This is a genomic window from Streptomyces sp. a15, assembly GCF_059026085.1.
Window position 1 is genome coordinate 1 of sequence record NZ_JBWLKM010000059.1, and the last position, 57,296, is coordinate 57,296.

The following is a 57,296-nucleotide window of genomic DNA, read 5'->3' on the forward strand; positions in this document are numbered from 1 at the left end:
GAAACCCTGCTCGGACGCCCGCCGAAGACCGTGCGGTGGGCGCTGGAGAACCATCCGCGCATCCGAAAGCTGGCGGCTGCCTGAACCGCTGAGCAGTGCAGAGAAGACCAATGTGAGCGGTGGTCCTGGCGGAGGCGCGCGCCACAGTGCCCGAGGATGACCAAGGAGACAGAGTCTGGGTTGAGTCTCAGCCTTGCCCTGGACAGTGGGAGAGGCCGGGGCTCAACTCGCGCGTGAGTCGGGCGAGATAGGCGTCCAGGGGCTGGATGGGTTCCGGGAGGGCTTCCCGGAAGTTCCACCAGTGGATGGCCTCGATCTCCTCGTTGGCCCGGAAGTCCCGCGTATGCGTGGTGCGGCCCGCGAACAGGGCCGCGTACTCGGCGCGTTGGTCGGGCCGGAGTACGAAGCACGCGTAGCCCATGAACCGCAGTGGCCCGTCGGGCTCCTGACCGCTTTCCTCCAGCAACTCGCGTGCGGCGGCCTGACGCGGGGATTCGCCCTCTTCTATTCGACCACCGGGCAGTTCCCAGCTCTGGCGGAAGCGATCAAACACCATGAGGACACGGTCGGCGTGCCAGACGGCGACCAGCGCCGCCGGCAGCGGCGCGTCAGAGGGTGGCGCTGCCTCGGCTCCGCGTGTGAACGAAACCAAGGAGTTGCCTCGATCGTCAACCACGAGCGGTCGGGCTTCAGGGCGTGGCACCTCACTACGATTCCCAGTCCCTCTCCGCGTAATCGCTCCGACCATGACGGACGTGCGGGATGTCGGCCGACCCGGGATCGGTTCCGAACTACTTCTGCCAGGACAGAACGCTCTTACGGCGGCGACCGCCTCAGCGGACGATCCGGTAGCGGTGTTCGGGGCGGCCGGTGGCCCCGTAACGGAGTTCGAGCCGGACCATACCCTCCCGTACGAGGTAGGAGAGGTACCGCTGGGCCGTGGGGCGGGAGACACCGGTGAGTTCGGCGGCATCGGCGGCCGACAGGGCGTCCTGTGCGGAGCGGAGGGTCTGGTGCAGCAGGGCGAGGGTCGGCGCGGAGTGTCCCTTGGCCGGGATACGGGGGACGGCGGGCGGCCGGGCGGCGCTGAACAGGGCGTCCACATCGGCCTGATCGGTCTCGGTCACATGGCCGAGAACGTCCATACGGTGCTGGAGTTCCTGGTAGGCCATGAGCCGCTTGGCCAGGTCACCGGAGCGGAAGGGTTTGACCACGTATCCCACGGCGCCGAGCTTCATGGCGATCCGCACCGAAGTGATGTCCCGGTCGGCGGTGATCATGAGGGCATCGGGGCGGGCGCCGCCCTCGTCCCCGCTGAGCTGCCGCAGCACGTCGAGTCCGCTGCCGTCCGGCAGGAAGATGTCGAGCAGCAGCAGATCGGGATGGAGCGTGTGCACAGCCTCCAGCGCCTGGGCCACCGTGGCCGCTTCGCCGACCACCTCGTAGCCCTCGACGCGGGACACGTAGTCGCAGTGAATGTGGCTCACCCGGAAGTCGTCATCCACCACCAGCGTCCGGATCACCATCGATCGCCTCCCTCGGCACCGGCCGACAGCGACGGAGCCGTCGTGAACAGTGCGCCCTGCGGCACGGGCGCCGTGTCGGGCAACGGCAGTACCACGGTGAAGACCGCGCCCGCCCCCTCGCTGACCGTGATGGTGCCGCCGTGCCGCTGCACCAGCCGGTGGACGAGGGCAAGACCCAGGCCGCGCCGGGCAGTGCCCCGGTCGGGCCGGGTCGACCAGCCGTCCTCGAAGATCGCCTGGGCGACGCCCGGTGGGATTCCCGGACCGGTGTCCGCCACCCGCACGGTCACCTCGTCGATGCCCTCGACCAGCGCGAGCCGCACCTCGCGGCCGCCCGCCGGGGGCGGTCCGACGGCCGTCGCGTCGATCGCGTTGTCGAGCAGGTTGCCGACGATGGTCAGAAGCCGGCGCAGGTGCGGCGGGTCCTGGCCGAGCGCGGAATCGTCGCTGAGCACGATCCGCACCCCGCTCTCGGCGGCCACCGTGGTCTTGGCCACGATCAGCCCGACGACCAGCGGGTTGCCGACCCGCCGGCGTACGGACTCGGTCAGCGCCTGCTCGGCGCCCGCGGAATCGACGGCGAACTCGTAGGCGGCGTCGTGGTCGCCGATGTCCAGCAGCCCGGCCACGGTGTGCATGCGGTTGGTGAACTCGTGCTGCTGGGCCCGCAGAGCGTTGGTCAGCCCGCGCACCGAGTCCAGTTCGCGCAGCAGCCCGATCAGCTCGGTGCGGTCCCGGACGGTGACCACTGCACCCAGTTCACGGCCGTGCAGAGCCACCGGCATCCGGTTGACGACCAAGCAGTGGTCGTCGGTCAGCACGCTGACGTCGGTACCGGTGAGAGTGCCGTCCAGGGCGCGGCGCAGCCGTCCGTCCGGCAGTACGTCCTCGAGTTTGCTGCCGACCGCCGTGCCGAGACCGAGCAGGTGCCGGGCCTCGTCGTTGACCACTGTGATCCGGCCGTCGGGGTCGAAGGCGATGACGCCTTCGCGGATGCCGTGGAGCATCGCCTCGCGGTCCTGGAGCAGCCCGGCGATCTCCTCCAGTTCCAGCCCGAAGGTCGACCGCTTCAGCCGTCTGGCCAGCAGGAACGCGGCCGCCGAGCCGAGTGCGGTGGCGATCGCGGCGTACAGGGCGAAGGTGGGCAACTGGCGCCACAGCTCGCCGAGTACATCGTGCTCGGGGATGCCCGCCGACACCTCGCCGACCAGCGCACCTGTGGGCCCGTACAGCGGGGCCTGACCGTTGGCGGACTGCCCGGTCGCGCCGTGGTCGATGCCGACGTGCGTGCGGCCGTCCCGTGCCGCGACGGGGTCGCTCACCGGTTTGCCGATCAGCGCCGGGATGGGGTGCGAGTGGCGGATGCCGCGCGCATCGGTCACGACCACGTATGACGCCCCGGACGCCTTCCGGATCCGTTCGGCGACGGTCTGCACCACGTCGCCGCCACCGCCGTACTCCATGGCCTGCTGGATCTGCGGCTCGGCGGCCGTGGTCTGCGCGATGGCCAGCGCCCGTTCCTCGTAGGCGCGGTCCAGTTCGGCCCGCTGCGCGACGGCGAACAGTACGAAGCCGATGACGCCGGTGAGCGCGAGGATGACCAGCTGGTTGGCCAGGATCCGCGCGGAGAGTCTCCCGTTCCCGCCGCGGCCGATCCGGATACGGATGAGTTTCACAGGCGCAGTCGCCCCTGTCATACGTCGTGCCGGGCGCGGCCCCTGCGCCGTACCCGTGGTGGCGTGATTGTGCCTGCCTGCGGACATTCTGCCCACCCCCGGCCGACTGAGCAGAACGCACAAAACCAGATTCAACGTGGGAAACCCGCGCAACGTACGGAAGTCTCGCCCCGCCCCGGACCGCGACCTACCTTCTCGTCACCCGCCGGAAACACCGGCGCAACGCACTTTTCCGACACCTCCGAAGGCGGTGCGATGCAGTGACCCCATCAGCGACCGGTACGGCTCCGGCGATCGAGCTGCGCCAGGCGACCAAGCGGTTCCGCACCCCGTCAGGCGGTGTCTACACCGCCCTGCGCGACCTCGACATGACCGTGGCCCCCGGCGAGTTCTGCGCGGTGGTCGGACCGACCGGATGCGGCAAGTCCACCACGCTCTCGCTGATCTCCGGCCTGGAGCCGGCGAGCGCGGGTCAGACCCTCATCCACGGCGAGGCGGTCAGCGGAATCGACCCCCGGGTGGGCTTCATGTTCCAGACCGACGCGGTCTTCCCGTGGAAGTCGGTGCTGGACAACGTGGCCGCCGGTCCGCAGTTCCGCGGCACGTCGAAGAAGGAGGCCGTCGCCAAGGCGCGTGACTGGCTGCGCCGGGTCGGTCTGTCCGGCTTCGAGGACCGGCTGCCGCACCAGCTGTCCGGCGGTATGCGCAAGCGGGTGGCGCTGGCCCAGACACTGATCAACGAGCCCGAGATCCTGCTCATGGACGAGCCCTTCTCCGCACTGGACGTCCAGACCCGGCAGATCGTCCAGGACGAACTGCTGTCCCTGTGGGAGCTGACCCGCCCGGCCGTCGTCTTCGTCACCCACGACCTGGAGGAGGCCATCGCGCTCGCCGACAAGGTGGTCGTCCTCACCGTCGGTCCCGGCACGGTCAAGGACACCTTTCCCGTCGACCTGCCACGCCCCCGCCAGGTCCAGGAGATCCGCTTCGACCCGCACTTCATCGAGATCTACGAACAGATCTGGGAGACCCTCCGCGACGAGGTCACCCTCGCCTACGCCCGCACGGCCGGCGCCACCGCCACCCCCGCCTCGGTCTAGGAGACCCACGATGACCGAACTGCTCTCCGGCCCCGCCAAGACATCCTCGTCACCCGGCCTCGACGAGGCCACGCTCATCCGCAGCACCCGAGCCCGCGCGCGCCGCCACCGGTTCCTCATCCTCCTCGCCCAGATCGCACTGATCGTGGTCGTCCTCGGTGGCTGGCAGCTCGGCGCCTCCAGCGGCTCGCTCGACAAGTTCACCTACGGCTCGCCCGACGGGGTCGTGACGCAGCTGAAGACCTGGTTCACCGACGGCACCTCGCTCGGCTCCATCTGGCACAACATCGGCGTCACTATGCAGGAGACCGTCCTCGGCTTCCTCATCGGCGTGGGCAGCGGAGTCGTGCTCGGCATCGCTCTGGGCCGGATCCGGGTGCTGGCGGACGTGATGGCGCCGTTCATCAAGGCGGCCAACTCCATCCCGCGCATCGTGCTCGGGTCCATGTTCATCATCTGGTTCGGCCTCGGCCCCTCCGGCAAAGTCGCCCTCGCCGTGGTGCTGGTGTTCTTCTCGGTCTTCTTCAACGCCTTCCAGGGCACCCGCGAGGTCGACCGCAACCTGATCGCCAACGCCCGCATCCTCGGCGCCTCCGAATGGCGGGTGACCTCCCAGGTCGTCCTGCCCTCGGCGATGACCTGGATCGTCGCCTCGCTCCACTCCGCCTTCGGCTTCGCACTCATCGGCGCCATTGTCGGCGAGATGCTCGGCGCCCAGGCCGGCCTCGGCCAGCTGATCTCCCAGGCCCAGGGCAACTTCAACGCCAACGGCGTCTACGCCGGAACCCTGATCATCGCCGTGCTCGCCCTGATCGCCGAGTACGTGGTGACCCGCTTCGAGAAGCGCGTACTGCGCTGGCGGCCCACCCAACTGGCCACCGACGGTGCCCTGTAATCCCCTCCCACGCCCCCGCCACGCCTTGTCCCGCACCCGTAAAGGAGACCAGCGATGAAGCTGGCCAAGAAGACCCTGCTGTCCGTCGCCGCCTGCGCGGCCCTTTCCCTCACCCTCTCCGCCTGCGGCGGCTCAGGTGGCTCCAGCACCCAGTCCGTCGCCAAGAACTCCGGCGGAACGCCCACCGTGAGAATCATGGTCGGCGGCCTGGACAAGCAGATCTACCTGCCGGTGATGCTCGCCCAGCAGCTCGGCTACTACAAGGCCCAGGGCCTCAACGTGAAGCTCTCCGACGAACCCGCAGGCGTCGAGGCCGAGACCGCCATGATCTCCGGCCAGGTCGACGCGGTGGTCGGCTTCTACGACCACAACATCGACCTGCAGTCCAAGGGCAAGTCCACCGAATCCGTGGTCCAGTTGCTCCAGGCCCCCGGCGAGGTCGAGATGGTGCGCAGCGACGAGGCCGGCAGCATCAAGGGCCCGGCCGACTTCGTCGGCAAGCACCTCGGCGTGACCGGTCTCGGCTCCTCCACCAACTTCCTCACCGAGTACCTGGAGGCCAAGAACGGCGTCAAGGCGGGCAAGGCCACCTCGGTCGCCGTCGGCGCGGGATCCACGTTCGTCGCGGCGATGAAGAACAAGCAGATCGACGCCGGCATGACCACCGAACCCACCATCTCCATGCTGGAGCAGCAGAAGCTGGGCAAGCCGCTGATCGACATGCGCACCGTGGCCGGCGCCAAGGCGGCGCTGGGCGGCACCTACCCCGCGTCCGCCCTCTACATGACCACGGCGTACGTCCAGAAGAACCCGGCCACCGTTCAGAAACTGGTCAACGCCTACGTCGAGACGCTCAAGTGGATCCAGACCCACACCGCCGCCCAGATCGCCGACAAGATGCCGGCCGACTACTACTCGGGCGTCGGCAAGGCCGTCTACACGAAGGCGCTGGAGAACGAGAAGGGCATGTACTCCCCCACCGGTCTGATGCCCGCCGACGGCCCCCAGACCGTCCTGAAGGTCCTCTCCACCTTCGACCCCACGGTCAAGGGCCACACCATCGACCTGACCAAGACCTACACCGACGACTTCGTCAACAAGGCCAAGTAGCACTGCTACTGCCCCATCCCGCCGTCATGTTCTTGGCGCTTCGCCAACGGGGCCGCTGGCTTCCGTGCTCGGCACGACCGGTCTCCCCTGTCGAGGCTGTCGAACGGTCCGGAGGATCCAGTGGCCCCGGGGATGACTGGGGGTGCTTGCCTGCGGTCGCCCAGGGAAAGCACCCCCGCCTTGCTGCTCACGGAGACGGGTGACTCGCCGTCTCCGCGCTGGAGGGCACCCCCGTCAGACAAACGTGGTTGTCCGCCTTCACCCTGCCGCCAGGGCAGTTCTCCGCCGCGAGACGGGCACGATCGGCGCGCGGCCGGCTCAGATGGTTCGGATCAGGAGGGTCGCGGACGGAGGAACCGATCTTCCCGCTGCGATGGTTGGCCAGATCCGGCAAGCCTTCTGTTACCGACCCCGGCACTCACCGACGGACCAGCGGCTACCGGGCAGCGGGTGGCACCTGCCGAGCGTCACGACGTGTACGCCGGGCCCTGGTCATGGCCGGCGCGGGCCGAAAATTCCGGGGGCGCTGATCTCTCCTCCGAAGCCTCCGACCCGCGCCGTGACCAGTAACGCGAGCAGGGATTACACCCTGTTCAGGGACGCTGCGCCGGTACGCCCTCATGCACGAGATGCGGATCCGTCACCGCCACCGGCAGCACGATCTCATCGATGCGCGCCATCAGATCCGCGTCCAGCCTCACACCGGCCGCCTTCGCGTTCTCCGCCACCTGCTCCGGCCGGGAGGCGCCGACGATCGCGGCAGACACGTTGCTGTTCTGCAGCACCCAAGCGACCGCCAGCTGAGCCAGGGTCAGGCCGGCTTCGTCGGCCAGCGGCTTCAGCTGCTGCACCGCCTCGAGCACCTCATTGCGCAGGAAGCGGCTGATCATCGCCGAGCCCTTGTCGTCCGTCGCCCGCGATCCGGCCGGCGGCTGCTCCCCGGGAAGGTACTTGCCGGTCAGCACACCCTGGGCGATCGGCGACCACACGATCTGCCCGATGCCCAACTCCTGGCTGGTCGGCACGACCTCACCCTCAATCACCCGCCACAGCATCGAGTACTGGGGCTGACTCGACACCAGCGGGATCCGCAGCTCCCGTGCCAGAGCGTGCGCCCGCCGAATCTGATCGGCCGTCCACTCGGAGACACCGATGTACAGGGCCTTACCGGAGTGGACCACGTCGGCGAACGCCTCCATGGTCTCCTCCAGCGGCGTGAACCGGTCGAACCGGTGCGCCTGGTAGAGATCCACGTACGAGGTCTCAAGCCTGCGCAGGGAGTTGTCGATCGACTCCATGATGTGCTTGCGCGACAGCCCACGGTCGTTCTTCCCGGACCCGGTGGGCCAGTACACCTTGGTGAAGATCTCGATCCCCTCGCGACGCTCGCCCTTCAGCGCACGCCCGAGCACCGACTCGGCGCGTGTCTCGGCATAGACGTCAGCGGTGTCGAACGTCGTGATACCTGCGTCAAGAGCAGCTCGCACACAGGCGAGGGCAGCTTCCTCCTCGACCTGCGAGCCGTGGGTCAGCCAGTTGCCGTAGGCGATCTCACTGATGATCATGCCGCTGTTGCCGAGATGACGGTATTCCATCGTCGAACCTCCCATTGCGTAGGTGTGCTCTCATGATCCTCCCCCCTGACCGATCGCTGATGTCACCGGCCCCGGCGGATAATCCGCTGCGGGAGAGGCCGGGCGCGAAAGCGGCTTGCACCTCAGACTTGAGGGAACCCGCTCACCCGTCACGGCGCGTGCACACGATGCGCGTAGCGGGACCGAGACTCAGCGAATGCGGGGGACCAGCGCACCCAAAGCCGTACGGTACGCGCGCAGTTATGGGGCGTGAGTACAGACCTCACTCCTGGACGTGGCGTGCGACCCCGAAGTCCCGCGCCCAGGCGAGGAACCGGCCGACGGCCTCCTCGTCTTCGCCCGCCTCCGCACGCCGGGCCGCGCTGAACCCCCGTACGGTCTCCAGTATTCGGAGCAGGTTCCAGCTCCACTCCACGACCGCATGCAGGGTGCGTGAACCGGTAGCCGAGGCGGTGGGCGATCTCCGGCACTGACAGCACCCGCACCCGCACCCGCGCCGCGGCCACCTCCACGGCGAACGGCAGCCCGCCGAGGTGGCGGCACAGCTCGGCCACCGCGTCCGGCGGCAGCTCCACGCCGGGCCAGGCCGCCCGGCCCCGCTGTGTGAACAGCTCGGTGGAGGTGTCGAGAGCGAGCTCCGGAAGCGCGCACCCCACCTCTGGTCACGGGCGCCCGGCGGGACGGCTTTCCGCCTCCTCCTTGTGGAGCCAAGCGTCCAACGACGCGTCGAGTGCCGCCTGCAGCGCGGGAGTGTCGGCCTCGACCGGATCGCCGGACCACGACTCCTCGGTGTGGACGTGCACGCCGTCGCACTTCTGGTGGAAGGTCCACACATGAACGGCGGTGATGCCCTGGGCCGGGCCGCCCCAGACGATGCGGCGCTCGGGGCTGACCTGCTTGACCGTTGAGGTGATGTCCTGCAGACCGTGCACCGACCAGCGGAACACGGAGCCCGCTCACAGCGGGCCGGGAGTCTCCTTGGTCACCTCGGTGACGTCGGGCTGCCAGGCGGGCCAGACTTCCACATCGGTCTGGATCTGCCAGATCCGGTCCAGCGGCGCCTGGATGACGATGTCGTCCCGGGTGATGACGGGGGCGTCGGGGTCGATGCCCGCCTGCTGGTGGGCGGCGGGGGTGCCTCCCGAGAGGCATGTGACGAGCGCGACCGGTACGGCGGCGGCCTTCGGGAGCAGAGTGGTGAGCATCGTGATTCTCCTTCGGACAGGACAGGACAGGGCGGGACAGGAAAGGGCGGGGCGGGGACAGACGGTTCGGGCCATGGGCTACTGAACGAGGACGACCTTGCCGCTGACCGCGCCGGACTAGGCCAGGCGCAGGGCGTTGGCCGCCTGGATGAGCGCAAGTTCGGCGGCGACGGCCGGACTGATGTCACCCCGCTGCAGGTTCGTGAGGACCTGGCTGAGGTCAGCGGGCAGGCGGGTGCGGAAGCGGATTGCGCGGCCCAGGAGCTTGAGTACGGGCCCCGCCGGCGGCGAGGAGGCCTAGGAAGCGGTCAGGCTGCGGCCGTCGGCGTGGTCGAGGACCGCGTCCGCGTCGCTGAAGGCCAGGTGGCGCGCTCATGCGGGGATGTTCTCGGTGCGGTCGTCAACGGGTGACGCTCAGGGCGCGCAGCGTGCCGTGGTGGCAGGCTGAGGCGGTGCCGATGATCCGGGCCGGGGCGGTGAGCGCCAGTTGGACGAGTGTCGAGCCCACTCCCCCATTGGCGACGTGTACGAGGATCGTCAGGCCGGCCCGTGCGCGCCTTGCGGTGCAGTATCTGCCAGGCGGTGATGCCATTGAGCACCGCGGCCTCCGCCCGCTTCGCACCGACGCCGTCGCGGACTTCGATCACGCACGCCGCGTCGAGCAGGACGTGGCCGGCCCAGCCGCCGGTCTTCGTCAGGGCCGCCACCCGGGCGCCCTCCAGGCCGCGGTCGGCCCCGGTGCCCGCTGCCTGGACGGTTCAGACGAGGCCGTAGCCGGGGACGTAGGAGAACGGCGGCTGGTCGTATCAGCGGCCATGGCGCATCTGCTGTTCGGCGAAGGACACCCCGGTCGCCTCGATACGGACGACGACTTGACCCTACCCGGGAACTAGCTTGCGGGACGAGATGGGCCACGCCAAGGGGATGCCGGAGGTTTTTTAGAGGGGATGCCGTTAGTGATAGCCCCTAACGAGAGGTCGGCCATGCCGACCCGCGGAGAGAAAGTGGTGAGTATGGCGCCGAATACGGCATCCCCCCGGGACCGTTACCGGGCCCAGGTGCGGGCGGAGGTCAAGGAGCACGCGTGGGGGCAGATCGCCGGCGCGGGAGCTTCCGCGCTCTGCCTCAACGCCATCGCCATCGCCAAGCAGATGGGGATGAGCGGTCCTGCGCTCCACCGCTACTTCGGCAGCCGCGACGAACTGATCACCGAACTCGTCACGGACGCCTACCGCAGCCTGGCCGACGCCTTCCGTACCACCGCCTCGGACGGCCCCGACCTCGCGGGACTCGCTCACGCCATGCGCCGCTGGGCACTCGAATACCCCCAGCGGTACTTCCTCATCTACGGCACACCCGTCCCCGGATACCACGCGCCGGACGCCGTCACCACGATCGCCGGCGACATCATGGCGACCCTGCTCGACGCCTGCGCAGCCGACGCGACCGAGGCGACTGACGCGACTGACGCGGACAACACGGCGGACGTCGGTGAAACGGCGTTCGACACCCACCTCGCCCACCACCGGCAGTGGGCCGGCGGCCACCCCGCCCCCGCTCCAGTCCTACGCCGCGCCCTCACCTTCTGGACCCGCCTGCACGGCGTCCTCTCCCTGGAACTCGCCGGCCACTTCACAGGCATGGGCTTCGACCCCGCCCAGCTGTTCGCGGCCGAGTTGGACGGCCTGCTCGGCCGCTGAGTCCTCCGGGGGCCGCCGCTGCTCGGGGTGCAGCGGGGCAGTTCTCGATGCTGATACTCACCGCCGAGCGACCTCGGGTGACGAGAGGAGGGAGACCCGGCCCCGGCGGATACTGGGCGGAGAAGGACGAGCACAGCCGAGCCCAGCTGGGAGGATCGAGATGCCGAACCTGCCCGAGGTGGTGTCGCGCGAGGAGTGGCTCGCCGCCCGCAAGGAGCTGCTGGCCAAGGAGAAGGAGCTCACCCGGGCGCGCGACCGGGTCAACGCCGAGCGACGGCGGCTGCCTATGGTGCGCGTCGACAAGCCGTACACCTTCGAAGGCCCGAACGGGACGGTGGGCCTGCTCGACCTGTTCGAGGGGCGGCCCCAGTTGGTCATGCACCACTTCATGTGGATCTTCGACATCGATGCCGACGGCGTCGAGCACCCCCGCGACACCGGCTGCTCGAGCTGCTCCTCCGCAGCTGACCAGATCGGCAACCTGCGGCAGCTGCATGTCCGCAACACCACGCTGGTCGCGGTGACCCGGGCGCCGCACGAGAAACTCGCCGCCTTCCGCGAGCGGATGGGCTGGACCTTCCCCTGGTACTCCTCGTACGGAAGCGACTTCAACTACGACTTCCACGCGACCGTCGACGATCGGATCGCGCCGGTGCAGGTTTTCCACCGCACCGAGGCCGAGCTGGCCGAGGCCGGGATGCCGTGGTCGCAGAGCATGCGCGGCGACTGGCCGGGCATCAGCGCGTTCCTGCGCGTCGGGGACGAGGTGTTCCACACCTACTCCACGTTCGGCCGTGGCATCGATGAGTTCCACGACGGCCACCCCTATCTCGACCTCACCGCGCTCGGCCGTCAGGAGGCCTGGGAGGAGCCGAAGGACCGAGCGGTCCCCCTCGGCCTGCACGTCGGCAGCCCCGCCTTGCGCCTCCCCGACGCATACGACGCCTGACGATTTGGCCGTACGGCAGCGGACCTGCCCGCATGACGACGGGCGCCTGAAGCGACGCGGCCGAAGCACTAAGAGCCGATCCGCACCTGGAGCTGCCCGGAGCGGGCAGTCGGCGGGCGGTGCTGACCAGGGCGTCGCACGAGGCGGTATGGAGCGGCCAACGGGAGCCGGGGACGCTGCGACCGCCGTACCGGCCCCGTGCACAAGGCGAGTCGCCGTCAGACCGCTATCACCCCGCCGACAATCACCCAACGGCGGACGGAGCCGACGAGCCCGGCTCCGAAGTTGCAGATGACGTCGCCTGCCACCGCTCGTGCAGCCGCCCGAGCGGCCGGCGCGATGCTCGGGCGGGGTGGATCTCTTCCGGCGATCCGGTTGAGGGCGGTGCCAGCCCCTCGCAGACAACGGTGGAGGCCGTCGGCGCTCTCCCGCCTTCGCCGCGCGCCCCACATCCGAGCACGGCGAGTACGACGCCCTGGGCGGCGTTTCCCTCCCTCTGGTGCTGTACTGGAAGACAGCACCTCCCACGCTTGGAGGGCGCGCCATGTGCCCGTCTCCCCCACCCAACGCCAACGCCTGGCGCGGCCAACACGGGCGACCCCGTCCGCACAGCTCACGTGGTCCCCGACGCCCCAGACGCGCCAGACGCCTCTGGATGACCGCGGTCCTGGTGGTTGTCGGCCTTCTTCTCAGCCTGGGCGCCCTCGGGTCGCTGGTGGACGAGGATCAACAGCGAACTTCCGGCACCGTCGCGCCGACGGAGACCTCCGCTGCTTCGCAGCCCACCCGCTCATCGACCCAACCGTCTGCCGAGTCTCGCGACGACCTTGCCGCAGGGACGGCACAGCCGCCTGCCGAGCCCCGCGGCGAGCCTGCGGCCACGCCCGCCACGAAGCCGAAGCCGCCCCAGGCCCCTTTGCCCGGCGTGGTGGTACTCCGCATCATCGACGGCGACACACTCGAGGTGCGCGGCGACGGCCGGGTCCTGCCCAAAGACACGGTAGTCCGGGTGCGGCTCCTCGAGATCGACACCCCGGAGCGAGGCGCCTGCTTCGCCGACGACGCCACCGCCCGCACCGCCGCGCTGCTGCCGCCAGGCAGCCGAGCCCGCGCCGAACGCGACACCGACCTCACCGACCGCTACGACCGGTACCTGCTGTACCTGTGGAACGAACAGGGCACCTTCGTCAACGAGTCTCTCGTTCGCAGCGGTCACGCCGAGGCAGTCCTCTATCCGCCCAACGACAAGTACTGGGCCCGGATGACCGACGCCGAAGACGCCGCCCGGCGGACCGGAGCGGGTCTGTGGACCACATGTTCCCAGCAGCCTGAATCCCCCACCGCGGCCTCGGACCCGACCGGCCCGTCGGTCCCAGGCACTCCAGCACACCCCGACCTCCCCAACGCACCCGCCGCCGGTGTCCCCGACGTGGACTGCTCGGACCTATCAGGCCCCGTCCGGGGCGGCCCCGACGACCCGCACCGCCTCGACCGCGACGGCATCGGCTGCGACACGAACTGAACCAACACTCGCTGCGAAGCGCATCCGGCCCGAACCCCTGCCGCGGCCGGCGCCTGGGCATCGGCGCTTCGCCGCACGCCGACATTGCGGATGCCGGTTGCTGCCTCAGTTGTTCTGATCCGGCCCTTGATTGCGGAGACGACGTCATCAGGTCATAGCGGCCATCAGCGAGTGACGCTGACCCGCATATCGATACACGCCTTCAAGCGACCGACTCTTCCGGGTTCTGGGTGCGGGTGAGTAGGTCGGCGACCCGAGCGATCATCTGGCTCTCCTCGCCGTTGCGGGCGGTCGTCGGGTGGTACGCGAGCACAAAGCGGCGTCGCTGGTCACGGGTGGAGAACGCGGCGTTCTTGTAGCCGTACGTCTCGCCCGTCTTGCCCCACCAGGTGAAGCCGTTGACGGTAGCCTGCTGCAGCCCGGTGCTATAGCGGGCCGGGCTGCCGTCCAGCATCCGCACGTCGTCCGGCGGCAGGGTGAACATCAGCCGCAGCAGCCCGGGTGGAAGTAACGCGCCGGAAAACAGCGCAGTGAGCATCCGGTCGACATCGCCCGTGGTGGAGATCATGTCGCCGTCGCCCCGGGCGGACGAATTGTCATACACGGTGATGTCCCGCAAACCGCCGTCGGCCATCTTGAGGTAGCCGTGCACGTGCCGGCCATGGATGCGCGGGTCGTCGCCTGGTACGACGGTGTTCGCCAGGCGCAGCGGGCGCAGGATGCGGGCTTCGACGGCCTCCCCGTACGGGCGGCCGGTCACCGTGTCGATGATCAGCGCAGCGAGGACGTAGTTGATGCCGCGGTACTCCTGCCGGGTGCCCGGCGCGAACTTCAGCGGCCCGTGCGTCGCCGTCGCCACCCACTCCCGCGGCGTCCAGTGGTCGAAGCGGTGCTGGAACACCTCCTCCGCAGTCTCCGGTTCCGGTATGCCGACGTGGTCGGGCAGCCCGCTGGTGTGGTTCAGCAGGTGCGCCACGGTGACAGCCGCGTACCGGTCCGGCAGCAGTCCGGGCAGGACCCGTCGCACCGGCGTATCCAGCTTGATCCGGCCCTCCGCCACCAACTGCAGTACCACCGTGGCGACGAAGACCTTGGTGATGCTGCCGACCCGAACCTTGTCAGCCGCCCTCACCGGCCGCCGCGTCCTGATGTCGGCCACGCCCGAGGTACCGCGCCAGTGGCCGGCTGTGCCGCCGATTCGCAGCTGGGCAGCGGTAGACGGCGGGCTCTCGAGGTCGTCGATCGCGGCCTGCAGAGCGGTGGGGTCCAGCGGCGGGAGCGGCATGGGCGAGGCGGCGGCGCGACGGGCGGGCAGTGCTACGCCGGCGGCCAGCGCGGCGGTCCCTGACAGCGCGGCTCTCGTAAAACTCCTTCGTGACATGCGCGTTGAGATCATGTCCTACACGCTGTCAGCAGGCAGGCACCGTGGGCATCGGGGGCACCCCCGAGTGATCCCTGATCCCGCCCTGACCTCTCCCGCACAGGAAAGCACCTCCAGTTGCCTGCACTTTCGTTGCACGCCCCAGGAGCCGGGGGTCCGGCGAACCGGGTCGCCCACGGTCAAAGAGCCACTGCCGATGTGCCGCTGGGCCGCAACCACCCGACCAGGAACGGGCACGCACCTCACGTTCTGGTGCGCGCGGGCCCAAATCCTGGCAGGCGCCGGCCAAAGATTCGGCAAGCCCTTGGGATGTGCCCCGTCCCGCGTGATCAGGTCTGCCCCGACGGCTGTATCAATGCCCGTTTGGGAGGACCTGGTGTCAGCACCGACCCGTAAGAGACGATGGTTCACGATCTGTGCCATCACCGCATCCGCAGCACTCGGCGCCCTACCCGCAAGCGCCGCGCCCGGCCAGAACAGCAGCCCGTTCGGGGCCCGTACCCTTGCCCAACTCGCCCACCAGCGCGCCCAGTCGACAGGCGGCATCACCGCCAAGGCTGTCACGCAGGACGGTGACGGCGATGACGGCAACGAGGCCGACGAGATAGCCGAGGGCGCCGACCAGTACGCCGAGGCCCGGACCTCGCCGGGCATCGTGGCGCCCGGCGCGTACGGCGCCGCCTGGAGCAGCCTGAACAAGCTGCCCAGCACTGGCGGCAGTTGGCGCAACGTCACCGATCTGCCGTACAACTCCGACGACGCGCGCTACCGCGACTACGACTCCAACTCCAGTGGTGGTTCCGGATATGTGACCGGCCGTATGGCGGCGATGGCTGCCGACGACGACGGCTATGTCTACGCGGGCAGCGCGGGAGGCGGAGTGTGGCGCTCCCGGAGCGGCGGCGGGCACTGGCAGCCGATCAGCGACAAGCTGTCCTCGCAGTCGACCGGGGCACTCGCGCTGGACGGCGGCGACCGGCTGTGGCTGGGCACCGGCGAGGCGACCACCAATGCGGACGCCTATCTCGGCAGCGGCGTCTACGTCCTGTCGAACCCGCACCACGGCACCTTCTCCTCCCGCAGCCGGGTCGGCGGCGACGAGCTGGAGAGCACCACCATCCACCAGCTGCGCTTCGGCGGCGGCAAAGTCTGGGCGGCGACCAGCGCGGGCGTGTGGAGCCACTCCGCGAAGGAGCTCAGCGGCGCCTGGAAGCTGGAGTTCGCACCCAACCCCGGCTATCTGCCCGGCGGTTCGCTGGCGAGCGACCCCGACGCCGCGTACAAGAACATCGCCAACGACATCGCGATCGACCCGCAGGACCCCGCGAAGGTGGTCCTGGCGGTCGGCTGGCGCAGCGGTGACGACTACAACGGCTTCTACACCAAGGATTCCCACGGCACCTGGACCCGGATCACCAGCGGCCTGGGTGACCTGCCGGCCGACGCGGACGACGTCGGCAACGTCACCTTCGCCCGCTCCGCCGACGGCTCACGCTATTACGCCATCGACCAGTCCCCGGAGCAGCTGAACACCAACCCGGACAGCGGCCTGGAGGGCATCTACGTCTCCAAGTCCGGCTCCCCCACCGGTCCCTGGACGAAGATCGCCGACTACCGAGGCCTCGCCGCCGACGGCTCCGCGCTGACCTCCAGCGGCTACATGCCCGGCGTCCAGGCCTGGTACAACCAGTTCCTGACCGTCGACCCGGCCGACGCCGAGCACGTGTACGCCGGACTGGAAGAGGTCTACGAGACCAAGGACGGCGGCAGCACCTGGTCGACGGTCGGCCCGTACTGGAACTTCGGCTTCTCCTGCTGGAACATCGACCCGGCCAAGCAGACCGGTGACTGCCACCAGACCACCCACTCCGACCAGCACGGGGTCGCGATCGGCCGCTACCACGGCAAGAGCTTCGTGTACGTGGGCAACGACGGCGGTGTCTACAAGCGCCCCGTCAACGGCCGCCAGGACGCCTCCGGCCACGCCACCGACTGGGCTTCGCTCAACGACGGCACCATCGACACCCTTCAGTACTACTCCGTGGGCATCGGTAAGGACGTCGATTACGGCGGCGTCTCGGTCACCGGTGGTCTCCAGGACAACGGCCAGTCCCTGCTGCGCAGCAACGACACGGTGATGGGCTCCAACTTCGGCGGCGACGGCGGCGACACCCTCACCGACCCGGCCAACGGCTGCAACATCGCCGAGGAGTACGTCTACCTCGCCGTCCAGGTGACCCAGAACTGTGCCGTCAACGACGGCTCCTGGATCGACGACCCCAGCAAGATCACCTCGTACTCCGTCGCCCCGCCGGACAACGAGACGGGCGAGGCCCGCTTCATCGCCCCGCTCGCGGCCGACGCCAAGAACAGCTCCACCTGGATCGCGGGCGGCCGCCATGTATGGGTGCAGACCCATGGCTACGCCATTCGCAGCGGCGACGAGTGGACCAGCGCGTACGACCTCGGCGAGGGACACACCGCCACCGCGGTCGCCGCCAGCGGCGGCAAGGTCTACGCGGCATGGTGCGGCCCCTGCAACAACCAGGGCTTCACTCGCGGCATCGCCGTGGGCAACGCGGACGGCACCGGCTGGCACGACATCACGCTCCCGACCACCGGTGCGGCCGGCACCGTCCCCAACCGCTACCTCAGCGGCTTCGCCATCGATCCCACGAACCCGGACCACGTCTACCTCACCGTCAGCGGCTTCTCGCGCCAGTGGACCGAAGGGCCCGGCGCCGGCGTCGGCCACGTCTTCGAATCGAAGGACGGCGGCACCACCTGGACCGACATCTCCGGCAACCTCCCCGATGTGCCCGCCGACTCCGCGGTCGTCACGGCGGGCGGCGGCCTGGCCGTCGCCACCGATCTCGGCGTCGTCTACCGGGCCCCGGGCCGCACGAAGTGGCAGCGCGTCGGCTCGCTTCCCGCGGTCGCCGTCCTCCAGCTGAAGCTCAGCCCGAACGGAAAGACCCTCTACGCGGCCACCCACGGCCGCGGCATCTACACCATCGGCGTCAGCGGCCTCAGGTAAGCCACACGCCACGAGAGGGAGGGGGATCCCGGAGCCGGCTTCGTCGGACTCCGGGACCCCCTCCCTCTCGTACGGCACCACGCCGATCCCGCCTCCAGGCGACGGCCGCCCACGCCACGAGCACGCTGTCAGAGCAGGGGCGGGACCCTAGGTAGCCACACTCTCTGTATACCCTCTAGGGGTATGTTGACTTCTCCGCCGCCATACCCCGGCGTGGCCCTGCCCGAGATGCAGCGCAATCTCGGCTTCTCCCAGGGCGCCCTGCAGAGGGTGTTCAACGCGTACGTCATCACCTTCGGCGGCCTGCTGCTGCTCGGCGGCCGGCTCTCCGACCTGCTCGGCGCCCGCCGGATCTTCGTGACCGGCTGGACCGTGCTGATCGCCGGTTTCCGTCGTGGCAGCAGCCGCGGCGACCGCATGGGTGGAGGTCCTGGCACGCGCCGTCCAAGGCCTGGGCGGCGCACTCATCGCACCAGCAGCAGGCCGGCCTGGCCTCCGGCATCGTGAACACCACCTACCAGGTGGGCTCCGCCCTCGGTCTGGCCGCGCTCACCGCACTCGCCACTTCGCGGGACGCGGGGCGCGGGGCGAGCTGGGCAACCTGTCGGCACTCACCGACGGGTTCAGCGCCGCGTTCTTGGCCGCCGCTGCCATCGCGGCCACGGGCGGCCTGCTGACCGCACTGCTCATGCGTGGCAGCCGGTCCGCGAACAGCCGGGCGCCCCAAGAGGCCGCTCCCCAACGGCACGACGACCCCGTAGCCACCCAGGGAGTCGATGGAGCTGTGTGATCCCGTCACAGAGGACCGCGACACGGCGGCCATCGCATCCGGCCGAAGGGCAGATCCTTTCCGGACCATGCGGTGGCCCGCCCCTTCTGCCTCTCGCCGGACGTGCCGCGTTCAGGTCACCCTTGAACTGGCTTGACCTGGTCGTTGCGTCCCAGGAAGCGGAAGGCATTCCCCTTCGCCTGGAACAGGAAGTACAACGCCCCGCGCGGCTCCAGAGTGTGGGACCCGTCGGTGAAGCGGAGGGTCTTGGCGAGTCCCTGGTAGGTGCCCGTGAAGAGGCGCTGGGCCACGGCCCTCGCTTCGATGTCGGCCGTTCCGCCCAGTCGTTCCAGGGCGCGCGTGACCAGCCCCACGGCGTCGTACGCCTCCGGCGCCCAGCGCCCGGGCGCCGTGCCGTATCTGGCGCAGTAGGCGGTCCTGAAGGTGCGGGACACGATGCCGGGGTCGGTGAAGGGGGTGCCGAACAGCCAGTCCTGGCCCGCGGTTCCGGCCTGCTGGAGGAAGGTCGGGCGCATGATGCGCCAAGTGCCCAGGCGCGGTCCGGTGAAGCCCGCGTCGGCGAGTGCGCGGGCGCAGCGTGCGGCGCGCTCGGGTGATGTGCCGCTGAAGACGACGGCCTGCGCCTTGGCGGCGAGGGCGGCGCGGACGGCGGGAGCGAAGCCGTCGCTGTCGGCCGCCACCTGGTGAACGCTGGTCATGCCCTCATGGGGCGGCTCCAGCCTGAGCCGGTCGGTGAGTTCCCAGCCCGTCCGGCCCGCCGCCCGGTCGTCGATGACGGCGGTGCGGTCCACCGGTCGTACATCGGTCAGATACGAGGTCAGCGGAAACGCCAGGAAGGACTCGGGCGCCCGGGTGACGCGCAGGGTGCGCAGATTCGCCGACAGGAGACTGTCGTCGCCGACGGAGATCAGCACCATGGCGGTGCGCGCGTCCTGGTAGAGCGGGCCGGCGGCGAGCGCCGCCACTGCCGTGCTGGGGCCGAGAACCGCGCTCACCTTGGCCTCGGTGAAGCGCCGGGCCGCCTGCTTGGCTCGGGCCGCCTCGCCCCGGTCGTCGACCGTGTCGAGGGCGAGGCGGAACGTGATGCCCGCGCGCGCGTTGTGCTGCTCCACAGCGAGCCGCGCCCCGCGCTCCTGTGCCACGCCGTCCGCCTTGTTCGTGCCGCTCAGGTCGGCCTGGAAGCCCAGAGTGTGCACGGGAAGGGCGCCGTCCGAACCGCCGTTGGAGCCCCGCCCGGCGGCCAGACAGGCGGTGACCCCACCGCCGACGGCGACCACGGACGCCGCCGCGCTCCCCATCAGCAACACGCGCCGTCGGGTCGGAGGGCGGGCGTCCTGGGAGGCCGAGGGCGCGGGGTCGTCGGCCGCGTCGCCGAATGTCGGTTGCCGCGGGCAGCGTTGGGGGGTGGGCACGTCCAGTGCCCGTGCGGAGCGCTCGGCGACCATACGCAGGACCGCGGGCGGCAGCCAGCCCTCCTCCCGGTCTTCGGAGATCTGACGCGCGAGCGAGACCCGCGGGTCACGGAGCACGGCCGCGACCTCCCTGGCCGTCGGCCGCTCGGCCGGGTCCTTGGCCAGGCACCTCCCGGCCAACGCCCGTAGCTCGCCGGGGACTTCCGCCAGGTCCGGCTCCTCGTGCACCGTACGGAACAGGACACCCGCCGCGGACCCGCTGCCGAACGGCCGTCGGCCCGAGGCCGCGTATGCCAGGACGCAGCCCAGCGAGAAGACGTCGCTCGCCGGGCCGACCTCCCCGGCGCGGGCCTGTGCCTGTTCCGGCGCGAGGAAGCCGGGCGTGCCGACGACGGCGTCGGGTGCGGTGAGCGCGGTGGCGCCCGCGGCGTGGGCGATGCCGAAGTCGATGAGGCGCGGGCCGTCGAGAGCGAGCAGGACGTTGCCCGGTTTCACGTCGCGGTGCACAACTCCCGCGTCGTGTACGGCGGTCAGCGCGTCGGCCAGCCGGGATCCCAGGGTGCGTACGGCGGCGACGGGCAGCGCACCGAAGCCGTCGACCGCCTCGGCCAGCGACGGTCCGGGGACGAACTCCGTGGCCGGCCAGGGCTCCCGGCCCTCCGTGTCGGCGGCCATGACCGGCACCAGCCAGCGCCCGGTCAGACCGCGGACCGCCGTCACCTCACGCCGGACCGGGTGCGGAAGACCGGGTCCGCCGCGTGCTCGGCGCGGATCGTCTTGAGGGCGACGAGCGCCCCGCCCGTCGTACGGGCGAGGTAGACGACGCCCATGCCGCCCGCGCCGAGCCGGGCCAGCAGCCGGTGCCCGCCGATCTCCTCGGGGTCGTCGGAGGTCAGGGGCCGCATCAGAAGTCGACCTGGCCCACGTAGGAGTACCGGCCGCCCTTCACCTCGTAACGGAAGATCTCGTATCCCTTGAGCGACCCGTACTCCTCGTCGAACGCGTACGGCCGGACGAGTCCCTAGTACGTTCCCTTCGCCAGCAGGTCGTACAGCCTCTCCCGGGAGGGCCGGCCGCCGGCTGCGGTGAGGCGGGTGATGACCATGCGGGCCACGTCGTATGCCTCGGCCGCCCAGTACGGGGGTGCGGAGCCGTAGCGCTTTCGGTAGGCGGTGGCGAAGGCGCGGACGGGGGCGGCCGACGGGTCGATGTACGGGGCGAAGACCTGCCACCCGTCGGCGGCAGCGCCCGCGGCGGTCAGGAACTCCGGTCCGGCGGCCGGATAGCCGAGCACCCGCAGGCCGTTGAAGTCCGTCTGCGCGAGGGCGCGTGCGACGGCCGCGGCACGGGCGGGGTGCCCGTGCAGACGAAAGGTCCGGCCGGTTCGCGGCCATCGCGGCGACCACCGGGGCGAGGTTCCCGGCCAGCCGCGGTGCGACGCGCGGCTCGCCGGCGATCTTGAGGACGCCGAGGTTCTGGAACATCGTGCGGCCGAGCTCCCAGGCCGGGATGCCTCCGTCGCGGTCGATCAGCACGCCCACACGCCGAGCGCCCTGGGTCCGGACGGAGAAGGCCGCCGTGGCGGGCAGGCTCGTGTACCCGGGGACGGCCTGGAGGAAGTGGCGGGGCTGTGCGGTGCCGTACACGGACTGCGCGGATGAGGCCGTGAGCTGGGGGACGAGCTGTTCGTCGTAGCTGTCGAGGCTCGCCCCTGTGGTCGCGTCGCCGGTCGAGCCGATGACGGCGAGCAGGTCGCGGTCCGCGGCCAGGGTACGGGCCACCTTGGCGGCGCGGCTCGCGTCGCCCCGGTCGTCGACCGTATTGAGGGTGAGGGAGAAGGGTTTGTCCTCGCGGGAGTTGAACTGCTCGACCGCCAGCCGTATCCCACGTTCCTGGGCCTGCCCGACGGTCTTCTGCGGGCCCGTCAGGTCGGCCTGGACACCGAGAATCCAGCGGCGGGCCCGGGCCGAGGCAGCGGGCGCGGTGCCGTCGCCACGTCGGGCGGTCCAGAGGGCGGCACCGCCACCGGCCGCGAGCAGGGCCGCGCCGCCGGACAGCAGGAAGCGGCGACGACTTGGGGTCCGTGGCGTGCGTCTGCGGGTACGTCCGTCGGCTGCCCGTCCGCTCCGGCGTCGAGGGCCGTCGCGTCAATGTCCGGGAGGTCCGCGACGAGTCGTACGACGGCGTCGGGCAGCCAGTCGACGGTGTCGTGGGGCGTGTTCTCGACCAGTGTCTCGTCCACCTCGCGGGCAGTGGGCCGGGCGGCCGGGTCCTTGGCGAGGCAGCGCTCCAGGAGCGGGCGCGTGTCGTCGGGGACACCGAGGTAGAGCGGCATCATGTCTTCCTTTCGTCCCGTCAAGGGATGCCACCGCGGGGCGGAGAGCGCGCCGGCGGCGGCCCGCATATCCCCCGAACGGCCGGGACGATGACCGACACGGCGGTAGTCCGCGGATGAGAGACCGACCCTGCGTCCATGGGCGGCCGGCTCTGTGCATCCGGTTCGCCAGCCAGGCGTCGGCCAACCGCGTGGACGGCCTGGGCGGCTTGGGCGGCTTGGGCGGCTTGGGCGGCTACCAGCCAATCATCTGCCACCGCCTCACCACCGGTGTCGGCTCCGCCGAGCCCGGACGCAGTCGACTTGGGTCAGCCGACCGTTTCGACGTACGACGCCAGGTTGGCCAGCGAGGAGGCGATCCCGGCCTCGTGGACCGCTTGGTCGATGCCGGGGGGCACGTCCGTGGCGGTGACGGTCACCTCGGTCCCCTCACCCGCGGCAGCGAGGTGCCAGGTCATCGTCATGGTGCCCGCGAACGACGGGTCGTCTGCCTCGAACACCGCCCGCTGCACCACGCGCTCCGGAGGCACCAGGTCGGCGAACGCGACGTCGACGACATCCGTCGCATCTGAGGTCTTGCCGGGGCTGTCGGAGGCGTCGAGGTAGGTGAGGACCATCCGAAACCCTCCGCCAGGCCGGGGGTCCCACCGCTCGACCCGCCCGCGCATACCGTCCGGCGGCAGCCAGGCCTCGAGCGACTCCCGATCGAGGAGGGCGCCGTAGACGGTCGCCGGTGGTGCCGCGATCACCCGGCTGGCGCGGTCGGTCCTGCTCATGAGCCGATCCTAGGGCCGAAGAGATCCCGCAAGGCAGAGAACCCCGCCGACGTCGCCCCGGACGACCCCATCGCCCCCGGGAGGCGACGCCAGAGCCAGAGCACCAACGCGACCAATCCGCCCCTCCTGGACAGTGCGCCTAGTCCAGCTGACAGCCGGTGAGCAGTGTCGCGGAGTCCGCTCCGGGCGGGCGCTGGACGGTGTGGTCGGCCGGGGGGAGGCCCTGTCCGGTCAGCCACCGTTCCAGCGCTGTGAAGGCGGAGCGATGGCAGGGGACCATCGGGCGGAGCTTTGCAGGAAAGGCGTCGACGAGTGAGTCTGTATGGGTGCCGTCCTCGATGCGGTAGTAGCGCAGCAGTGCGCCTCGCCCGGCCTCGCGCACCATGCGGGCGTAGACATCGGAGTCCTGGCTGATGGGCAGCAGCACGTCGAGAGTGCCGTGCAGGGTGATCAGCGGCTTGCTGATGCGCCCGGTCAGGGCGATGCGGTCGACGGCACGGTGGACCGCGGGCGGCCGGGTGCCGTAGTCGTAGTCGGCGTCGCAGCCCGGGGTCCCGGAGGCGCAGAACGGGTTGCCCGCCTCGATCGCCCCGTCGAAGCCAGGATCCAGCTCCTCGCGGTAGATGCGCTGGGTCAGGTCCCAGTAGACCTGGTGATGGTAGGACCACAGGAATTCGGAGCCCGCCGGATAGCCGGCCTTGTGCATGGCCTTCAGGCCGTCCTCGGCGCCGGGACCACCCGCCGCGTAAACCGGGTAGGCGCGCAGCGCGGGCGGCAGGAAGGTGAGCAGGTTGGGGCCGTCGGAGCGCCAGAGGGTGCCTTCCCAGTCCACTCCCCCGTCGTACAGCTCGGGGTGGTTCTCCAGCTGCCAGCGCACCAGGTAGCCGCCGTTGGACATGCCTGTCGCGATGGTGCGGGCAGGGGGCCGGTGGTAGCGCTGCGCGACGACGGCGCGGGCGGCCCGCGTGAGCTGGGTGAGGCGCGTGTTCCACTCGCTGATGGCGTCACCAGGCCTGCGGCCGTCGCGATGGAAGGCAAGGCCGGTGTTGCCCTTGTCGGTGGCGGCGTAGGCGTAGCCGCGCGCGAGCACCCAGTCGGAGATCGCGCGGTCGTTGGCGTACTGCTCGCGGTTGCCCGGGGTTCCGGAGACCACAAGTGCGCCGTTCCAGTGGTCGGGCAGCCGGATGACGAGCTGTGCGTCGTGGTTCCAGCCGTGGTTGGTGTTGGTGGTCGAGGAGTCGGGGAAGTAGCCGTCGATCTGGATTCCGGGAACGCCGCTCGGCGTGATGAGGTTCTTGGGAGTCAGGCCCGCGAAGTCGGCCGGATCGGTGTGGCCGGAGGCCACCGTGCCGGCCGTGGTCAACTCATCCAGACAGTCGGCCCGTTGGAAGGCAGCGCCCGGCACGTGCACCCGGGCCCGGCCGGCGCAGTGGCCGCCCGTGCTTCCCTCCGCACCGGCAGTCGGCACCGCCACGGCGAGAAGCGAGAAGGCGGCCGCAAGCGACAGCGCACCGGACACGGCACGCCGCCCGGTCCGTCTACGGGGCGGTGCGGTGGCTGCACGAGGTGGCTGCATCCGAGACCTCCAAGTCGAGTGGTTGACAGGCCGCAGGCTAGGGGCCGATCACCGCACGGGACATGTGCCGGCCCGCCATGACAGCGGTCCGAACAGAGGCGTCACACACCATGGCAGGCCGTGTCACCGCACCGCATTCGACGGCTGCTCGCGGACGATCACGGTGCAGCCGCCGCTGCCGGCGCAAGGCCGAGAAGGACAGGGGTCGTCAGGTCACCGGATCGAGGAAGGTCAGCACCGAAGCGTCCTCCTCGATCAGCGGGGCGAGTTCGGTGTTGAACGGTCCTCCGTAGGGGGCCTTCAGGTGTGCCTGGAAGGCGTCCTCGTCCCGGTACACCTCGAAGATCCAGAAAGCGCGCGGGTTGGACGCCTTCGTGTAGACGTCGAAGGCGAGGTTGCCGTCTTCCTCACGCACTCTCTGGGCGTAGTCCAGCAGCAGGCCTGCGATGTCGGCCTCCGCGCCCTCGCGGGCGGTGAACTCGGCGAGCAGGGTCTTGTTCACGGTGTGGTGTCCTCCATGATTCTCCGTGGTTCTCCACGGGTCTCCGTCGTTCTCCGTGGTTCTCCGTGGTTCGGGGTCAGTCGCGGTAGGAGTCGAGGTGCCAGACTCCGGCGCGGTCCAGCTTCACCGAGCCGTTCTCGGCGAAGACCTCAACTCCCCGGCTGGCGGGGTCGGGGAAGATCTGGTCGGTGATCACCGCTTCACCGCTGCCGCCGAAGACCTCGACGGATGACCAGTCGACGAGGATCCGCAGCTTCACCTTGCCGTTCTTGGGCTGCAGCGGGGCTCGCTGGACGCCGGGGAAGGTGCTGTTGAAGTCCACGGCGCTGGAGCGGGTCCGGTCGACGTACAACTCCTGTGTCGTGGTGTCGTAGCCGATGACGGTCTCCTCGCCGCCCGCGCCGGTGCGCACCTTGAGGCCGAAGCGTTCGGCGTCCTTGAGGGAGAAGGTCGCTTCGATGTCGAGTGCCTTGCCCTTGGCCGGGGGGCCGATCAGGGGCTTGGTGGTGTTGTTGACGGTGACGCCGGTCGCCGTTGCCGGGCTGTTCTGCCGCAGGGTCTCCAGGTTGTCGACCGGCTTGCTGGTGAGCCGGATCTGGCCGTTGATGGTGCGTAGGGCCATCTCGCGGGGGATGCTTTGCGTACCGCGCCAGGGGGAGGTGGGAACGGCGCCGCTGTAGTCCCAGTTGTTCATCCAGCCGATCATGTACCGCTTGCCGCCCGGTGCGTTCTCCCAGGACACCGCCGCGTAGTAGTCCTTGCCGTAGTCGGCCCAGTCGGCGCGCTGTACGACGGACTGGGCGGCCGTGTCGGCGGTGGTGAACTGGTCGGCCATGATGTGGCCCCAGCCGGCGGTGTTCATGTCGACGATCTGGATACGTGCCTTCTTGCCGGCGTAGGGACGCAGGTCGAAGGAGGCCCAGTCCAGGGTCTCGCTGTTGGAGCCGGTGGCGCTGCGGACGATCTCGCCGTCCACGATCAGGTTGACGGACGTCTCCTGGGAGACGGGCTGGGCCTCGGTGTCGGACAGCATGATGTGGTCGACATTGAGGTGGCCCCAGCCGCCGGTGTTGTCGTCGACGATCCTGATCTGCCCCTTCTTGCCGGCGAGGTCGCCGACGTCCCAGGACGTCCAGTTGAGCGCCTCGGCGTCCTTTCCGGTGGCGCTGCGCACCACTTGGCCGTCGACGAGGAGTTCGACGGCGGTCGGGTTGGCGGCGCCGACGGGGTGGTTGCCGCCGCCGATGAGGAAGTTCAGGTGCTTCTTGTCGATGGTGAATTCGGGTGAGGTGAGGGTGCCGGTGGTGGAGTCGCCGTTCAGGTAGGTGTTGACCAGGCCCTCGCCAAGGAACCCGGAGACCTCTTGCTGGTTGGGGAGGGTGCCGGTGGCCGGTGCCGGGCCGAAGGCGTCTCCGGTCGTCGTCCAGTCGCCGTAGCCGGCGCCCTCGAAGTCGGCGAGGACCGTGCCCTCGGGCGGCGGTCCCTGCTCCATGACGGTTCCGGGCTCATGCGGGTGCCGTCCGCCGCCGACCTTGAAGTTCAAGTAGGGGCTGTCGACGGTGAAATCGGGTGAGGTGAGGGTGCCGGTGGTGCCGTCACCCGAGTGGAAACTGTTGGCGAGGCCCTTGCCGTCGAACCCGTCGACGGTTCCCTGCCCGGCCAGTGCCCCGGCCGCCGGTCCGTCGCCGTACGCGGTGCCGGTGGTCGTCCACGTACCGAAGCCGGTGCCCTCGAAGTCCTGGACCACCGTGCCGCTGGGCGGGGTGTAGGTGCCCTTGTCGTCGGCGGTGAACTTCTTGCCGTCGAAGTCGCCGATGAAGTACTGGGCGGCCGAACCACCGGCGATACCACCGGGGTTGATGTTGACGACCAGGACCCACTTGATGGTGTTCTCGTCCCCGTCGACCGCGAGAGGGAACAGGTCGGGACACTCCCACACGCCGCCCGTCGCGCCGGCCGGCCCGAACTCGCTGAGCAGGTCCCAGTCCTTGAGGTTCTTCGACGAGTAGAACTGCACCTTGTGCTCGGTGGACAGCGACACCGTCATCAGCCAGCTCTTGGTCGGCGCGTACCACTGGACCTTGGGGTCGCGGAACTCCTTGGAGCCGATGTCGAGGACGGGATTGCCCTGGTACTTGGTCCAGGTGCGGCCGCGGTCGGTGCTGTAGGCGAGCGACTGCGCCTGGATGCCCGTGTCCTTGGCGAAGCTGGTGTAGATCGCCACCATGGGCGGGTTCTTCTTCGTGCCGAACCCGGTGGTGTTGTTCCAGTCGACGACCGCGCTGCCGGAGAACACCATCTCCTCGTCGTCGTGCGACAAGGCGAGCGGCAGCTCCTTCCAGTGCACGAGGTCCTTGCTCACCGCGTGCCCCCAGGACATGTCGCCCCACGAGTTGCCATTGGGGTTGTACTGGTAGAAGAGGTGGTATTCGCCCTTGAAATACACAAGGCCGTTGGGGTCGTTCATCCAGTTCTTCTCCGGCGTGAAGTGGAACTGGGGCCGGTAGGTCTCGGAGTACGGGGGGATGTCGGCAGCGACAGCCTGGGGGGCCGGCAGGGCTGCGGACAGGGCACAGACGGTCGCCACCGCCGCGATCATCCGTGTGCGGGCATGCCGGGATACACGTACAGAGCTCATGGTGTCTCCTGTGCCGCGGCCGTCCACGCAGCGGAGCCTGCTGCCGGCGTGGAGCGACCGGAAAGTGACGCCTCGCCGACGCCGTCGTCCGCGGCGCCGACAAGGAGTGTCATCGTTGACTTGTGTCATCGATGACATCGAGTGGCCCGATGATGGAGGCAACTCGGCCGGTGCGTCAACCGGTTCGGGGGTTGATGTGCCCCAACGCGGCGCGCACGCCTGTCATACGCCGTCAGCCGTGGCGAGCCGCGCCAACTGCCGGAGACCCACGGGCGGACAACGGCCGCGGGACGTTGCTGATTTGTGACGCGTACAGGGCATTGACGTTTCCAGAAGACGGAGTCCATCATCCTCGCCATGCGGTGTCAACGATGACATAAGTCAACGATGACACCTCGGGACGGCATGCTCCGATGCCGACCGCGCCGCTCGCAATCCCGCAGGAGTCGTTCATGCCTCGCACCGCTCGTCTGCCCCTTTCCCTCCTCAGAGCCGCTGCGTGCACGGGTATCGCGGCCCTCACCCTGACGGCCTGCGGATCCGGCTCCGGATCGTCGTCCGCCGGCAGCAGTTCAGGCGACGTCAAGGTCGGTCTCATCACCAAGACCGACACCAACCCGTTCTTCGTGAAGATGAAGGAGGGCGCGGAGAAGACCGCGAAGGCCGAGGGCGTCACGCTCATGACCGCGGCCGGCAAGTTCGACGGCGACAACGCCGGTCAGATCACGGCCCTCGAGAACATGGTCGCCTCCGGCGTGAAGGGCGTCCTGATCACCCCGAGCGACTCCAAGGCCATCGTGCCCGCGATCGCGAAGGCCCGCGCCAAGGGCGTCCTGGTCATCGCCCTGGACACCCCGCCCGAGCCGGAGAGCGCGGTCGACGCCCTCTTCGCCACCGACAACCTCAAGGCCGGCGAGCTGATCGGCGAGTACGCCAAGGCGGCCATGAAGGGCAAGACCGCCAAGATAGCCACCCTCGACCTCGCACCGGGTGTGTCCGTCGGCGTCCAGCGGCACGACGGGTTCCTGAAGGGCTTCGGCATCGACGAGAAGGACCCGGCGGTCGTCTGCTCCCAGGACACCGGAGGCGACCAGGCCAAGGGCCAGACGGCGATGGAGAACTGCCTCCAGAAGGAGCCCGGCATCAACGTCGTCTACACCATCAACGAACCGGCCGCACTCGGCGCTTACACCGCGATCAAGGCCAAGGGCCGGGAGAAGGACGTCCTGATCGTCTCCGTGGACGGCGGCTGCACCGGGACCCAGGCGGTCAAGGACGGCACGATCGCCGCCACCTCCCAGCAGTACCCGCTGAAGATGGCCGCCGAGGGCGTCAAGGCCGTCGTGACGTACGCCAAGGACGGCAAGAAGGCGTCCGGTTACACCGACACGGGCGTCACCCTGATCTCCGACAAGCCGCAGGACGGCGTCACGTCCAAGGACACCGCCTACGGCCTGGAGAACTGCTGGGGCTGAGCCGCCTTCGAGGCCCGTACGCCTCCGCCTCTCCCCTCAGCGGGGCGGCCGTCCCTTCCCCTTGACCGGGGGACGGCCGCCTGTCCTCTTGTCCTCCGACCAGGGCGGGCAACGACCTCCGTCTTCCGACAAGGATTTCGCATGACAGCCACGACCACGCCGTACGCCGAGCTCAAAGCACCGACCACAGCCCGCAGACTGCTCACGGCACCGACCACCGGCCCGCTGGTCGCCCTTCTCCTGGCCTGCGCCTTCTTCTCCCTCTCGACCGACCAGTTCCTCACGGGCGGCAACTTCTCGCTCATCGTGCAGCAGGTCATGGTCGTCGGCACCCTCGCCATCGGACAGACCCTGATCATCCTCACCGCGGGCATCGACCTGTCGTGCGGTGCCGTGATGGCGTTCGGCAGCATCGTGATCGCCAAGATGGCCGCCGAAGGATCCCTGCCCCCGCTCGTCGCCATCGCCCTGGGCCTGGTCGTCTGCGGCGGGTTCGGACTGCTCAACGGGCTGCTGGTGCAGAAGATCCCGCTGCCGCCGTTCATCGTCACCCTCGGCATGCTCAACGTCGCGTTCGCGCTGACCCACATCTACTCCGAAGAGCAGACGGTCACCAACCTGCCCGGCCCGCTGACGGCCCTCGGGCAGACCTTCCCGCTCGGCCGCACGGACATCACGTACGGCTCCCTGGTCACCATCGCCCTGTTCCTCCTCCTCGCCTACGCGCTGAGCAGCACCGGCTGGGGCCGGCACGTCCACGCGCTGGGCGACAGCCCGGAAGCGGCGCGGCTGAACGGCATCCGCACCTCCCGGCTGACCATCGGCGTCTACACCGTGGCCGGCCTCCTCTACGGCATCGCCGCCCTGCTGCTCATCTCCCGCACCGGAGTCGGCGACCCCCAGGCGGGACAGACCGACAACCTCGACAGCATCACCGCCGTGGTCCTCGGTGGCACCAGCCTCTTCGGCGGACGCGGATCGGTCCTGGGCACCTTCATCGGCGTCCTCATCGTCGGTGTCTTCCGCAACGGCCTGCAGCTGATGGGCGTCGCCTCCATCTACCAGACCCTGATCACCGGAGTCCTGGTGATCCTCGCGGTGACCATCGACCAGCTCTCCCGGAAGAAGGCCCGATGACCGCCACCTCCTCCCCCGCCCCTGTCCTGCAGGCCCGCGGGCTGGTCAAGCGCTACGGCCACGTCACCGCCATCGACGGCGCCGACTTCGACCTGCTGCCCGGCGAGGTCCTCGCCGTCATCGGCGACAACGGAGCCGGCAAGACCAGCCTGATCAAAGCCCTCACCGGCGCGCTGACCCCCGACGCGGGCGAGATCCGCCTCCACGGCGAACCCATCACCTTCTCCGGACCGCAGAGCGCACGCGCCCACGGCATCGAGACGGTCTATCAGGACCTCGCCGTGGCCGCCTCCATGGACATCGCCTCGAACGTGTTTCTCGGGCGCGAGCTGCGCCGCCCCGGCGTCCTCGGCAGTGTCCTGCGCATGCTGGACAAGAAGCGCATGCGCCAGGAGGCCGCCGAGCACATGGCCGACCTGAAGATCGGCCTGCGCTCGCTGACGCAGTCGGTCGAGACGCTCTCCGGCGGACAGCGCCAAGCCGTCGCGGTCGCCCGTTCCGTCGCCTGGGCCCGCAGCGTCGTCGTCATGGACGAGCCCACCGCCGCCCTCGGCGTGAAGGAGTCCGGCCAGGTCCTGGACCTCATCCGCCGCGTCCGGGACAAGGGTATGCCGGTCGTCCTGATCAGCCACAACATGCCGCACGTCTTCGAGATCGCCGACCGGATCCACGTCCACCGACTGGGCCGACGAGCCGCCGTGATCAAGCCCTCCGACTACTCCATGGCGGAGGTCGTCGCCATCATGACCGGCGCGCTCACCGTCGACGAGGCCGGAGATACTGTCGTAACGGACGCAGAGGCGGCGAAGGCCGCGGGCGTCCAGGCCAACTGACGTACCACTGAAGCACGCACGGATTCCGGCCGAGGCCGCGGCCGGAACCGACGAGCACAGGAGACCGTTTCCTCCATGGCAGCGAACCGCCGCCCCACCCTGGCAGACGTGGCCCGAGAAGTCGGCGTCAGCGCCAAGACCGTCTCCCGCGTCCTCAACGAGGACGGGCCCGCCTCGACGCGGACCAGAGAACAGGTTCTCGCCGCCGTGGCCAAGCTCGGCTTCCAGCCCAACCTCATGGCCCGCAACATCCGCGTCGGCGGACCCGACACCACCGTCGGACTGGTCATCCCCGACCTCGGCAACCCCTTCTTCGGAGCCGTGGCCCGGAGCATCGAGGACACCGTCCGCGACCGCGGCCTGACCCTGCTCATGGGTTCCTCCGCCGACGATCCCGACCGCGAACGCGCGCTGACGGACAAGTTCCTCGCCCGCCGCATCAGCATCCTGATGGTCGTGCCGTCCGTCGGCGCCGACCACTCCCACCTCAAGACGCACCGCGCCGCCGGGCTGCCCGTCGTGTTCCTCGACCGCCCGGGAGTAGGTCTGTCCACGGACAACGTCGTCAGCTCCAACCGCTCAGGCACCCACGACGGCGTCGCCCACCTGATCGCCCACGGCCACCGGCGCATCGGCTTCATCGGCGACCTTCCCACCAAGCTCTACACCCGCCGCGAGCGCCTGGCCGGATACCGCACCGCCCTGCAGGAAACCGGCCTTCCCTACGACCGCTCCCTGGTCACCAACGCCCACGACCGGCACGGGGCCTGCGCCGCGACCGACCAGCTCCTGGACCTGCCGGATCCTCCCACCGCCCTGTTCGCCGGCAACAACATCGTCGCGCTGGGGATCATCACCGAACTCGCCCGCAGCAAGCGGAAGGACGTCGCCGTCGTCGCCTTCGACGACGTGGAACTCGCCGAGGCACTCGAACCGGCCCTGACTGTCGTCGCCCAGGACGCTGAAGAAATCGGCAGAGCGGCGGCGACCACAGCCCTGGCCCGCCTCGACGGCGACCGCTCCCGCGCCCGTACCCTCACCGTCCCGACCCGCCTGATCGTCCGGGGATCGGGAGAACGACTTGCTCCGGTGCTGCAGGAAAGCTGATCCCCTCGGCGGACTGCTACCGACCGGAGGCCGGTGTCAGGTCGGCCCCTCGGTGCGACTGGATCAGCACCCACGCGCGATCTCGGAGCGCGTCTGTGAACCTGTCAGCCCGACGCGGTCCGCGCGGTCTCGGCGAAGGGTGCCGATGCCGCGATGAGTTCCGGCCGGGTCGCGAGTCTGTTCTGGTGAGCGTCGTGGGACGTCGTACGACGCTGTCCGGCACGAACCACCACGGAGGACACCATGACGACCACGCCGAGCGACCCGACCACGGCGGTGCCCGGCCGCCCGCCCGTCGTTGACCTGGCCACCTGGCAGACCGCCCGTGACGAGCTTCTGGTCCGCGAGAAGGCGCACACCCGTGAGGGCGACGCGATCGCCGCGGCCCGGCGGCGGCTGCCGATGGTGGAGCTCGACGGGACGGTCGAGGTCGTCGGACCCGACGGCCCGGTCCCGTTCCTGGACCTGTTCCAGGGCCGCGACGAACTCGTGGTCTACAAGCACATGTGGTACGACGGCGCGCCGCACCAAGGGCAGTGCGAGGGCTGCACCACCACGGCCTGGCACGTGAAGGACGCGGTCTACCTCAACGCCCGGGACGTCTCGTTCGCCGTCCTGACCACGGGCCCGTGGGACGAGGTGGCCTCCTACGTCGAGTTCATGGGCTACACCCAGCCCTGGTATTCGGTGCGCGACGTGGACGCGCCGGTCGGCGGCGACATGGGTTACCTCACCTGCTTCCTGCGCGACGGCAACCGCGTGTTCCTCACCTACTCCACGACGGGCCGTGGCAACGAGCGGGTCAACGGGTCTCTCGGCCTGCTCGACATGACGCCCTACGGCCGCGGCGAGGCGTGGGAGGACAACCCCGAGGGCCGGCCCGAGGGGCGCAGCCCATGCTGGTCCTGGCGCTCGGACGCGGACGGGAACGCCACCTGGGGCCCGACCAGCCGCCCCGTACCGCAGTGGACCCGCCCCGGCGCGACCCCCGTGGAGACCCTCGGCCGAGACGGCCACCACCACTGACGCGCCTTGTCGACGGCATCGGCACGAGGTGTCAGGTGGTCCATGCAGGTGCCGTCCAAGGCGGGGAGGTGATCGTCCCTCGCGGTGGCCCTTTCATGTCCGTCAAGCGCTGTCCGGGGAGAGGGAGTTGCCGACACGCGCGTGGATGGTGGGCGTGAGGCAGGTCCGGTCCGCGCGGCCGTCGTGCGCCGAGAGCGGGAGGAGATTCCCGCCAGGGCGCCGCGCTGTCCGTCCACGCAAGGCGCCCTTCCGCGGCCGCCCGCGGTGCGGGATCATGCCCACCAGTGGCAGCTACCGGTGTCACCGCGTGGCTGGGGCGCGAGAACGGGGTGCACCAAATGAAGGCGCTGGGGCGGAGACTGAGACGGGGGCTGGGGCTGGGGCCAGGTGCTCCAACGGCCCCCGAGCCGCCGTCGGATGGCGCACAGGTCAGCGGCCCGAACATCGTGAGCGCCGGCCCGGAGAGACAGCTGTGGGCCTTCTCCCCGGGCCGATGGAACATGTCGACCCCGGCCGTGGCGGACGGCGGCGTGCACGTCAGCAGCGGATCGGGACTGTACGCCCTGGACGCGGCGACCGGACAGGAGCGGTGGCGGTTCGTCACCAGCGGCGATCGGATCAAGGTCTTGGCGCCGACGGTGGCCGATGGGGTTGTCCACTTCGGAACCGGTCACGCCGACGGTCTCGCTTACGCGATGGACGCGCTCACCGGGCGTCAGATCTGGCAGGTCGCCACCGGTGCCCCCGTGACCTCGCGCCCGGCGGTGGTCGACGGAGTGGTGTACCTCAGCAATGAACAAGGCCTGTCGGCTCTCGACGCCGCCACCGGCGAACGGCGGTGGGTGTTGGCGGGCAACCCGGTGCTCGGGAGTCCAGCGGTGGCCGACGGTGTGGTGTACGTGCACATCGGTGGGTCGAAGGAGGACAAGGGCGTCCATGCCCTGGACGCTGCCACCGGAGAGAAGCGCTGGAGATTCACCACCGGCCGCGAGTGGAACGAGGACTCCAGACCGGCGGTCGCCGACGGGAGCGTCTATGTCACCAGCCATAGCAGCCTGCACGCGGTTGACGCGCTCAGCGGCCGGGAGCGGTGGGCATTTTACGCGGACCACTACATGACCTCGACGCCCGCGGTCCGGGGCGACAGAGTGTACGTCGGCAGTTGGGACCACCACTTGTACGCGGTGGACGCCGACACCGGGGAGCCGTACTGGAAGTTCCCCACCGAGGGGGCGGTGGCGTCCTCGCCGGTCCTGGCCGACGGCCTGGTCCACTTCGGTTGCTGGGACAACACCCTGTACACGGTCGACGCCGCCACCGGCGCGTCACACGCCACGTTCACCGCCGGCGACTGGGTGGGCTCACCGACGGTCGCGGACGGCGTGGTCTACGTCGGCACCCGCGACGGTCACCTCTACGCTCTGCGGTCCTCGGCCCCGATCAGTCCCGGGACGCCACGAACTGATTCCCAATGATGCTTGTCATCGGGCGGGCATAAGGTTCCGCGCATGAAATCGTTGATCACTGCCGTCCGCGAGCATGACGAAGCTGCGAGTTTCCTCGCTTGGCCGGGCGATTTCGACCTGGCCCGAGGCGACCATGTCGAGGATGTCCACCTCGCCTCGGGCGCCGCGCTGGAGGGATTCGCCGGCGACGGCGCCGGGGGCACCTTCTTCTTCTGCGGCGAAGGTGACGAGGAACGTCCCGTCTTGTATGCGGACTCCGAAGGAGGGGCGGCGCTGGTTGCGATCGGCCTGCCCGAACTTCTGCGGCTCCTGCTGGTCGCCCCTTGGTGGCGCGACTGCCAAACGTTCACCGCGGAGGAAAGCCGCAAGCTCGCGGCCGAGTACCTGGAGGACATGCCAGACCTTGTGGCCCGACGGGACCGTGCCGCCGCGGCCCTTGGCCTTGCCCTTGCCGCTGAAGGGGACGTCTTGGCCCGCTTGCGGGAGGTGGCGCTCGGGATCGGAAAGGACTTCGCCCTCATCTTCACGCCGGAGGGCGAACCCTACGATCCTCTCTTCGAGGGCTGAGACGCATCGTGGTTGCAGACGGCAGGAGCCGTTCACGACTAAGGATGAGCCAGCAAGTGCGCAGCGGGGCCCATCGAGGTGCAGGCAGGCCGGCCCGATCTCGGTGAACGGTGGATCGCGTCCCGGTCGTGTCCTGGTCGACGTGCCCGGTCTGCACGACCCACGCGACCTGCGCGCCGGCCATCGTTTCGGCAACCTGCATCTCAACAGCGGTCCGCTACCGACCACTGACCGGCTCCCTCCGGGCAACCTCCATTCCGTGAGCGCTGTCGGCTGACCCGGGCAATGTCCGAGCAGTTCCGATCGAACACGAGCGGTGGCCGCGCTCGGTGCGACGAGCCGAAGGTGATCACAGCCGGAAAATGAGTATGCGACTGCGCGGCCTCAACCGATCATGTGGGTATGACCGGTCAACTGGCGATCAGTATCTTCACTTTGCAGCACAGGATTCCGGATGACTGGGCGGCGGATCCCTGGGCCGAGGTGCGGCCTCTGATCGACGGCGTAGATGTCCTGAAGGAGGTCCACCCGGAAGGGCTGGCACCCAGTCGCCGATACTGGAGGGGGCCCGCCGAGAGCTGGCCGCTGGCGGTCACGGAGGAACCTCGCAGAGTCATGGTCGCCGAGCCGACCTGCACGGCCGGCTGCTGCGGCGCCCTGTACGTCACCATGCGCCGCGAAGGCGATCGGGTGATCTGGGACGCCTGGGAAAACACCAGCAACATCACTGCCGTGCCGACGGACTTCCGCTTCGATTCCCTCCAGTACGAGACTGAACTCGCCCGGGCCGCAGCGGATCGCAGCTGGGAAGAGCCGGTGGACACCGTCGCCCGGCTCCTCGAGCAGACCCTTGCGGACAGTGGCTGGTTCGAACGCTGGGACTGCGTCCTCACGAGTGTCTCGCCACGACGCGAGGAGCCCGGCGTCCCTGCGGAGCTCACAAGCCCCGAGGGTGTTGACGTCGAGTTCCACCAGGTCCGGGGACCGGGCGAGCGTACAAATTCCTACGGTTACGAGTTGTTCGTCACCCGCGACCAGTCCCTGGAAGAGCAGGTCCGGCGGCTCGCGGACCGCATTCTGGCGGACGATCCGCGGAAGACTGCTGAGATCCGAGAATACTGAGGACCAACTACTGCCGCGACCGGTTGAGTTCGCCGGATCGGTGAACGAGGAACGGCCGCTGGCGGGCAGGAGGGAGGCGGGCGATGAGTGACAACTGCCTGACGGTGATTCCGACTGATCCGTACTGACGGCCCAGTAAGGATGCTGCGGATCGTGCTGCTGCCGTGCTGTCCGAGATGCTTCCTGACGACGACGCGCCATCGTTTGGAAGCCAAGTGGCACGACAGCGACGCCGAGACCCCTACGACAGATCCTCATCCACATCTAGTGGGCGCACCTTTCCTCGAGGTGACAGGCCGGAGCGGAGCCTTGCGCGATCACGCTGGGGCGCGCCTTGCGCAGGGAGCATACAATGTTGCCTATGACGCAAGACACTGATGAGCTCGACAGCCTCGTACGCAAACGGATCCGCGCACTGCGCGTGGCACAGGGCTGGTCTCTCGACGAGCTGGCCACCCGCGCCCGGCTCAGCCCGTCCACGCTCAGCCGTATCGAGAACGGTCAGCGCCGCCTCGCGCTGGATCAACTCGTCACCCTCGCCCGCGCTTTGGACACCTCACTCGACCAGCTGGTCGAGACCGCCGGCGACGATGTCATCTCCAGCCCGATGATCGACGCGGCCCGCCGGCGGATGCAGTGGCCCATCCGCGCAGACCCGGGTATGACCGTTGTACGTCAGCGCATGACAGACCCGCCGCCCGACAGCCCCTCGCGTCTGCGCGCCCACCCCGGCCGTGAATGGCTCGTCGTCCTCTCCGGTACCGCTGTCCTGCTGTTGGGCAACCGGCGCTTTCGCGTGGAGACCAACCAGGCCGCGGAGTTCCCGACGATGCTCCCGCACGCCATCGGCGCCGAGGGCGGACCGTGCGAGGTCTTGGGCATCTTCGACCGTGACGCCCGCCGCGGCCACCAGCGCGACGAGGGCACCGATGACGCGAGCCGCCCGTCTCCATGAGGGGACACCGCGAGACACCGCTCCTCAGCCGCGTCTCCGTGCGGCAAGGGGTCGTATCAAGCCGCAGCGTCGAGGGCTTCTTGCGCAGCCGGCACGCCAAGCGGCCATCGTCTTGCCGTTTCGGGAAGCGGCAGCGCCGCACGCCCGTGATTCTCTTAGCGTCGTCGGCATGACTCATACACCCCCGCGCGCATCACACGACCACGAAGCGCACGCGGCCCACCAGCACGGAGCGGACCACGACGCCGACGGCCAGGCGGAGATCCTCGACCTTGACGCTGAAGTGCTCGCCGAGCACATCGCCTCCATCACCGCATGGCTGCCCGTCGGAGCCGGCCCCCGTCACATCGTGGATCTGGGCTGCGGGACCGGGACCGGCACCTTCGCACTGCTCGAGCGCTTCCCCCGTGCCGAGGTGACCGCCGTCGACACCTCGACCAGCCACCTGCATCGCCTGCTCGAGAAGGCCACGAAACTGGGCCTGGCCGACCGGGTGCACCCCGTCCAGGCCGACCTCGACACGACCTGGCCCGACCTCGGCACGCCCGAACTCGTCTGGGCATCAGCCTCCATGCACCACATGGCCGATCCCGACCGCACCCTGCGCCAGGTCCACGACACGCTCGCGCCGGGCGGGCTGTTCGCCGTCGTCGAACTGGCAGGCCTCCCGAGGTTCCTGCCCGAAGACGCCCCCGAAGACCGCCCCGGTCTCGAGGAACGCTGCCACGCCGCACTCGACCGGCACCACGCCGAACACGTGCCGCACCGCGGCGCCGACTGGGGATCCAAGCTCACCGCTACCGGCTTCACCGTCGAGGCCGAACGCACCATCACCGTGCACATCGGCCCACCCCACACCGACGCAGTCGGCCGCTACGCACTCAACAGCCTGCGCCGCATGCGCAGCCGCGTCGCCCGGACACTGACAGCCGAGGACCTCACCGCCCTCGACCGGTTGCTCGACACCGACAGCCCTCACAGCATCCTGCGCCGCGGCGACCTGACGGTCCGCACCGAGCGCACCGTGTGGGCCGCACGGCGCACCTGAAGGCGCCATGCCGAGCTCAACCCGGTCGAGGGCATCGGGGCGCGGGCGCTGCTGCGACGCTGCCACACCGCGAGCGGCGCCTGCACCGGCACAGACCACCGCATCGGCACCATCCGCCAGGAGCTCAGCAAGATCCAGCACTACCCCGCACTCCTCGACGCCTGCCTCCCAGAGAACGGACTTGGCCTCCACCCCGCTTGTGCTCATCACGACAACCCCACTTCCAGCTCAGTAGACGAATGCCGCGGTCCGACGTGTCACCACCATGGGCAGAGAGTTCGGTCTCATCGTTCCCTTGACCAGCGGCGTAACCGCCACATCGGTGGCGTGTCGCAGCCGCCAGTGCCGGAGCACCGTCGCCACGATCAGCGCAATCTCCGTAAGGCCGTACACATCACCGATGCATTTGCGGGTTCCGACCCCGAAAGGCATCTGTGCTTGCTTCTGCTCGGCCGTCACCCGGTCGGGCAGCCACCGGTCGGGATCGAAACGATGGGGAGAGGGGAACGCCTTCGGATCACGGTGGAGGCAGTACAGGCTGAACACCACATCCGCGTGAGCGGGAATCCGATACCCGCCGATCGTTGCCGGGCGGGTGGTGACACGGCTGAGGAGCCAGAACGGCGGGTACAGGCGCAGGACTTCGGTCAGGACGCGCCTGAACGCCGGCAGGTTCCCCAGGTCCTGGGCGTGGAGTTGCCGATCTCCGACCGTACGGCGCAGTTCTTCGAGGACGGCTCCTTCCGCGTCGGGGTTCTCGGCCAGGCTGTGCAGCAGCCACGCGGCCGCGCTGCCGGTGGTCTCGATGGCGGCCATCAGCATGCTGATGACCTGCTCCTTGAGTTCGGTGTCGGTCAGCGTGGCGCCGGTGTTCTCGTCGGTCGCGTGCATCATCGCGGACAGCAGGTCACCGCGGTCCCGCCCGTCGGCGCGGTACGTGCGGATCTCCTTGCGGATGATGCGATGGATGCCGCTCAGGGCGGTGTCGAACGCGATGTTGATCGGCAGCGGCACCTTGTGCACCCAGGCAGCGGGGATGAACATCCGTCGGTACAGCCCTGCCAGCATCGGCGGGAAGAGCCGTTGGATCTCCTGCGCCGCGTGCGCGGCGCCTGGCCCGGAGAACAGTGTCCTGGTGACGACTTCGGCAGCCAACCGGTGCATGGTCCGCACCATTTCCAGCTGCTGCGCATCGCTCCAGGAGCGCGCCAGCGTGTCGGCGCACTCCTCCATCACCTTGGAGTACTCCACGATCCTGCGGTGGTGAAAGGCCGGTTGCAGGATCGGACGCTGCACCTTGTGGTCCGCGGTGGGACACCTCGCCACGCCATTGCCCGCCAGGGACCGCACCCCCTCGATGAAGATCCCGCCCTTGTCGAAGGTGACCGGGTCGTTGAGCAACTGCCGTACCAAGTCCGGCCTCGTGACCAGATGAAGGGGCTTCGTGCCCACGCGTACCACCGCCACGCCGACGTGGCGGTGCTGCCGTTCGAAGAAGAGCAGCGGATCTCGCAGGATCTGCCACAGGTGTCCGGCCAGCGGCATGGCGCCGGGTACCACCGGCGGGACTATGGCCTCTGAGCTCGGCTTCATGGCTCACTCCTGCTCGTACTCGAATTCCGTCCTGTCCGGGTGCAGCACCAGCCCCGTGGGCGGGCGGCCGTCCCAGGCGTGGCCGGGGCCGTGGTAGCGGCGGGACTCGTAGTGCCAGGCGACGTTTCCGGCCATCATGTGGCCCACGCCTTCCAGGTACCGGTGCACGGCGCCGCCCAGCGGGTGGCCCCGGTAGCGGGCCCGCAGCACTCGGGACAGGCAGATGTACTCGTCGTCGGCGTCCCTGAGCTGTTCCAACAGGACGTCCACGGCAGCCTGCACGGTCAGGTCGTGGTGGTGCATCAGCGACAGCAGCAGGTTCATACCGTCGCCGCAGATCATTTCCTTTCGCAGCGAGAACAGGTCATTGACCAGTACCACGTGTGCCCCCGCGACGCGCCACACGCCTGCCAGGTCCGGGTCCTGTGCCATCACGCCGGTCAGGTCAACACCCAAGCCATGTTCGATGGGCACCATGACCGTCTCCCCGCCGGTGGATATGCGGCGCAGCGGGAAACAGACGTCGGGGTGGGCGGGGTGTCCGGTGGCACGTATGGCGTTCTCCATGGCCAGTGACTCGGCCCAGCGCCGCTGGGTGCGCGCGTGCCGGTTCCTGATCCCCGCGGACATCGCACTGGTCAGGTCCGCCCAGACGTCTTTGTAGGCGGTGGAGTAGGGGCTCGCATCGAGACCCGTGCCGTCGAGCATCCGCATGAACTCCCCGTAGGCACCCCATTCATGGACAGCGATGTCGTCGAGGGCGAACAGCAGTGTGTACAGCCGGCTGATGCCGCCGATCCGGTCGGCTGCGGCGGTGGGGTAGCACCAGCACGACCAGCGAGGGATCTTCTCCCTGAGGAACGCGTCCCTGCTCTGCTTGTCCGTGAAGGGCACCGATGCCTGCAGCCAGGCGTGGTCGGCGTCCGTCACGGCGTCGTGTCCGGGGTGCAGCCGTGCCTGCCCCGGGTACGGAATCGTGCCGATGCGGATACGTGTCCCCAGAGCCAACGCCATCGAATACCTTGCCATGCTCCCCCTTGTCGGTGGGCTTCGGCAGTGGTGGAGACAGAGCGTTGCAGCGTCGGCAACCGTGGAGGAAGGCGTTCACCGAGGCGCGCGGTGGGCCGGTGCGGCTCGCCCTCTCGTCCACGCGCCGTCATGGATCCCCGTATCCCCATTCACCGGCGACCCAGCGCCCTCCGCTCGGCGGGCCCCGCCCCGGCCATCACGGCGGTCGCTTCATCGACCAGCAAGCAGGACCTTCCAAGGCCGGCTCCAGGGTTACGACCGCGACCCGCTGCGCCGGCCGACGCAGATCAAAGCAGGTGCGTGAGCCGGTGAAGAACGCGCCTTCCAAGCCATTCCGCGCGGGCGGTGGGTCACGTCCCCTGTCGTGGTGTAGCCGATCATGACCTGTCACCTCCGGTCCGGGCCCGGCGGGCAGGTCTCGCCACGGAGCGCGCGGCAGTCACCGCCGGTCCCGGCTCCGTAAGCCCCAACAGGGCTGTCGACAAAGGCAATCAGGGCCGCGACCTGGGTGTTCCGCTTGCTTGATCGGCTACACCACGTGGCGGGACACGATCGGGCGGTGCAGCCGACGGAGGTGAAACGCCCACAAAGTGGGGGCGGACGACGGGCCGGCCGCGATCATCTTCTTGGCTACGTCAGGCTGCCTGCGGTGATGGCTCCGCCAACGTCAGCTACCGCCGACTCACCAAGTGAAACGACGTTTTAAGCGTCAGAAGTCGCCAAATGGATGCCTGGCATCGCGATACGAGGCGATACGAGAACTCTGCCGATTGGCGATCGGCTGAAGCGTAGCGCCGCATTAACACTGCCGAGTAGTCACTCCGCGGACCGATGACTGGACGGCTGCGGTACATGTCCCGTTGGCGGACGCTGGCTCGCCAAAGTCGGCCTTGTTGAGGGCGATGTCGAACTCGGGCGCGTGCCGGTCCAACCGGACGGTGATCAACTCTGCGGACGTGGTGAGGGGTTGAAAGGGCTGGCAGCGGCGCGCTGAATCATCCTCGGCAGACGGGTTATTACGTCGTCACCGTGCCGGCACGAGGTATCTCCTGGGCGGCACGACCGACGGCAGTGACCGAGCTGAAGTCGTGGAAATGGGTGGAGGGTTGCCACCCACGGCCCCGGAACAACCGATCCGAGGCCGCGGTTGGCACAATGTTGTTGTCACAGAGCAGCAGTGTGGACGCTCGCTCCCGTCGCAAGCCCTTCGGTCGAAGCAACGGCCATGAGGTCGGCACAGACGTCCGCGATCGGCGTATCAAGGAAGAGACCGCCGGAGCCGCCGACCGCGAGGCCGCCGGAGACGCTGTCCAGGTCGGCGTCGGAGATCTCGGCTGTTGCAACCGGGGATGCAAGGTTCACTGCGTGGTTCCCTTCGAACAGGTACTTCGGAATGGAATAGGCACTTCGGAACGGCAGAGTTCGCCCGATGCACGAAAACGGGAACTCTTCCCGGCGACTTACGCCACGCGCAGGATCAAAGCACGTCGACAAAGGCGCGGCCAGCCGTCCTGGGCTCGAACGGGGCACACTGCGAAAGGCGACTTCACCGGTGTGACAGCGGGGTGACCGAACACACCGACTCCTTCACACGGCCTGCTTCTTCGCTGCACCCACAACGGTTGCCCAAGGATTCCCAAGACGGACACTCCCGCGCCGAGGCCGCCCAATACAGTGTGGTCGCGGCTCCTGTTCAGGTTCCGCACGGCCTGTCAGTGATCGGTGTGCAGGTTTACGGGATCTTCGGCAACCGGCCAAAAGCGCAAGCACCCAAGAGCATCCACCCGAATTCGGGCTCATGTCGACACGCACACCGCACCCTCGTCCGATGCGGACGACGTCGAGCGCCACCCGTATCCCCGATGCGGCGCCGAGCCCGTATCTCCGTGCCGTTCGAGCAGCGGCGCGGTCCCCGGCGCCCACAACACCGGCCGCTTCACGCAGGTACCCCGGCTGGCGAAACTGCTGCGGGTGCCCATCCCTGCCGACCGCGGCCCCGGGCAGCCGTGGCGGCCCGGCACCCGCCCCGCCCCCGGCACCGAACGACCCCGACACGCCGACCGCGGACATCCGGGTCGGCTACCCCCGCAGCTCGGCCCTCGGCCCTCGGCCAGGAACTCGGCCAGGAACTCGACGCACAGCTCCAGCCTTCCCCTTGTTGTGGGGAAGGTAGGGCGCCAGGCGGGTCCACTGCTCGTCGGTCAGTGGGCGCGTGCACCCGCTCGTGGTCACCGAAGTCGGTAGGCGGTGGCCAGCAAGGAGACGGTGACCTGGTGTGGCAGGAGGCCGTCATCGTCCAGGTCTGCACGGTTCACGTGGCGTGCGCTCGGCGTCATCCCCACCAGGTCGAGGGCCTCCATCCTGGTCAGAGACGTGGCGTACTCGACGTGCTCGGTCTCGGCGGTCTCGAAGAAGGGGGCCAGCGCCTGGTGCAGGCGCTGCTCTTTGGCTGGGTCGATCGCGACCATTCCGGGCACCTGGCCGCGCAGCTCGGCCAGGTGCCGCCCGGTAGGACGCACCACGACCAACCGGCCGGTCGGGCGCAGCACCCTGCGGAACTCGGATGGGTTGCGCGGGGCGAACACGTCCAGCACGACGTCGGCCACCCCGTCGGCCAGCGGGAAGGGACGGAAGACGTCCCAGGTCGCCGCGGCGCCTCGCTCATGGGCTCGGGCCGCTGAGCGCAGTGCGCGCGCCGAGGTGTCCAGGCCCAGACCGCGGGCGCCGGGCAGCTGGTCGAGTACGCCGGCCAGGTAGTAGCCCGTGCCGCACCCGACGTCCACGACCGTGCCCTGCTCGGGCACGGCGTCGGCCGCCAGGCGGGCCACGGCCTGACGGATGGGGACGTACCTGCCGGTGGACAGGAAACGGTCCCGGGCCCGGGCCATGGCCGCGTCGTCGCCGCTGGTAGCGCGGGTGCCCGTGAGGAGGCTGACGTAGCCGTGGCGGGCGATATCGAAGGTGTGGCCCGCCGCGCAGCGCAGTGTGCCACGGTCGGGGTGCAGACGGGTGCGGCACATCGGGCAGCGCAGCAGGTCGAGGAACGGTTCGAGGGCAGGGGGAAGCAACACGGGCACGAGGCACTCCTGGCAACGGTGACGGGAAGGGACCGTGCCTGCACGCGCTCAGGAAGTCGCCGCCCCCGGAGGGGACGGACCCGGCGCCCGGGCCGCCTCGTACGGGCAGCACCGGCAAGGAGGTTCACGCAGCAGGCACACCAAGGAGGGCGACGCCGTCCGGCATCGCCCTCAATGCTTCCCGGTCACAGGAAGCAGTAGTGCGGGGTGCTCAGGAATGCCACGCCACGATTCTACGAGCTTCAACGTGGGTGCCGGGCGCCACCGCCGACGTCAAGAGACACGGCCCAGCGCCGGATGCAGCCTCAACGCCGGGCGTGGCGGATCGTCAGACGTCCGAATTCCATGGCCCCCGAGATTCGGATCGTCGGTCCGCCCGGGCGGGAATGCAGCCGAACCTTGTAGCGCACGTCCTTCCACCCAGTGCGCAAACCCTCGACGTCAACGACCGCGTCGCGAGGCACCGTGATCTTGGCCCTGCCGGTGCCGAGCTGCAATTCGATGTCGACTACCGGATGCTCGATGACCGCCTGGGACAGATCCAGGCGCACCCTCCCGAACGCGGACTCGACCTTGAGGAACCGAGGTACCCGCCATACGCCGCGCCGCTTGATCCGTCCGCCGGCGACGGCGATCGTTGACGTGGCGCCCGGCTGCTCTTCCGGGAGTGAGGCCAGAGCCGACACGAGCTCGCGCTGCGCCTTGGCGGTAAGCACACGGTGGAGGCGTTCGTCCAACTCCTCGTGCGAGATGAGCCCTTCGGTGTACGCCTCCTGCAGGCGATGCACGGCCGTGTCGCGGTCGTCTTCGCCGATCAGCGGCGGCGAGTCTTCCGGTAAGGGGGTCACCGTTTCACCTTACTGCCGTGCCGACGATGCGAACGCGCCAAGGTCCGTGGTCGCCCCTCCGCCGGCAACACCTCGGCTGGAGTGACGAGCTTGACCGGCAGGTCGAGGAACGCGCCGGCCAAGACGATGCTCAGACGCCCCCTCCGGCAGCCTTAGCGGGCTCGCAGCGAGCCCTGATGGCGATACCGGCCGGGACGGGCCGCCGGCACAAACCCGGGCGCTGCACCGCTGTCCGCGCCGGCGCCACGGCAACGCCCGCCACCCCGACGTGCTCGCCTCCCAGCGCAGAGCACGCGCCCGCATCCGCAGCGAAAAGGGCGGACGCCCTCTCGCACCCGCAGCCCGACACCGCCTGGCGGCCAGTGACTCAGAAGCCTCGGAAAACGCCGTCGTCGTCGACGGCGCCCGCGAACTCCTCGAAGTCCATGTTCGCGCCCGAGAGATTGTTCTCGATGCCCCACAACTCGGCTGCCACAACGCGGACACAACGCCCGCGCTCACCCCGCCTGTCCACCACGAGGATCGGCAGTTCGGTCGAGGCGAGAGCTACAGAGTCCGCCAGGACAAGAAGTGGATGCTGGTACTCCGCGGGGATCAGTTCGAGGGCCTGGTCGGGAGTCAAGCCCTCGTAGCTCCCGTCGTCGATGAGTGCGACGTTGGCCAAGAAGCCGTCTCTGCTGGGCGAGAACAGCGCCGCCCGCAGAGCGTCCCAAGCACCGTCTGCCGAGAAGTCGGTGCGCACAACGAGGGCTTCCAAAGCGAAGGGGAACTGATTCATGCGCGGACGGTACCGCCAATCCGGTGAACGGCCCGCGTACCCCGCAGGGTGAGGCGGCCGCAGCCCCTGCGTGACACCCGGGTCTCGGCCCTTGGCGCTGGTGTGGTTCCTGATGCGTCGTCAAACCCCACTGCTCACAGCCGGCCACGGTGTACGGCGGCGCAGCCGGCCACGGTGTACGGCGGCACAGACGGCCGAACGATCGGCTCTGCACCGCCTGAATCGCGGCATCAGACGGGCGGTCGCGGGTCTGCGGCCGTGTTCAGGCCGTCCAGGAGCAGGTGGAGGCCGGTGGTGAACTGCTCTCGGTCGTCGTGGTCACGCAGGTCCGCAGTGGTGCGCGTCAGGAAGGGGTAGTCGGCGGGGTCGAGTTCTTCCCAGCGTTCGGCGGTCTGGGCAAGGAAGGCGTCGCGGCTGGGGGGCGCGTCGGCGGTGGTGCGCGGGGCGACGATCTGGGCGCTGACGCCGGTGATGTAGTAGGAGATCGCGGTGGAGACCGCGAAATGCCGTTCGGCGGGCAGCCCGGTTCATGCGACAAGGGTGCACGCCCCCGACGACGGCGCGGCGCGGCGTCCCGACGGTCCAGTGGGGCCACAGGGTCACCGGCGTCCGGCCCCTCGGCGATGGCCGACACGAGCTGACCTTCGCCGACGGCGCAACCGTGACCAGCAGTCTCCTCGTCGGCGCCGACGGCGCCTGGTCGAAGATCCGCCCACTGCTCTCCGACGCCAAGCCCGAGTACGTCGGCACGACGTTCATCGAGACCTACCTGTACGACGCCGACGAGCGGCACACCGCGACAGCCGAGGCGGTCGGTGTGGGCGCGATGTACGCACTGGCCCCGGGTAAGGGGATCATCGCGCACCGCGAGGCGGGGAACATCCTGCACACGTACGTCGAGCTGAACCGCTCCGCCGAGTGGATCGCCGCCATCGACTTCACCGACGCCGCCGCCGCGACCGCTCGGGTCGCGGCCGAGTTCGACGGATGGGCTCCGGAGCTCACCGCGCTGATCACCGACGGCGAGACCGCTCCCGTTGCGCGCATGATCCACACACTCCCGGACGGACACCGATGGGAGCGCGTGCCCGGAGTGACGCTCCTCGGCGATGCCGCCCACCTGATGCCGCCGTCCGGTGACGGCGCGAACCTGGCGATGTTCGACGGTGCCGAACTCGGTAAGGCAATCGCCGCTCACCCCGACGACTTCGAGACGGCACTCATCGCCTACGAGGAGGCGCTGTTCGCGCGCACCGAACCCTTCTACGCCGACGCGCACGAAATGCTGGACCTCTGTCTCGGCGACCGCGCACCGTTCGCGAGCTGCACGAGCAGCGTCGCGCACTGCAGGCCGGTTCCAGCAGGCCCTGATGGAGTGTCAGACCGGCGTTCGGAGCGGATGCGCAGTCGTTTGAACCGATGGAGCCAGGCGAACGATCGCTCCGTGACCCCGCCGCGGCGGTATGGCATCCAGCAGAGGAATCACTTGAGTGACATCGTGGCGGTTACCGCAGGTCAGCAAGACAGCGAGCGGAGTTCCATGCCGGTCAACGATCAGGTGCAGCTTGGAACCAGGCCGGCCCCGGTCGACGGGCGAGGGGCCGACGCCGAGCGGTCACTCCGGAGCAGCCCACCACTGACGCGGGGACGTCCCTTCGGGCAACACGGGACAAGCTCATCGGACACCCCGCGGACTCTGCTTGACGAGGCCGCGGCCAGCCACCCGACACGCCGGTCTCATGCTGAAGCCCTGGCTTCGCCCACGCTGAACCACCCAGGCCGCACCTCGGCCAGCAGGGGCTTCAGCGACTCCACCGCGGACCGCAGATCAATGTCCGTGGGGTCAAAAGGCTCAGGCAAACTCTGCGCATAAAGGCGTAGTCGCCAGAAGTCGAAGATCTCCGCTCCGTCGGCCGCAAAGTCCACATCGATCTCAGTGCCGTCCTGGTTGACGAAGAGGCAGCCTGCTCCGTGGACGCTGTAGGAGTAGGTGCCGATTTCGCCGCTTCGGCTGATCCGGTGCGAACGGACCAGGCCGAGCACGTCCGCAAGCCGCTCGAGCGAGGGGAACGCCGCCCGCATGGCCTCACCAGCCGAGTCGAGAGCATCGACGTACCCGATCACCAGGTCACGCGCTGTTGTCACGTGCGCCCCTCCCCTACTGCGCCACCCCGGCGTACGTGTACGGGCGATTGTTCCACGTGGGCTCCCGACGTCTCCGTCGGCGACGTTCTGAACGATCAGTAAGGCCATTTCCACCCCCCTCCAGCCATCTGCGCGCCCAATGAGGACGGCCGCGCAGCGGGAGTCCTCACAAGCGTCTGTCGGAGGCTCAGCCGCTCGTCCTGGTTCGGTGACCCGCGTCACACCCGCCTCCTGTCAGCAATCGGAGCGCCGTCTCGTTCAAGGGGCACGCGAACGAGACAGGAGCAACGCCATGAAGCACCGCATCGTCGTACTCGGCGCCGGATACGCCGGGGCCTTCGCCGCCGGAAACCTGGCCCGTCGGCTCTCCCCCGCCGACACCGAGATCACCGTCGTCAACGCCGTGCCCGACTTCGTTGAGCGGATGCGGCTCCACCAGCTCGCGATCGGCCAGGACCTCAGGTTCCGCAAGCTCGCCGACGTGTTCGCGGGCACCGGGGTGCGGCTGCGCCTGGCGCGGGTCACCGGCGTCGACCCCGAGCGCAGGACCGTCGCCGTGACCGGCGAGGACGGCGACAGCGAGCTCACCTACGACACGCTTCTCTACGCGCTCGGCAGCTCCGTAGCCCAGCACGGCGTCCCCGGCGTGGCCGAGTACGCCTTCGATGTGACCGGCCGGTCCTCGGCGCTGCGTCTGCGCGAGCGCCTGGCCGGCCTGGGCGAGGGCGGCACCGTGCTGGTCGTCGGTGAGGGGCTGACCGGCATCGAGACCGCCACCGAGTTCGCCGAGTCCCGGCCCGACCTCTCGGTCGCGCTCGCCGCCCGCGGCGAGCTGGGCGCCTGGCTCTCCCCGAAGGCCCGCCGTCACCTGCGCCAGGCCTTCGACCGGCTCGGCATCACCGTCCACGAGCACACCGCTGTCGAAGCCGTCGAGCCGACACGGGCGATCGCCGGCGGTGTCGCCGGGCCGTCCATCCCGGCCGACGTGACCGTGTGGTCGGCCGGGTTCGCCGTGCACCCCATCGCGGCGGCCAGCGGCCTGGAGGTCGCCGAGACCGGCCAGATCGTCGTCGACCGCACCATGCGCTCGGTCTCGCACCCGGACGTCTACGCCGCCGGTGACTGCGCCTACGCGATCGGCGACAACGGCCGGCCGCTGCCGATGTCCTGCGCCTCGGCCGGCTTCACCAACATGCAGGCGACCGCCGCGATCATTGCGCGCCTGACGGGCAGCGAGGTCCCGGCCACCGGGCTGAAGTACTACGGCAACCACATCAGCCTCGGGCGGCGGGATGCGATCTTCCAGATGGTGGACGGGGACGTCCGGTCGAAGTCCTGGTACCTGGGCGGCCGGACCGCCGCGCGGCTCAAGTCGGGCGTGCTCAAGGGGGCCGGGTGGGGCATCGCCCACCCGACCTTCGGCATGCCGAAGCGCAAGCGTCGCCTGGCCACCGCCCCTGACCGGGCCGGTGTAAGGGCCGCCGCATAGGCTGCTTCGCATGGACAGCGCAGCCATCGATCGGTTCGAGGCCAGCCGGGGCCGGCTGGCCTCGCTGGCGTACCGTCTGCTCGGCTCGGCCGCCGACGCCGAGGACGCCGTGCAGGACACGTTCCTGCGCTGGCAGGCCGCAGACCGCGAACGGGTCGAGGTGCCGGAAGCGTGGCTGACCAAGGTCGTCACCAATATCTGCCTCGACCGGCTCCGCTCGGCGCAGGCGCGACACGAGCGAGCGGCCGGTGCCTGGCTGCCCGAGCCGCTCCTCGAGGGCGACCCGATGCTCGGCCCGGCCGACACCTTCGAGCAACGCGAATCGGTGTCCTTGGCCGTACTGACCCTCTTGGAACGCCTCTCGCCGGTCGAGCGAGCCGTCTACGTCCTGCGCGAGGCCTTCTCGTACAGCCACGCCGAGATCGCCGGGATCCTCGACATCACCGAGTCCGCGAGCCAGCAGCATGTCCACCGGGCTCGGATCAGGGTCGCCGCCGAGCGCCGCCGCGGCGGCCAGGCCGACCCCGCGTCCGCGCGCCGGGTCGTCGAGGAGTTCCTCGCCGCCGCCATGTCCGGGCGCACGGAACGGCTGGTGGCGCTGCTCACCGACGACGTGACGGCGGTCTCGGACGGCGCCGGACTGGCCAAGCGGCTGTTGCGGTACGAGACGCGTGAGCGGGTCGCCTCCTACGTGCGGGCCGGCTTCAAGCCCACGCCGGCGAAGCGGCGGCTGGCCGGCGGCTCGCCCGCGATGCATATCGCGTGGGTCAACGGCTCCCCGGCCGTCCTCGCCGTGGTCGACGACCGGGTCGTGGGCGCCGTGGCGTTCGAAGTCAGCGACGGCAAGGTCGCGTCCCTGCGCGGCATCGCCGCCGCAGACCGGCTCGTGCGCCTCAACGAGGCCTGGCGGCAGCAGGAACCCGACGCGCCGGTCATCAACGCATGGTGACCAGAGCCAGCAGCGTGTCAACGCCCTGCAACGGCTGCGATCCGCCTTGACCGAGGGCGGGACGGCGGTAGGAGCCGCCGCCATCATCTCTTTGTTGGACCGAGTGGTCTCTCTGCTCAGAGGCGAGCGACACGTCGGACCGGCCTTCCCACCCCCACACCAGCTGGCCCGGCAGACAGAGCCCGCGCCGGCGCGCTCGGGCCGGAGCGCCGGCCGGGCCGCTGTTGTTCAGAGGGCGTCCTGCGACTGTTCGAGGGGTTCTCGGGACACCTGGTCCTTGGCCGGTACGCGGTCGATGATCCAGATATTGCGACCCCGGTCGGCCAGGAATGCCCAGAGGGCGAGCAGGAGCGCGCCTGCTGCCACGACGAGGGCAACCAGGAGGGCGCCTTCGACGCCGTGAGTGTCCGCGAAGCCGCCGGAGACCGCTTGTCCGGCGGCTGTCCCGAGGGGGCCGCCGGCGCACAGGATGGTCATGGCGATCGCAGCCCGGGCAGCGGGGGCCAGTCGCTCGGTCAGGGCATAGATGCTGATCATGTAGGGCGCGACGGTGAAGCTGGCCAGCGCGACGGCGACCGGAAGGGACACGAGCTGGGTGCCGATGAAGAGGATCAGCATGCCGACGAAGAGTGCCGTAGCGAACGAGACGTAGCGGGCGCGCAGGGAGAACCGCTGTGGGAGCCAGGCGCAGGCGAGGCCGGCCAGGGCACTGCCGACGCCGAACTCGGCGTACAAGAGCCCGGAGGCGCCGGGCTTGTCGATCGTGTCGGCGTACACGGTGACGGCCGTCTGGACTGCGCCGAAGACCGCCCCCATGGCGACCATCGCCAGGAACATGACGGCCAGGGGACGACGTGGCAGGTGCGGCTTCCCAGGCTCGCCCGAAGAGGGTCGGTGCGTGGTGCGGTGGGCGTAGAGCAGTGCGAAGGGAAGGGTGCTTCCCGCGATCAGGAACATGGTCACCACGGCGGGGGCGAGGGGGCTGAGTGCGGCCAGCAGCCCGACGAGCGCGGGTCCGGCGACGAAGCTCAGCTCATCCGCGGATGCCTCATAGGACAGCGCCACGGGCAACAAATGGTGCTCGTCGTGCGAGCGCACCAGACGGGACCAGTGCACTCGTACGAGAGGACCGACTTGAGGTTGCGTCAGGCCCACGAGAGTGGCCGCCGCGAACATGCCCTCCCGGGTGCCGTGGCTCGCGGCCAACAGGGCGGCCCAGGCAGCGAAGTTGGCGAGTGCGGCAGCAACGCCGACGGATCGGTGGCCGTAGCGATCGGCCAGGGCCCCGACCAGGGGGCCGCCGATGGCAATGGCGATGCTCTGGGCCGCGCTGGCGAGGCCGGCGAAGGCGTAGCTGCCGGTCGATGCCTGGAGCAGGATGAGAGTGGAGAGGGCCGAGGCCGCGTATGGCAGGCGGGCGGAAAATCCCAAGGGGAAGAAGCCGGCGCCCGCAACGCGCAGCAGGGAGCGGTATGACACTGATGTCTCCATCGGGGCACGTCGAGGAGACGCGCCTCCCAGCCACCAACGCGTCGACGAGCCCGATTCTGATCGTCAACGTAGCGGAGGCGGCTGAGGGCTGTACAGGAGCCTTCGACTGCTCGCCGCTTCCAGACGTTGAATTGCGCGTTCGCTGTGACGTTGCCGCCTGCTGCGGCAGCGCCCATCACCACGAGGCGACCTATGCGGCGGCTGAGCTGCAGGTAGACGGCCAAGAGCAGCGCAATACTGGGCAGGGGGCGATCGCCGCGATCGTCACGGGTGACTCTGCGGTGTCCAGGACGCCGGCAGTGATTCGACGGCGGACCGGGAATCCACGGCATGCTCCGGATCGGGGAGCGAGTCGGACACTCCCCGAGACCGTCCTTGCCGTGAGCGTATTCCGCGCGATGAGGGTGCGGGTATACCGGTGATGTGGGTAGGTGCTGCAGCGGAGTTTGTACAGGAAACGCCTCGTAGTCGAACAGCGCGACCGCGTCCTCACGCCACTGGGCCGTCGCGGAGTACGCCACGCACGGTGTCGAGCCGTACAGCCGGTTCGAACTCCGGCAGCCACCACGTCGCGCCGGCCTGCGCGTACGGCTCGGGATCGACGCCCAGCGGCAGACTGACGGCGATGTCGTACGAGGCCATCTCGCCATGGCGCAGTTCGGTGAGGGTGCCGACGACCTCGGCAAGCTGGTCCGGGTGCTCGAGATTGGCCGGGAAGAAGCCGTCGAGCCGGGCGGCCCGGCGGATCGGCCTGACGTTGCCGGGGAATCCGGCGGCCCACACCGGCACGCCGGGCCGCTGAACCGGCCGCGGCAGGAACGCGATGTCGTCGACGGTGTAGTGCTCGCCGCGGTGATGCACCGGTTCGCCGGACCAGGCTGCGGCCAGGATCGCCAAGGACTCGTCGAGCATCTGCCCGCGCCGCCGGTCGTCGAGCTGCTCGCCGGTCTTGGACAGCTCGCCGGCGAACCGGTCGCTGCCGAGGCCGACGCCGAGAGTGAGGCGGCCGTCGCTGAGCCGATCCAGCGTCGCGGTCTCGCGCGCGACCTTGGCCGGCCGTCGACGGGCAAGCGTCGAGACCATCGGGCCGAGCCGCAACCGCTCGGTCGCGGTCGCGATCGCCGCCAGCGCGATCCACGGGTCGGCGACCAGTCGCACCGGCGCCCGCCAGCACAGCTGATCCCACACGAAGCAGCCGTGCCACCCGGCTTCCTCCGCGTCGGCGGCCAGTCGCGCCACCACCCGCGGGTCGGCGAGGTCGTCGAAGAGCGGCAGCCAGAGGGCCGACCGTAGCCGGTTCATGAGCGGCCTCCTTCCGTGTGCCGCGCCAGGGCCGACACGAAGTCATCCCACACCGGCCTCGGCAGGTCGTGCCCGGCTCCCTTGAGGACCAGCAGCTCCGCACCGGGGATCGCGTCGCGCAGCGCCTCGCCGTGCGCCGGCGGAAGGAGTGGGTCGTGGTCGCCGTGGACCACGAGTGTCGGCGCCGCGATGTCGCCGAAGCCACCTCGGGCCGGTCCGTCGAGCTCGATGGCGTAGTGGTTGACCAGGGTCGATGCGTAGCTCCTGGCGCGCGCCACGTCACGTTCGACCAACGCTCGGATCGCGGCCTCGTCGAAGTGCGGCGAGCCACCGGCGTACGCCCTCGAGCCGGCGACCACGTACTCGACGACCGCGGCCGCGTCGGAGGAATCCGGCTCGGCCGGCATGGCCAGGTTGCTCGACGGCGGCGGCAGGTCGTCGGCCCCGGTCGAGCTCGAGACGAACGTCAGCGACGCAACCCGATCGGGATGGTCCACCCCGAGGATGAGTCCGATCCCGCCGAACATCGATTGACAGACCACATGGGCGCGCTCGATGCCCAAGACGTCCTGGATACCGAGCACGTCCAGAGTCAGGTCGGTGAACGAGTACGTCGGCTGTCCCGGTGGGTAGCAGGCCGAGCGGCCGGTGTCCCGATGGTCGTAGCGGACCACGAACCGGCCGCGGGCGGCGATCTGTTCGCACAGTTCGGCGTCCCACCACAGCATCGAGGCGGCCGACCCGGCGACCAGCATGATCGGCGGGGTCGCGGGGTCGCCGAAGGTCTCGACACACAGCTCGGCGCCGTTGATTTTGAGGAGTTGCTCGCCGTGAGATTGATGTGGGGTCATGTCTGGCACGCTAGAGCCCGCGCATCGATTGTGAAAAGCGATGATTTCCGATCGATTCGATCGCTTGTGGCAATGGGCGTCGCTACGCTGGAACACGTGAGCAACGTGGAGCTGCGCCATCTGGCGGCGATGGCCGCCATCGCCGAGGAGGGCTCGTTCGGTCGGGCGGCCACCCGTCTCGGGTACACCCAGTCGACGGTGAGCCAACAGATCGCCGCGTTGGAGAGGGCCGTCGGCGGTCCGGTGTTCGACCGGCCGGGCGGCCCCAAACCGGTACGGCTCACCCCCCTGGGCTCCGTGGTCCTCAACCAGGGTCGCGAACTGCTGGCGAAGGCGGAGGCATTGACCGACGCCGTGGACCGGTTCAAGGCGGGAGACGGCCGGATCGACATCGGCACCTTCCAGAGCGTGTCCAACGTGATCCTGCCGTCGGTCGTGCGCCGGCTGCGAGACGAGCACCCCGGCTGCGACATCAGGTTGTCCGAGGAAGAGCCGGAGCAGCCGCAGATCGGTGACCTCGACCTGCTGTTCTACGACGGCCGCATCGACGGCGACGTCGAGCACCGCAAGCTGCTCGACGATCCGTACCTGCTGGTGGCAGGCGCCGGCACCTTCCCCGACGGTCCGGTCCCGCTGGAGCGGCTCGACGGGGCACCGATGGTGGCCTGGCCGCTGACCTGCGACCAGCCCTTGATGGAGCAGGCCCTCGCCCGCAGCGGTGCCCGTCCGCAGGTCGTGTTCCGCAGCGCGGTCAACGACACCCTGTTGTCGATGGTGCGAGCCGGCCTGGGATCGGCGGTGCTGCCCTGGCTCGCCATCCGCGGTGCCGATGTCCCGTCCGACGACAGGCTCCGCGTCCACGAACTACAGCCGTCCCTGCCGTCGCGGGAGATCTACCTGCACTGGCGGGCCGGACGTACCCACTCACCACTTGCCGGCCGGGCCATCGAGATCGCCGTCGCGGTCGCGGCCGATCTCGCGCCGCCGCCGGCCAGTGCTTGATGCGCTCGTAAGCATCACTCTGCCGTTCGCGGCGGGTTCCGTCCGGCGCGGTGGCCCGGATGCGCGACGACGCTGCTGCGGGTATCTCTTCCTTCGTCAGCACCACACACCGCGGACGACCCACGATCACGGTCACCGGTCGCCTGCGGTCGACGGATGGACCGCAGGTGCGGAGAGTGCGCCGAAGGCCCGAGATGCCAAGGTGTCCGGCCCTCAGCTCGTCGGCGCGCCCGTGTGACGCACCAGGAGGGAGTGACTCTGTGCGCCAGCGAACACCAGCCGCACGCCGAGCAGCATTCGCATGGGCGCTCTGGCGGCCGACGGTCCTGTCGGCGGGTTCTGGATGCGGTAGGGCGGACAACCAGTTCGGCGCCTCACGACACACGGGAAGGACCGGATCGAGCAACCGCGCACGGGCAGTAGGGGTGGTGGCGGTAGCCGTCGGGGCACTGCTCACCGGCGCTGTCGGGGCGTGCGGCGCTGCCGACCATGACAGTGCTGTGCACTCAGCGGTCGACCTTGCCGACCGTGACCGCGTGCCGGCCCCCAGCCCGATGATGTCCGCACTCGACGATACGACCGGGACCGAGCCGGGAGTGCCCCCTGGGTTCAGCTCGCACGGCGTCCAGTTGCTGCGGGCCCAGGTCCGAGAGACCTTTCCCCACGATCCTCTGGCCTTCACCCAGGGCCTGGAGTTCCGCGGCGGGACCCTGTACGAGAGCACGGGACTGGTCGGTCAGTCCTCCCTGCGCGCAGGGCCGCCAGGCAGGCCGCCCACGGTGTATGCCGAGCTGCCGGCGCCACTGTTCGGCGAGGGCATCACCCTGGCCGGCGACAGGTTGTGGCAACTCACCTGGCGTAACGGCATCGCCATCGAGCGCGACCCCACCACACTCGCGGAACGCCGCCGGGTCACGTACGAGGGCGAAGGCTGGGGCCTGTGCCATCAACGCGTCGCCGACCGGGAACGGCTCGTGATGAGCGACGGCACGAGCCGGCTCACCTTCCGCGACCCCAAGACCTTCAAGAGAACGGGCGGCATCAGCGTGCGCCAAGGCGGCCAACCGGTGACACACATCAACGAATTGGAATGCGCGCCCGACGGCTTCGTCTACGCCAACGTCTACCTCACAGACACGATCGTGCGCATCGACCCGCACACCGGCGCCGTCACCGCGCAGATCGACGCCGCCGGACTCCTGACGGCATCGGAAGCCCACCGAGCCGAGCAACTCAATGGCATCGCCGCCGTACCAGGAACGAACGAATTCCTGATCACCGGCAAGCACTGGCCTCGCATGTTCCAGGTCGCCTTCGTCCCGGCGTGAGCCGCCCGACCGGCCACCCCGTCTGGTCGCTGGCCTTGGCCCAACACAGGCCCGAATGACCCGCATGGTGGCTGCCTTCTCCCGCAGCCTGTCGGCTATGTGGATGCGGTCGGCCACAACTGACGGCGCGAGCCCGGTTGAGTAGACAGCCGGCGCCGGCGGGTCCTGCTCCATCGCGTGCGGAGAGGACCCGTCGCTGGTCGGCGTCATTGAGGAAGCCTGTGCCGTACGGGTAGGGGTACGGGGAGGAAAGGGGAGGCATGCAGCGACTTGTCCTCGCCGGTGCGGTCGGTCGTAGTCCCTTCCCAGCAGGCGGTGACCATCCGTGCGTAGGTCTCAGCCCCAGGGCCGTAGACGAAGTTGCCCGGAACGCTGTGCGTGCGTCCCGGGCAGTGGGTGGCTTCGCGATGTTCTTGGGGCTTTGCAGGCTTCAGCCGTCTCAGGCCGCGGCCGTTGGGTTTGCTGACGCGGCGGCGTCGCGGTACTCGGCGTTGATGCGCTGCGCTTCTTCGAGCTGGTCTTCAAGAATGATGATGCGGCAGGCGGCCTCGATGGGGGTGCCGTGGTCGACGAGTTCCCGGGCGCGGGCGGCGATGCGCAGCTGGTAGCGGGAGTATCGGCGGTGTCCGCCTGCGGATCGGAGCGGGGTGATGAGGCGGGCTTCTCCGATGGCGCGGAGGAAGCCTTGGGTGGTACCGAGCATTTCGGCGGCCCGGCCCATGGTGTAGGCGGGGTAGTCGTCGTCGAGTCGGCCGTACGTGTCGTCTGCTGTCACTTGCACCTCTCTGTGGAACGCGTGGAGGGGCCCTGGTGCCGTATGACACCAGGGCCCCGAAGGAACAGCTACACCATCTGCCGGCCCCGGTACTGCGCCGGCCTTCTGTCTCCGCAGACCCGACCCAGATGCTGTCGGGGATGCTGGGATCGCGGTTGCTTGACCGGAGACCACCTCA

46 protein-coding genes and 6 pseudogenes are annotated in these 57,296 nt (G+C 69.5%); 23 read left to right on the plus strand and 29 right to left on the minus strand.

What is annotated here, in order from left to right; all coding sequences use genetic code 11:
• Positions 1–187: 187 nt before the first annotated feature.
• The 3 genes from AC5P09_RS37485 to AC5P09_RS37495 form a co-directional block, all read right to left on the minus strand.
• Complete coding sequence (locus tag AC5P09_RS37485) at positions 188–748, minus strand: NUDIX hydrolase (RefSeq protein ID WP_493878172.1); 561 nt, start codon at positions 746–748, stop codon at positions 188–190.
• 85 nt (positions 749–833) lie between these two features.
• On the minus strand, positions 834–1,526 hold the full coding sequence (locus AC5P09_RS37490; RefSeq protein ID WP_493878173.1) for a response regulator: 693 nt from the start codon (positions 1,524–1,526) through the stop codon (positions 834–836).
• Positions 1,520–3,202 (minus strand): ATP-binding protein, encoded by a 1,683-nt coding sequence (locus AC5P09_RS37495; RefSeq protein ID WP_493878174.1) that lies wholly within the window; start codon positions 3,200–3,202, stop codon positions 1,520–1,522. Before AC5P09_RS37495 ends, AC5P09_RS37490 begins: the two co-directional genes overlap by 7 nt.
• A 260-nt stretch (positions 3,203–3,462) precedes the next feature.
• Here AC5P09_RS37495 and AC5P09_RS37500 point away from each other — a divergent pair, with 260 nt between their 5' ends.
• The 3 genes from AC5P09_RS37500 to AC5P09_RS37510 are packed head-to-tail and all read left to right on the plus strand — an operon-like array spanning position 3,463 to position 6,307.
• Positions 3,463–4,302 (plus strand): ABC transporter ATP-binding protein, encoded by an 840-nt coding sequence (locus tag AC5P09_RS37500; protein ID WP_493878175.1) that lies wholly within the window; start codon positions 3,463–3,465, stop codon positions 4,300–4,302.
• A gap of 10 nt (positions 4,303–4,312) precedes the next feature.
• Positions 4,313–5,197 (plus strand): ABC transporter permease, encoded by an 885-nt coding sequence (locus AC5P09_RS37505; protein ID WP_493878176.1) that lies wholly within the window; start codon positions 4,313–4,315, stop codon positions 5,195–5,197.
• Between the two features lie 54 nt (positions 5,198–5,251).
• Complete coding sequence (locus AC5P09_RS37510; RefSeq protein ID WP_493878177.1) at positions 5,252–6,307, plus strand: ABC transporter substrate-binding protein; 1,056 nt, start codon at positions 5,252–5,254, stop codon at positions 6,305–6,307.
• A 593-nt stretch (positions 6,308–6,900) separates the two neighbouring features.
• Here the strand turns inward: AC5P09_RS37510 and AC5P09_RS37515 are convergent.
• The 4 genes and pseudogenes from AC5P09_RS37515 to AC5P09_RS37530 all read right to left on the minus strand — a co-directional run bounded on the left by AC5P09_RS37515 (position 6,901) and on the right by AC5P09_RS37530 (position 9,107).
• The gene (locus tag AC5P09_RS37515) at positions 6,901–7,902 is read right to left on the minus strand and encodes an aldo/keto reductase family protein (protein WP_266446493.1); all 1,002 of its coding nucleotides are present in this window, start codon (positions 7,900–7,902) and stop codon (positions 6,901–6,903) included.
• A gap of 274 nt (positions 7,903–8,176) precedes the next feature.
• A pseudogene (locus AC5P09_RS37520) lies at positions 8,177–8,549 on the minus strand (AfsR/SARP family transcriptional regulator); the annotation flags it as partial.
• 15 nt (positions 8,550–8,564) lie between these two features.
• Complete coding sequence (locus AC5P09_RS37525; RefSeq protein ID WP_493878178.1) at positions 8,565–8,849, minus strand: SRPBCC family protein; 285 nt, start codon at positions 8,847–8,849, stop codon at positions 8,565–8,567.
• Between the two features lie 9 nt (positions 8,850–8,858).
• Positions 8,859–9,107, minus strand: coding sequence for a hypothetical protein (locus AC5P09_RS37530; RefSeq protein ID WP_493878179.1), 249 nt, complete (start codon positions 9,105–9,107; stop codon positions 8,859–8,861).
• A 1,013-nt stretch (positions 9,108–10,120) separates the two neighbouring features.
• On the opposite strand from AC5P09_RS37530, the gene AC5P09_RS37535 reads away from it, so the two are divergent.
• The 3 genes from AC5P09_RS37535 to AC5P09_RS37545 all read left to right on the plus strand — a co-directional run bounded on the left by AC5P09_RS37535 (position 10,121) and on the right by AC5P09_RS37545 (position 13,278).
• Entirely contained in the window at positions 10,121–10,807 is a 687-nt protein-coding gene (locus AC5P09_RS37535; RefSeq protein WP_493878180.1) for a TetR/AcrR family transcriptional regulator, read from the plus strand.
• A 160-nt stretch (positions 10,808–10,967) separates the two neighbouring features.
• A complete protein-coding gene (locus AC5P09_RS37540) occupies positions 10,968–11,756 on the plus strand; it encodes a DUF899 domain-containing protein (protein WP_493878181.1) in 789 nt (262 codons plus the stop codon).
• A gap of 925 nt (positions 11,757–12,681) precedes the next feature.
• A complete protein-coding gene (locus tag AC5P09_RS37545) occupies positions 12,682–13,278 on the plus strand; it encodes a thermonuclease family protein (protein ID WP_493878182.1) in 597 nt (198 codons plus the stop codon).
• Positions 13,279–13,480: 202 nt separating this feature from the next.
• Here AC5P09_RS37545 and AC5P09_RS37550 read toward each other — a convergent pair whose 3' ends face one another.
• Complete coding sequence (locus AC5P09_RS37550) at positions 13,481–14,674, minus strand: serine hydrolase domain-containing protein (protein WP_493878183.1); 1,194 nt, start codon at positions 14,672–14,674, stop codon at positions 13,481–13,483.
• Positions 14,675–15,035: 361 nt separating this feature from the next.
• Between AC5P09_RS37550 and AC5P09_RS37555 the strand changes: the two genes are divergently transcribed.
• On the plus strand, positions 15,036–17,696 hold the full coding sequence (locus AC5P09_RS37555) for a beta propeller repeat protein (protein ID WP_493878184.1): 2,661 nt from the start codon (positions 15,036–15,038) through the stop codon (positions 17,694–17,696).
• 183 nt (positions 17,697–17,879) lie between these two features.
• Positions 17,880–18,177: pseudogene (locus tag AC5P09_RS37560) on the plus strand (MFS transporter); the annotation flags it as partial.
• Between the two features lie 425 nt (positions 18,178–18,602).
• Here the strand turns inward: AC5P09_RS37560 and AC5P09_RS37565 are convergent.
• The 8 genes and pseudogenes from AC5P09_RS37565 to AC5P09_RS37600 form a co-directional block, all read right to left on the minus strand.
• A pseudogene (locus AC5P09_RS37565) lies at positions 18,603–20,803 on the minus strand (bifunctional serine/threonine-protein kinase/ABC transporter substrate-binding protein).
• Positions 20,804–20,919: 116 nt separating this feature from the next.
• Positions 20,920–21,264, minus strand: coding sequence for an ABC transporter substrate-binding protein (locus AC5P09_RS37570; RefSeq protein WP_493878211.1), 345 nt, complete (start codon positions 21,262–21,264; stop codon positions 20,920–20,922).
• A 67-nt stretch (positions 21,265–21,331) separates the two neighbouring features.
• A pseudogene (locus AC5P09_RS37575) lies at positions 21,332–21,937 on the minus strand (ABC transporter substrate-binding protein); the annotation flags it as partial.
• Complete coding sequence (locus AC5P09_RS37580; RefSeq protein WP_493878185.1) at positions 21,823–22,236, minus strand: hypothetical protein; 414 nt, start codon at positions 22,234–22,236, stop codon at positions 21,823–21,825. The pseudogene AC5P09_RS37575 and the gene AC5P09_RS37580, both read right to left, overlap by 115 nt.
• Before the next feature lie 305 nt (positions 22,237–22,541).
• Positions 22,542–23,009, minus strand: a complete 468-nt coding sequence (locus AC5P09_RS37585; protein WP_493878186.1) for an SRPBCC family protein — start codon at positions 23,007–23,009, stop codon at positions 22,542–22,544.
• A 139-nt stretch (positions 23,010–23,148) separates the two neighbouring features.
• On the minus strand, positions 23,149–24,585 hold the full coding sequence (locus tag AC5P09_RS37590; protein WP_493878187.1) for a 3-hydroxybutyrate oligomer hydrolase family protein: 1,437 nt from the start codon (positions 24,583–24,585) through the stop codon (positions 23,149–23,151).
• Positions 24,586–24,793: 208 nt separating this feature from the next.
• Positions 24,794–25,087, minus strand: coding sequence for a putative quinol monooxygenase (locus AC5P09_RS37595; RefSeq protein ID WP_493878188.1), 294 nt, complete (start codon positions 25,085–25,087; stop codon positions 24,794–24,796).
• Between the two features lie 76 nt (positions 25,088–25,163).
• Positions 25,164–27,725, minus strand: a complete 2,562-nt coding sequence (locus tag AC5P09_RS37600; protein WP_493878189.1) for a GH32 C-terminal domain-containing protein — start codon at positions 27,723–27,725, stop codon at positions 25,164–25,166.
• 452 nt (positions 27,726–28,177) lie between these two features.
• Here AC5P09_RS37600 and AC5P09_RS37605 point away from each other — a divergent pair, with 452 nt between their 5' ends.
• The 10 genes from AC5P09_RS37605 to AC5P09_RS37650 all read left to right on the plus strand — a co-directional run bounded on the left by AC5P09_RS37605 (position 28,178) and on the right by AC5P09_RS37650 (position 38,461).
• Entirely contained in the window at positions 28,178–29,200 is a 1,023-nt protein-coding gene (locus tag AC5P09_RS37605) for a sugar ABC transporter substrate-binding protein (RefSeq protein WP_493878190.1), read from the plus strand.
• Between the two features lie 141 nt (positions 29,201–29,341).
• A complete protein-coding gene (locus AC5P09_RS37610) occupies positions 29,342–30,337 on the plus strand; it encodes an ABC transporter permease (protein ID WP_266446446.1) in 996 nt (331 codons plus the stop codon).
• Positions 30,334–31,170 (plus strand): ATP-binding cassette domain-containing protein, encoded by an 837-nt coding sequence (locus AC5P09_RS37615; RefSeq protein ID WP_493878191.1) that lies wholly within the window; start codon positions 30,334–30,336, stop codon positions 31,168–31,170. The genes AC5P09_RS37610 and AC5P09_RS37615 overlap by 4 nt, the downstream gene beginning before the upstream one ends.
• 75 nt (positions 31,171–31,245) lie before the next feature.
• Positions 31,246–32,277: a LacI family DNA-binding transcriptional regulator gene (locus tag AC5P09_RS37620; RefSeq protein ID WP_493878192.1), complete on the plus strand. Its 1,032-nt coding sequence runs from the start codon at positions 31,246–31,248 to the stop codon at positions 32,275–32,277.
• A 243-nt stretch (positions 32,278–32,520) separates the two neighbouring features.
• Positions 32,521–33,303, plus strand: a complete 783-nt coding sequence (locus tag AC5P09_RS37625; protein ID WP_493878193.1) for a DUF899 domain-containing protein — start codon at positions 32,521–32,523, stop codon at positions 33,301–33,303.
• A 338-nt stretch (positions 33,304–33,641) separates the two neighbouring features.
• Positions 33,642–34,778: an outer membrane protein assembly factor BamB family protein gene (locus AC5P09_RS37630; RefSeq protein WP_493878212.1), complete on the plus strand. Its 1,137-nt coding sequence runs from the start codon at positions 33,642–33,644 to the stop codon at positions 34,776–34,778.
• Positions 34,779–34,811: 33 nt separating this feature from the next.
• Positions 34,812–35,336 (plus strand): hypothetical protein, encoded by a 525-nt coding sequence (locus AC5P09_RS37635; protein ID WP_493878194.1) that lies wholly within the window; start codon positions 34,812–34,814, stop codon positions 35,334–35,336.
• A gap of 402 nt (positions 35,337–35,738) precedes the next feature.
• Entirely contained in the window at positions 35,739–36,458 is a 720-nt protein-coding gene (locus AC5P09_RS37640; RefSeq protein WP_493878195.1) for a hypothetical protein, read from the plus strand.
• Positions 36,459–36,819: 361 nt separating this feature from the next.
• Positions 36,820–37,413 (plus strand): helix-turn-helix domain-containing protein, encoded by a 594-nt coding sequence (locus AC5P09_RS37645; RefSeq protein ID WP_493878196.1) that lies wholly within the window; start codon positions 36,820–36,822, stop codon positions 37,411–37,413.
• Between the two features lie 169 nt (positions 37,414–37,582).
• Entirely contained in the window at positions 37,583–38,461 is an 879-nt protein-coding gene (locus AC5P09_RS37650) for a class I SAM-dependent methyltransferase (protein WP_493878197.1), read from the plus strand.
• A gap of 228 nt (positions 38,462–38,689) precedes the next feature.
• On the opposite strand, the gene AC5P09_RS37655 is transcribed toward AC5P09_RS37650, so the two are convergent.
• From AC5P09_RS37655 to AC5P09_RS37685, 7 genes are all read right to left on the minus strand, one after another.
• On the minus strand, positions 38,690–40,054 hold the full coding sequence (locus AC5P09_RS37655) for a cytochrome P450 (RefSeq protein ID WP_493878198.1): 1,365 nt from the start codon (positions 40,052–40,054) through the stop codon (positions 38,690–38,692).
• 3 nt (positions 40,055–40,057) lie between these two features.
• A complete protein-coding gene (locus AC5P09_RS37660; RefSeq protein ID WP_493878199.1) occupies positions 40,058–41,083 on the minus strand; it encodes a terpene synthase family protein in 1,026 nt (341 codons plus the stop codon).
• A 1,164-nt stretch (positions 41,084–42,247) separates the two neighbouring features.
• Positions 42,248–42,445, minus strand: a complete 198-nt coding sequence (locus tag AC5P09_RS37665; protein WP_266446428.1) for a hypothetical protein — start codon at positions 42,443–42,445, stop codon at positions 42,248–42,250.
• Between the two features lie 866 nt (positions 42,446–43,311).
• Positions 43,312–44,160 carry a putative RNA methyltransferase gene (locus tag AC5P09_RS37670; protein WP_493878200.1) on the minus strand — a complete coding sequence of 283 codons (849 nt, stop codon included), beginning with the start codon at positions 44,158–44,160 and terminating at the stop codon, positions 43,312–43,314.
• A 305-nt stretch (positions 44,161–44,465) separates the two neighbouring features.
• Positions 44,466–45,008 carry a DUF1707 SHOCT-like domain-containing protein gene (locus AC5P09_RS37675; RefSeq protein WP_493878201.1) on the minus strand — a complete coding sequence of 181 codons (543 nt, stop codon included), beginning with the start codon at positions 45,006–45,008 and terminating at the stop codon, positions 44,466–44,468.
• Positions 45,009–45,375: 367 nt separating this feature from the next.
• Positions 45,376–45,786 carry a DUF6924 domain-containing protein gene (locus tag AC5P09_RS37680; RefSeq protein WP_493878202.1) on the minus strand — a complete coding sequence of 137 codons (411 nt, stop codon included), beginning with the start codon at positions 45,784–45,786 and terminating at the stop codon, positions 45,376–45,378.
• Between the two features lie 230 nt (positions 45,787–46,016).
• Positions 46,017–46,307: a TetR/AcrR family transcriptional regulator C-terminal domain-containing protein gene (locus AC5P09_RS37685; protein ID WP_493878213.1), complete on the minus strand. Its 291-nt coding sequence runs from the start codon at positions 46,305–46,307 to the stop codon at positions 46,017–46,019.
• A gap of 50 nt (positions 46,308–46,357) precedes the next feature.
• On the opposite strand from AC5P09_RS37685, the pseudogene AC5P09_RS37690 reads away from it, so the two are divergent.
• Positions 46,358–47,101: pseudogene (locus AC5P09_RS37690) on the plus strand (FAD-dependent oxidoreductase); the annotation flags it as partial.
• 28 nt (positions 47,102–47,129) lie between these two features.
• On the opposite strand, the pseudogene AC5P09_RS37695 reads toward AC5P09_RS37690, so the two are convergent.
• Together AC5P09_RS37695 and AC5P09_RS37700 are read right to left on the minus strand one after the other, a co-directional pair.
• A pseudogene (locus AC5P09_RS37695) lies at positions 47,130–47,392 on the minus strand (transposase); the annotation flags it as partial.
• 131 nt (positions 47,393–47,523) lie between these two features.
• On the minus strand, positions 47,524–48,039 hold the full coding sequence (locus AC5P09_RS37700; protein ID WP_493878203.1) for a DUF6896 domain-containing protein: 516 nt from the start codon (positions 48,037–48,039) through the stop codon (positions 47,524–47,526).
• Between the two features lie 184 nt (positions 48,040–48,223).
• On the opposite strand from AC5P09_RS37700, the gene AC5P09_RS37705 reads away from it, so the two are divergent.
• Positions 48,224–49,420, plus strand: coding sequence for an NAD(P)/FAD-dependent oxidoreductase (locus AC5P09_RS37705; protein ID WP_493878204.1), 1,197 nt, complete (start codon positions 48,224–48,226; stop codon positions 49,418–49,420).
• A 10-nt stretch (positions 49,421–49,430) separates the two neighbouring features.
• On the plus strand, positions 49,431–50,369 hold the full coding sequence (locus tag AC5P09_RS37710) for a sigma-70 family RNA polymerase sigma factor (RefSeq protein ID WP_493878205.1): 939 nt from the start codon (positions 49,431–49,433) through the stop codon (positions 50,367–50,369).
• A 228-nt stretch (positions 50,370–50,597) separates the two neighbouring features.
• Here the strand turns inward: AC5P09_RS37710 and AC5P09_RS37715 are convergent, their stop codons facing one another.
• The 3 genes from AC5P09_RS37715 to AC5P09_RS37725 all read right to left on the minus strand — a co-directional run bounded on the left by AC5P09_RS37715 (position 50,598) and on the right by AC5P09_RS37725 (position 54,013).
• Positions 50,598–51,848 carry an MFS transporter gene (locus AC5P09_RS37715; RefSeq protein ID WP_493878206.1) on the minus strand — a complete coding sequence of 417 codons (1,251 nt, stop codon included), beginning with the start codon at positions 51,846–51,848 and terminating at the stop codon, positions 50,598–50,600.
• A 501-nt stretch (positions 51,849–52,349) separates the two neighbouring features.
• Positions 52,350–53,162, minus strand: a complete 813-nt coding sequence (locus AC5P09_RS37720; RefSeq protein ID WP_493878207.1) for an LLM class flavin-dependent oxidoreductase — start codon at positions 53,160–53,162, stop codon at positions 52,350–52,352.
• On the minus strand, positions 53,159–54,013 hold the full coding sequence (locus tag AC5P09_RS37725) for an alpha/beta fold hydrolase (protein ID WP_493878208.1): 855 nt from the start codon (positions 54,011–54,013) through the stop codon (positions 53,159–53,161). Before AC5P09_RS37725 ends, AC5P09_RS37720 begins: the two co-directional genes overlap by 4 nt.
• 96 nt (positions 54,014–54,109) lie before the next feature.
• Here AC5P09_RS37725 and AC5P09_RS37730 point away from each other — a divergent pair, with 96 nt between their 5' ends.
• Positions 54,110–55,015, plus strand: a complete 906-nt coding sequence (locus tag AC5P09_RS37730; protein WP_493878209.1) for a LysR family transcriptional regulator — start codon at positions 54,110–54,112, stop codon at positions 55,013–55,015.
• Between the two features lie 557 nt (positions 55,016–55,572).
• Entirely contained in the window at positions 55,573–56,343 is a 771-nt protein-coding gene (locus tag AC5P09_RS37735; RefSeq protein ID WP_493878214.1) for a glutaminyl-peptide cyclotransferase, read from the plus strand.
• Between the two features lie 439 nt (positions 56,344–56,782).
• Here AC5P09_RS37735 and AC5P09_RS37740 read toward each other — a convergent pair whose 3' ends face one another.
• The gene (locus tag AC5P09_RS37740) at positions 56,783–57,118 is read right to left on the minus strand and encodes a MerR family transcriptional regulator (RefSeq protein WP_493878210.1); all 336 of its coding nucleotides are present in this window, start codon (positions 57,116–57,118) and stop codon (positions 56,783–56,785) included.
• Positions 57,119–57,296: the final 178 nt, after the last annotated feature.

Bases quoted from the DNA above. Each gene is read 5' to 3' on its own strand.
- AC5P09_RS37585 (WP_493878186.1), bottom strand. From the start codon at position 23,009: ATGAGCAGGACCGACCGCGCCAGCCGGGTGATCGCGGCACCACCGGCG.
- AC5P09_RS37540 (WP_493878181.1), top strand. From the start codon at position 10,968: ATGCCGAACCTGCCCGAGGTGGTGTCGCGCGAGGAGTGGCTCGCCGCC.
- AC5P09_RS37485 (WP_493878172.1), bottom strand. From the start codon at position 748: ATGGTCGGAGCGATTACGCGGAGAGGGACTGGGAATCGTAGTGAGGTG.
- AC5P09_RS37590 (WP_493878187.1), bottom strand. From the start codon at position 24,585: ATGCAGCCACCTCGTGCAGCCACCGCACCGCCCCGTAGACGGACCGGG.
- AC5P09_RS37625 (WP_493878193.1), top strand. From the start codon at position 32,521: ATGACGACCACGCCGAGCGACCCGACCACGGCGGTGCCCGGCCGCCCG.
- AC5P09_RS37580 (WP_493878185.1), bottom strand. From the start codon at position 22,236: ATGATGCCGCTCTACCTCGGTGTCCCCGACGACACGCGCCCGCTCCTG.
- AC5P09_RS37640 (WP_493878195.1), top strand. From the start codon at position 35,739: ATGACCGGTCAACTGGCGATCAGTATCTTCACTTTGCAGCACAGGATT.
- AC5P09_RS37655 (WP_493878198.1), bottom strand. From the start codon at position 40,054: ATGAAGCCGAGCTCAGAGGCCATAGTCCCGCCGGTGGTACCCGGCGCC.
- AC5P09_RS37605 (WP_493878190.1), top strand. From the start codon at position 28,178: ATGCCTCGCACCGCTCGTCTGCCCCTTTCCCTCCTCAGAGCCGCTGCG.
- AC5P09_RS37510 (WP_493878177.1), top strand. From the start codon at position 5,252: ATGAAGCTGGCCAAGAAGACCCTGCTGTCCGTCGCCGCCTGCGCGGCC.
- AC5P09_RS37705 (WP_493878204.1), top strand. From the start codon at position 48,224: ATGAAGCACCGCATCGTCGTACTCGGCGCCGGATACGCCGGGGCCTTC.
- AC5P09_RS37700 (WP_493878203.1), bottom strand. From the start codon at position 48,039: ATGGCCTTACTGATCGTTCAGAACGTCGCCGACGGAGACGTCGGGAGC.
- AC5P09_RS37635 (WP_493878194.1), top strand. From the start codon at position 34,812: ATGAAATCGTTGATCACTGCCGTCCGCGAGCATGACGAAGCTGCGAGT.
- AC5P09_RS37610 (WP_266446446.1), top strand. From the start codon at position 29,342: ATGACAGCCACGACCACGCCGTACGCCGAGCTCAAAGCACCGACCACA.
- AC5P09_RS37630 (WP_493878212.1), top strand. From the start codon at position 33,642: ATGAAGGCGCTGGGGCGGAGACTGAGACGGGGGCTGGGGCTGGGGCCA.
- AC5P09_RS37645 (WP_493878196.1), top strand. From the start codon at position 36,820: ATGACGCAAGACACTGATGAGCTCGACAGCCTCGTACGCAAACGGATC.
- AC5P09_RS37725 (WP_493878208.1), bottom strand. From the start codon at position 54,013: ATGACCCCACATCAATCTCACGGCGAGCAACTCCTCAAAATCAACGGC.
- AC5P09_RS37710 (WP_493878205.1), top strand. From the start codon at position 49,431: ATGGACAGCGCAGCCATCGATCGGTTCGAGGCCAGCCGGGGCCGGCTG.
- AC5P09_RS37735 (WP_493878214.1), top strand. From the start codon at position 55,573: ATGTCCGCACTCGACGATACGACCGGGACCGAGCCGGGAGTGCCCCCT.
- AC5P09_RS37615 (WP_493878191.1), top strand. From the start codon at position 30,334: ATGACCGCCACCTCCTCCCCCGCCCCTGTCCTGCAGGCCCGCGGGCTG.
- AC5P09_RS37680 (WP_493878202.1), bottom strand. From the start codon at position 45,786: ATGAATCAGTTCCCCTTCGCTTTGGAAGCCCTCGTTGTGCGCACCGAC.
- AC5P09_RS37600 (WP_493878189.1), bottom strand. From the start codon at position 27,725: ATGAGCTCTGTACGTGTATCCCGGCATGCCCGCACACGGATGATCGCG.
- AC5P09_RS37505 (WP_493878176.1), top strand. From the start codon at position 4,313: ATGACCGAACTGCTCTCCGGCCCCGCCAAGACATCCTCGTCACCCGGC.
- AC5P09_RS37550 (WP_493878183.1), bottom strand. From the start codon at position 14,674: ATGATCTCAACGCGCATGTCACGAAGGAGTTTTACGAGAGCCGCGCTG.
- AC5P09_RS37650 (WP_493878197.1), top strand. From the start codon at position 37,583: ATGACTCATACACCCCCGCGCGCATCACACGACCACGAAGCGCACGCG.
- AC5P09_RS37530 (WP_493878179.1), bottom strand. From the start codon at position 9,107: ATGCTCACCACTCTGCTCCCGAAGGCCGCCGCCGTACCGGTCGCGCTC.
- AC5P09_RS37490 (WP_493878173.1), bottom strand. From the start codon at position 1,526: ATGGTGATCCGGACGCTGGTGGTGGATGACGACTTCCGGGTGAGCCAC.
- AC5P09_RS37535 (WP_493878180.1), top strand. From the start codon at position 10,121: ATGGCGCCGAATACGGCATCCCCCCGGGACCGTTACCGGGCCCAGGTG.
- AC5P09_RS37720 (WP_493878207.1), bottom strand. From the start codon at position 53,162: ATGAACCGGCTACGGTCGGCCCTCTGGCTGCCGCTCTTCGACGACCTC.
- AC5P09_RS37515 (WP_266446493.1), bottom strand. From the start codon at position 7,902: ATGGAATACCGTCATCTCGGCAACAGCGGCATGATCATCAGTGAGATC.
- AC5P09_RS37660 (WP_493878199.1), bottom strand. From the start codon at position 41,083: ATGGCAAGGTATTCGATGGCGTTGGCTCTGGGGACACGTATCCGCATC.
- AC5P09_RS37620 (WP_493878192.1), top strand. From the start codon at position 31,246: ATGGCAGCGAACCGCCGCCCCACCCTGGCAGACGTGGCCCGAGAAGTC.